We start from the raw sequence: 52,357 nt of genomic DNA on the forward strand, positions 1-52,357 counted from the left end.
GTGGTGGCCGCGCACGTCGCCCGGCGCATACGGCCGGGCCAGCCACTCCAGGCGGCCTTCGCCGGCCAGCCGGCGCAGCGTGGGGGTGGCCTCGGGGGACACGACGCGGAGCAGGCCGCCGGCCTCCAGCACCGCGAGGGCTCGGCCCTCGGCGATGGTGCCGCCTCCCACCAGGAGGACGCGGCGGCCCTCCAGGCGGAGGCAGACGGGATAGTCGATGGGGGGACTCATGGCGTGCTCAGCGGACCGGATGCAGGCCGCACTCGCTGTGCTCGCGCGACTCCCACCACCAGCGGCCGGCGCGCTCGTCCTCATACGGCTTCACCGCGCGGGTGCAGGGCGCGCAGCCGATGGACGGGTAGCCCTTGTCGTGGAGCGCGTTGTAGGGGACGGAGTGGGCCTTGATGTAGGCCCACACCTCGCGCTGAGTCCACGCGGCCAGCGGGTTGAGCTTCAGCAGCCCGTGGCTGGCGTCCAATTCGGCCACCTCGACGGCGGTGCGGGTGACGGACTGCTCACGGCGCAGCCCCGTCACCCAGGCCTCGCGGCCGGCGAGTGCGCGGCGCAGCGGCTCCACCTTGCGGATGGCGCAGCACTCCTTGCGCGCCTCCAGGCTCTTGCGGAAGGAGAAGTAGCCCTGCGAGGACTCCAGCGCTTCGACGCGCTCGCGCTCGGGGAAGAAGGACTCCACCGCGACGCCGTAGCGGTTGCGGACCACCTCGATGAGGTCGTACGTCTCCGGAGGCAGCCGGCCGGTGTCGAGCGTGAAGACGCGGAGGCCCGGCGCATGCTTGCGAGCCAGGTCGATGAGGACCATGTCCTCCACCCCGAAGCTGGACGCGATGGCGGCGCGCGCTCCGAAGCGGCCCTCAATCCAGGCGAGGATTTCCTCCACGGGCGCGTCCTTCAGCGCGCGGGCCTCGTCGAGCAGCGCTTCGGCCGGGGTGGGGAGGGCGAGAGAGGTGGAAGACAGCGGGGGCGACATGAAGGACTCCGAGAAGGGAAAACGAAACGGCCCGCGCCTCTTTCGAGGGGCGGGCCGCGAGCAGGAAAGGGGAGAAGGGTTTGCTACCCGCTCCTCGTTGCTCGGCACCCGCCTGGGGGCGGACACACAGGACACGCACAGGCCAGACAGCACGCGCCGCACACGCCCCGCGCCGTCCGCTCCTGGAGCGCTCCGCACCCGGCGGTCAGCGCCAGGGACTTCAGGGCGGAGGAGGGGGAGGCGAAGCGCATGGGACGTGGACGGCGGGCCGTGAGAGCAGGAGGTGGAAAGTGAAAGGCCCGGCTCCTTCGAGAGGAGGCCGGGCCGGGGGGACAACGCGGGGACTCAGGAGTCCGGTGCGCGCGTCAACAGCCCAGGCCCGACAGGGCACAACAGGCACACGACCGACAGCAGCGGCAGCAGATCAGCGCGGCGGTCGGGGTGGAGGTGTGCATCTTCCAGGGCGTCCAACGTAACGGAGGAGCGTCCAAAGTAACGGCGGACGGGGGCTGGCGTCAACCTGACCTGAAATCCCGGGGTGTGTCCGCCTCGCACCGTGGGGCCTGCCCGCCGGAGGACGTCGGGTGCCGCCTGCCTGGTGCAGTGGGGCGGCTCGGGTGAGGCATCGGGGCGTGCTCCCCGGCACCTCGCTTTCAGCTGCGCGGCTGACCGCCCGGTTCATGGCTCACCGACGAAACCCGACGGCGGCGACGCGCAAGGAACCGACTCGCGAGGGCGAGCGGCTCCGTCACCCGGTCAGCTATATGCACTCCGCGTAGCACGGGTTGTAGCAAGCGGTGTTGGTCGCGGAGCCGCACTGCTGACGACAGAATCTGCTGCAGATGCAGGCGTCGGTGTCACAGGCCTGGGCGCTCACGTTTGAATCGGCCGCCGGCTGCTCGCTCACGGGCTCCTGCGACTCCTGAGGCATCGGTCCGCCGCAGCCAACCATCAGCCCGAGGACCGCCACGGCGGCCAGCCACGTTCCTGCTCTCTTCATGTTCTCGTCCCTTGTGAGTCGCGCGGAAGTGCGCGGCCTCGATTCTAGACAGCACCGGGCCATCCACGGATAGACATACATTTGATAAAAACAAATCCGTCCAGTGGGGGGCTCTTTTTGAAGCGCCGACGGCATGCCCCCTGGGATGAGCCAGGGGCTCACCACTTCTTTCGCGAAGGCACCCGGCAACCCTTGCCGGAGGTGGCAACGGTTGCCGGCCCGGAGCCCCGGAGTGTGGCAAGGGTTGCCTTGCTCTTGAAGTCCTCCAGGTGGGGAACGCCTTCGCGGGGGGCTGGCATCCGCGTTGCTCTGGGGACGTCCCGCTCCCCAACGCCGGCCCGCGGGGACACCACGTCCCGGCGGGCCTTCGGCAAGAAGCAACACACCAGGACATTCAGCGAGAGGACCGGAACATGAGCATGGGTCGATTCACGAAGCAGGTCGGTGCGCGGTCGGTGCGCAAGGCGTTGATGGCGATGCCCCTTGCCGTCTTCGCGGTGGGCTGTGGCGGCGAGCTGCCCGAGCAGGGCCAGACCGAGGGCGACGTGCCCGTGGCGCCCAGCGAGGCCGTGGAGCAGACCGAGCAGGGCGTCGTGCTGGGGGGATCGTACTGGTGGGGCATCAGCAGTGGGGTCAGCCAGCTCAACATGGGGACCTCCGTGGGTCGCACCTGTTTCCTCACGGGCGTTCAGGGCAACCTGAAGCCCGGGTCCTCGGCGAACACGAACAGCGTCTACGCGTACATCTACGCCGGGAACTGGTACCTCGCCATCAGCCAGAACAACAACATGGCGCTGGGCGCGGGCGTGCAGTGCATCAACACGGACACCAACCGGACCTTGGATGGCGTCTGGTTCAAGGGAGACCCAGCGAGGCTGCTGGGGGCGGTCACCGCGCAGCGGCGCTGCTTCCTCACGCGGGTGGAAGGCTCAGGCGGGTTCACGACGAACGCTGACTACGCCCGCGTCTGGAATGACGGCCTGAACTGGTACCTGGGCGGCAGCCTGACGGGAGAGGGTGGCGCCCGGGCCCGGTGTGTGGACGTGCCCACGGACCAGGGTTCCTGGGGCTACGGCGCCGGCGACCCGGGTGGCTTCACGGCGAACATGACCTACAACCCGGGTGGTGTGGCCTGCATGCTCACCGGCCTCGGTGGCCACTTCACGGCCAACAGCTTCACCGATGGCGTGTCCATCGACTACAACGCTGGCACCCGGTACTGGGAGATGACGGTCGTCAACGGCAAGCGCGGCTGGAGCTCCTGCGTCAAGTAGTGGCCCGGAAGTCGAGCCCAGAATTGCTGGGAGTTGCAGGTAGAATCCTCCCAGCAGTTCGTTGTCCGCCCCGGCGCTCTCATGCCGGGGCGTGTGGGAAGAACCGCTTCAGGACGAGAACACCTGCGTCCCGCCCGATACGAACGGTGAGTTCACCAGCTCTGACATCACCGCGCTGAACTTCATCTACTGAGCGCTGGCGCTACCAGAAGACCAGGGTCGACGAGACGCGGTCGTTCCACCAGGACCAGAACACGGTGCCCGTGTACCAGCCGTAGTTCCCCAGGTAGCTGACATTCACTCCCTTCCCAATCCACAGCACGTGACCCCGGAAGCCGGCGTGCTCGAACAGCGCCGTCCAGCTCCCACACGGCGTGCTCTTGAGGGAGGAGATGCGGTCATTCATCCGTGAGCCCACGTAGGAGAAGCCCAGGCCCGGGGCCAGCCCCAGGTAGGACCCGACATACGAGGGATGCTCGTAGTACATCGTCCCCGTCCAGCACGGCGTCGCGCCTCGCGCCGCGGTGGGCTTCTCGGACGGGAACTGGCCCGTCGAGTCGAAGTAGGTCGTCAGGTCGCCCGTGGTGCGGAAGCCCTGCACCACCCCCATCGCCTCCGAGCGTGTGTCGAGCACGTAGTGCGACAGGTGGATGTCCTGCGCCTCGATCTGCTGGGCCGTGTACTTCACCCCGTCCACCAGGATGGGCAGGTCGGGCAGGAAGCTGGGGTCGGAGTCCGGCTCCAGGTCTTCGCGCGGCGCGTCCCGCAGCGCCAGGCTCAGCTGCGCGGGGACGGGCACCTCGTCCTTGGGCGGCTCCTCGGCCATGCCGTACGCGAAGTCCTGCGCGAAGGTGGTTCCACCGGTCAGCGCCGCGGCCAAGGCCAGCGAACCCACGACTGTCTCAAGCTTCATGTCTGCTCCTGGATGAGGGGGATGCGCTCGTGACCCGACTGCCGCCCGAGCGCCCCGGTTTATATCCAGCGAAACTCGATAAGAGGGCATGTCTCAGTGCGGTGAGCCTTGCCGCTCTCGCAGTTTAATCTGGCTTGCTGTGATTTGCGGGAAAAATGCCCTAAAGAGTCTCTTGTCCGCCCCGACGCTCCCGTGCCGGAAGCGTGGGAAGCACCGATGCAGGACACGAGAGGAAACGAGCATGTTCAAGCGAGCGGCAGTCCTCGTGGTGAGCTGTGGCACGTTCCTGGCCGGCTGCGATGCAGCCCCGCGAATCGAGAATGAGGAGATCATCTCCAACCTCATCGAGGCCGGGTTTCCGGCCGACGACATCATGGTCGTCGACGATGCGGTGTACGTGGGGCGCGACACCCAGGTGAGCCTCGAGGCGTCCCGCGAGCTGCTTCAGCCCAGCGAGGGGAGCCAGGAGCACTACAGGACGACGAATCTCGTCAACACCGCCATCGTCAAGAAGATCTGCATCAATCCGACCACCGCGTTCACCAGCTACCCCCGGTTCAGCCAGGGGCTCGATATGGCCATCGCCAATTACAATGCCCTGGGTCTCTGCTTCACGATGGCGAGGGGACCGACCACCGGCTGCGACGCGAACATCTCCGCGCGGACCATGACAGGCACCGGCGGCTCCGCGGGATTCCCCTCGAATGGCTATCCCTTCGGGTCCATCACCATCGGCACCGGGCTGGGTAGCTACAGCGTCGACGTGGTCGAGCACGTCATCACCCACGAGCTTGGCCACACCATCGGGCTGCGCCATACGGACTACTACAACCGCGCCATCAGCTGCGGCAGCGGCGGCACCGAAGGCACTGCTGGCGTGGGGTCCATCCACATCCCCGGAACGCCGACGACCGCCACGGTGGGCGGGTCCATCATGAACTCCTGCTTCAGGTCGACCGAGACCGGCGAGTTCACCAGCCAGGATATCGCCGCGTTGCAGGCCCTCTACGGCGGTGGCTGCTGAGCACGAGGGTTCAGGGAGACCGGCTGTAACGGAGCGGCGGACGGGGCGAGAGGCCGACGTCAACCCGTTTTGAAACCACGGGGTGTGTCCGACGCGCACCCTGTGGGTCAGCTGCTGGCGGACGGCGGTGCCGCCGGGCGGGCGCGCCGGGGGAAAGGGCGCGTCCGGGAGCGCGGGGGAAGCGCTTCGCCAGGGCCCGGGGCGAGCCCTCCCGCGTATCGCCGTCGATGTATCAGGGAGTATGCTCCCTACATGGCCATTACCGTTGGCGTGAACAAGATGTCCGTCGTCACCAAGGACTCCAATGGTGTCACCGTCGCCTTCCCGGACGTGTGCAAGACGCCAAGCCCGGCGGGGCCGGTTCCCATCCCGTATCCGAACATCGCCAAGTCCTCGGACACCGACAAGGGCACCAAGAAGGTCTCCGTGGAGGGCAACCCGGTGTGCGTGAAGGACTCGAACTTCAGCACGAGCACCGGTGACGAGGCGGGCTCGGCGGGCGGGGTGGCCTCTGGAAAGACCAAGGGCAAGGCCGAGTTCGTCAACTACTCCTTCGACGTGCAGTTCGAGGGCAAGAACGTGGCTCGCGCCTTCGACCTCATGCTGCACAACGACAAGAACACGCCTCCCGCGCCGCTGATGCAGGGGCCAATCGTCGCGCTCGGAAAGCCGGCCGACAAGGTCCCCTGCGATACCTGCGGGAAAGAGCTCTAGGCGATGGACGCGTCCAATCGCAGCGGCAAGCCCCGCGCCGGGCAGTCCTTCTCCGAAGAGTCCATCCTCGCGCCGCGAGTGGGCTGGGTGGCCGGGGAGGGCGCGAGCGGGGCCCTGCTGGTGGACTTCGAGGGCAACCGTCGCGGTCCGCTCCCGGTGCGCACCACGGTGGCGCTGGCGCCGGAGGCCATCCGGCGGGCCTCGGTGGAGCGGCAGGGCGCGCTCCTCCTCTTCGAGAACGGGGACCCCGCGCTGCCCGTCCTCGTGGGGCTCCTCCAGACCACCAGCCCCGCGCCGCTCACGGAGGCCATCCTCGATTCGCTGGACCCAGGTCCACGGGAAGCGCGGGTGGATGGCAAGCAGGTGAACATCGAGGCGCGCGAAGAAGTCACGCTGAAGTGCGGGAAGGCGAGCCTCACCCTGCGTCGCAACGGCGACGTCATCCTGCGCGGCGTCAACATCCGGACCGAGGCGGAGCAGGTGCAGCGCATCAAGGGCGGGAAGGTCCAGATCAACTGAGCAGGAGCCTTGGATGCCGCTGGCGCATGCAATGCCCCGCGGCACCTGATACGGCCCGGGGCGTCGCAGCCCTCTTGGAGGCAGTCATGGGGAAGGTCAACAACAGCGCGGCCAAGAGCAAGGCGCAGACGAGCAAGCTGAAGACGGGCAAGGCGAAGGCAGTCGCCCTCAAGAAGACGATCGTCAAGAAGTCGGCCGGTGGGGCGGCGGGCAAGCAGGTCAAGGCCCCGAAGAAGCCGAAGCCCCCGCCGTCAGCCCACTCCTGGGAGGGCTCCTACCTCGCCGATGACCACGAGTATGGTTGCGTCAACCGGCACATCAGCGCCTACACCCCGGCCAACCCCTGCAGCCACCGCCACCAAGCGCGGCTGAAGGCGCTGGAGACCCCGGCGAAGTACACGTGGCCGATAGATGCCGACAAGCAACCCGACAACGACGGGGAATGGGACCTCACCGTCGACGGCAACTTCGAGACCAACGCGAGGATTCCCTTCTACCACGAGGCGCACCACGTCGTGGCCAACGCGGAGCTCAAGGCCGCGGTGGTCGATGCGGGCGAGGGCATCGAACCCAAGGGCCGGGTACCGCTGATTGTCCGCTCGGGGCTGATGCGGGAGGGCTACAACCTCAACAACCAGATCAACATGATCATCCTGCCGATGGTGAAGTACGCCGCAACGGCGCTCGGCCTGCCGCTGCACCGCAGGACCCCCATCCACTTCCACCACGCCGTCTACAGCGCGTACATCAAGAAGGAACTGGTGAAGCTCTTCGCCTGGGTCAAGGATGCTGCCGCCGACCACAAGGTTCCGGAGTACGAGAATACGCGGGAGGCAGTGGAGCTGCTCTCGAAGCGGCTCCACCCGCAGCTGATCGCGGCCGGCGAGGCGATGAAGGCCGGCACCATGGCGGGCGAGGCTCTGGAGGACATCCCTCACGACTTCCTCAGCAAGGGGCGGCCCCAGAATGTATTGAATGGCGCACCTCCCTGAGCCATGGCACCTCACCCCAAGGGACTAACTGAATGATGCGATTCCGCCTTCTCGAGACAATGGGAGACGCCAACGACCGGGACCTCTGCTTCCTCACCCGGTTCGTCGAGGGTATCGAGGGCAAGTCCCATTTCACCAACCTCGGCAAGCCGCTGAGCCCCTTCTATCCGAAGGATGCCCGCATCCAGATGAGCCCGGAGCACCCGGGCATCAAGCTGTCGGCGCTGATCGGCAATGAGCGGAGCATGCTGATTGCTTCCTCCGGGCTCAAGGACGCCATCCAGAAGCACTGCACGAACGAGATCGAGTACCTCCCGTTCACGCTCTACGACCACCGCAAGCGCGCCTACAGCGAGGACTACTTCATCATCAACCCGATTGGCACCTTCGACTGCCTGGACCTCAAGGCGAGCGATATCTCCTGGAGCACGAAGAACCCCAAGAAGATCCTCCGCGTCGACGAGCACGTCCTGGACCGCGCGAAGATGCAGGACGCGCCCCAGCTCTTCCGGGTGGACGGGGATCCATCCGAATATGTACTTGGCCGGGAGCTGGCGCGGGAGATCTACGACCGCAAGCTCACGAACATCCTCTGGACGGAGCTGCGCTTCAGCGACGAGCCGAAGAAGTGAGTGTGGCCTCCCCTCCGTCCGCCCCCCGCGCCATGACGCGCCGTCCGCCCCTGCTGTGGGACGTGCTCGCGGAGCACCTGGAGGAAGCCAGCTTCCTCTGGACGCAGCGGGAGCGGGCGATGGGCTCCCCGGACTACACCCTGCCCGAAGTCGAGGCGGGGGATGAGGCCCGGTTGCGCGCCCACCTGGACGGGCTCCGGGTGGGAGGTGCGCCCGTCGCGCTCCGGCTGCTGCGGCCGGCGCTGGAGAGCGAGGAGCCCGGGCTCGTAGCCTCCGCCGCCTCCGTGCTGCTCGCGTCTGGCGAGCACGCGCTCGTGCTGGAGCGGTGGGTGGAGGACGCGGAGCGGCGGCCCTGGCTGCGGCATGCGCTGGCGCTGTGCGAGCGCGAGGAGCTGGACGCCCCGCTGCTCGACCTGCTGCCGCGGCTGGAGCCGGCGCTCCAGGCCGAGCTGCTCGACGTCCTCGCCTTCCGGAAGGTCGACGCGGGGCCCCGCCTGGAGCGCGTGTCCCTCGCCGACACGGAGCCGGCGCTCCTCGCGGCCGCCTTCCGCGCCGCGCGGATGACGAAGCAGCCGGTGCTGGTGCCATGGCTTCGCAAGGGGCTGGAGGACTCCCGGCCCCTGGTGCGCGACGCCGCCCTCGGGACGGGGCTGGTCCGGGGCCTCCGCGCGGCCTGGCAGGCCTGCCTGCGGCTCGCGACGCAAGGGGAGGAGCCCCGCCTGGCGATGCTCGCGCTGGCGGCCGGAGGGGCTCCCGCCGACGTGGAGACGCTGGTGCAGGCTCTGGGCACGCCCGAGCTGCGCGCGGAGGCGCTGTGGGCGCTCGGCTTCAGTGGACGGCTGGCGGCGGCGGACGCGGCCCTGGCCGTGCTGAAGGAGCAGGAGCCGGAGGAGGGGTGGCTGGCCCTGCACACCTTCGCCGTCATCACCGGCTTCTCCCCGGAGGGCGTGTTCATGAGCAAGGCGGCCGAGGGAGACGGCGAAGTGGCGCCGCCTTCCGGTGCCGTGTCCGCCAGCCTGCCGGCCCCCGAGCATCGCCCCGGACGGGTGCGGGTGGTCGAGGTGTCACGGTGGTGGGCGAAGGCGCGTGGCCGCTTCGACCCGGAGGGCCGCTACCGGTACGGCGTACCGTGGACGCCCGAGGCGCTGCTGCAGGCCCTCCATCAGGCGCCGATGAGTCACCGTCCGGCGCTGGCCTTCGAGCTGGCCGTCAGGAGTCGGGGCGCCTGCCAGGTGGAGACCCGGGGCTGGTGCGGACACCAGCGCGCGCAGCTCCGGGCCGCCGGGGCGTTGTCTTTGGAGCGGCTCACGCGCGGCTTCGATGGGTGGATGAACTCATGAGCGCTCCACGCGAGCCCCCCCCGCCGGACGTCCTGGGGGTCATCACCGCCGTGGGGGCCGTCACCTCGGTGGGGCGCAGCGTCGCCGCCGCGTGCGCCGCCATCCGCGCGGGCATCACCCGCCCGCGAAGGGTGAGCCATTTCCAGGTGCTGGAGCCGGAGACCCAGGACACCCTTCCGCTCACCGCACACCCCGTCCACGGCTACACGGACGGCTTCGCGGGGATGGGCAGATGGCTGCGTCTGGCGCGAGGCTGCCTCCGCGAGGTGCTGGAGACGCCGGGACTTCCTCGCCCCTCCGACGGGAGGTTCTGGGGGAGCACGGCCCTGCTGGCGGTCACCCCCTCCCGGAATGACGGGGGGTTCGAGGTGGAGGGGGAGGATGGCCTGGACGGCATCCGCGAGTCCTGCCTCCGCCCGCTCCGCGACGCCCTGGGGCTGGCCCTGCCTGACGCGAACGTGTGGGTGATGGACCAGGGCCACGCGGGTACAGCCGCGGCGGTACAGCGGGCCTCGGGCGAGCTGTGGCGGGCCGGGTTCGAGCGCGTCCTCATCCTCGCGGTCGACTCCCTGCTCGACCCCGAGGCGCTGCAGATGCTCGGCGAGGAGGGCCGCCTGAAGGTGGGGGACAACCCGGTGGGGTTGATGCCCGGTGAGGCTGCCGCGTGCTTCCTGCTGGAGCAGGAGGGCAGCGCGCGCCGACGCGGTGCCGCGCCCCTGGCCCTGGTGACGGGCGTGGCCACCGCCCAGGAGCGCAATCACCTGTACTCGGGCGAGTCCACCCAGGGGGAGGGGCTGGCGACCTGCCTCCGCGAGGTGCTCGCGCGCGGTTCGCGCCCGGCTCGCTTCGAGGGGGACGTCTACTCCGACTTGAACGGTGAGCAGTGGCGCTCGCGGGAGTGGGGGACCGCGCTCATCCGTCTGGGGGAGCACCTGGACGCGCCGAACGTTCATCTTCCCTGCGTCTCGGTGGGAGACGTCGGCGCCGCGAGCGGAGCGCTGGGAGTCTGTCTGTCGGTCCACGCCTTCGCCCGGGGGCAGTCCCGGACCGGGCAGGCCCTGGTTGTCTCCAGCTCCCCCTGGGGCACCGTGGGCTGTCTCCGCCTCCACTCCGCCGGGGCTTGAGGCTCCGCCCCATTCCCGCCTCCAGGTGCGCCCATGGCCTCCAAGTTCCTGCCCGCCGTCATCGAAAATGCCCTGGACGAGAACCAGCGCCTGCGGCGGCGGCTCGTCCGCGGGGAGGTGCGCTCGCATCACGTCCTGACGTTCTGTGACAACTTCCGCATCGCGGGCATCGGCTCGCTCTTCCTGACGGGCACCTCGGAGCCCTTCCTCCGCCACCTCCACCAGAGCGGCCGGGCCTTCGCCCACTACCTGCGCAACGCGGGGAACACCGAGGTGCGACTGAGTCGCTCGCGGCCCTTCTTCGACGCGGTCGGCGCGGGGGACTTCGACGGCGCGGCGCTGATTGCGCGGCACGCGAGGCGGAGCTGGGCCCATGGCGAGGAGTACGAAGAGGACTTCCTCTTCATCGAGTTCCTCATCCAGCACGGCGTGCTGGAGGCCCCGGTGGCCGACTGCGAGGACCTGCTCGCCCGCTACGAGCGGGCGCTCAAGGGCGCTGAGGACCTGAGGCTCGACGTCTGCCGGGCACTGCTTCAAGCGGACCCGGAGGCGTTCAATCAGGCGCTCGCAGTGTTCCTCTCGGACCGGAAGGAGCAGCTGGAGAAGCAGGCGGAGACCACTCCCTTCCCGGAGGAGTTTCTCGCCACCGAGTGGCACTTCTCCCTGGAAGGACTGGCGCTGGTGCGGCTGGCCGAGCGCAAGGGGCTGGAGACCGAGGAGGACTATCTCCACATCCCCTCCATCGCACGGGAGCCGGCCCGGATTCGGCTGAGCGAGGACTCGTGGATGGAGGCCGACTGACGCGCGTGTACGGGACCATCAACATTGGCGCCGGGCTGGGCAGCTACAGCGTTGACGTGGTCGAGCACGGCATCACCCACGAGCTTGGCCACACCATCGGTCTCCGCCACACGGACTTCTACAACCGGAGCATCAGCTGTGGCAGCGGCGGCAGCGAAGGGACTGCTGGCGTGGGTGCCATCCACATCCCCGGAACGCCGACGACTGTCATGGTGGGCGGGTCGATCATGAACTCCTGCTTCAGGTCGACCGAAACCGGCGAGTTCACCAGCTATGATATCGCTGCGTTGAATGCGCTCTACGGTGGTGGTTGCTGAGCACGAGGGTTGAGGGAGACCGACTCTGGAGTTGCCCCGTTCCCTGGATGACGAGACGGCATCGTGAACCTGATGGTCCCGCCGGATGTGTATGCCATGCCCATGGGTGGGTGATATGAACCCACACACACAAAGGAATCTCATGAACCCAGGCGCAACAGGCTGGCGTGTGTGTGTGGTGATGACTGTCTCGCTCATGCTGGCGGGATGTGGTGCCGGAGAGGTGGGAGGAAACGTCGAAGAGCTGGGGACTGAGTCAAGGGCGTCCAGCTCGCCTGATGGAAGGCTTCTCTCCGCGGGCGAGTTCCATTCGCTGGCCCGGCGCCCCGATGGCACTGTCTGGGCCTGGGGCTGGAACGCGGATGGCCAGTTGGGAGATGGCGCCACCGCCGACCGTGTCCAGCCCGTGCAGGTGTCGCTGCTCAGTGGGGTCGTCATGCTGGCCGGCGGCGCAACCCACTCGCTGGCCTTGCTCGCTGATGGCACCGTCTGGGCTTGGGGCAACAACGAGATGGGGCAACTGGGCGATGGCACCTTCACGGACCGTCACTCGCCAGTGCCTGTTGTTGGCCTCACTGGCGTCAGCGCGGTGTCCGCTGGGGGGAGTCACTCGCTGGCCCTGCGCTCCGACGGGACGATCTGGGCCTGGGGCGAGAACAACGCAGGACAGCGCGGCGACTGCGACCTCGCCAATCGTTCCACGCCCATGCCGATCTCCGGCCTCAGCGGTTTCGTCGAGGTGTCCGCGGGTGGCTTTCACTCGCTCGCGCGGCACTCCAATGGAAAGGTCTGGAGCTGGGGCTACAACAGCCATGGTCAACTGGGCCATGGCGCACTCGAAGTGGATCGCAAACCCAACGAGATCTCCGACTTCCCCGGGAGCGTCGGGGTGTTCGCGGGCTATCAGTACTCGCTCGCGCGGATGGCCGATGGGACCGTCCGGGCCTGGGGGCAGAACAGCCAGGGGCAGCTCGGCCTCGGGGAGGCGCCTCCTACGGACCGCCATTCGCCCACGACGGTGCCCGGACTCAACAACGTGGTAGCGCTCGCGGGTGGCAACGCCCACGTGCTGGCGCTGCGCTCGGACGGCTCTGTCTGGGCCTGGGGCTGGAATGTCTGGGGCCAGCTGGGTGATGGCACCGGTATCGATCGCCTCTCGCCAGTCCAGGTACTGGGCCTCGACGATGTCATCGCGGTGTCAGCGGGTAGCCGTCACTCGCTCGCGCAGAGTGCGGGAGGGACTCTCCACGCATGGGGTCGCAACTCATACGGCCAACTGGGTGACGGCACCCACTTCCGCCGCTTCCAGCCGGTGACGGTCCTCGACGCCAGTCCCTAGTCCTGGCCGAGCAGCCGGGCCTCATCCACTTCGTCCCGGATGAGGCCCACACCCTGCTGCGCGAAGCGTCACGCCAGAGGGCGCGGAGTTTCTTCGCTCGGAGGTTGCGCCAGCGAGGGCCTGGCGGCAGCGCGCGGCGCGGAACCCACGTGTGTCTCTCACCTGGCGGGACTTCAGGTGACTCCGTCTGGTTCTGGTGCCCCGGGTGCGGTGCGAACTTCCGCAGCTCCTGGAACATCAAATCGGGCACCGACGAGCCCGGGTACGCCATCGCCGGCAGCATCGCGGGCATGGGGCTGGGGGGCATGCTCGTGAACTTCTCGAGCTACCAGGACTTCTTCCTGCTCCGGACGCGCTGAGCCCGAGGCGCTGGCGGAAGGGATGGAGTGGCTCCGAGAGGATGGCTCGGTGGACTTCGTCTGGTGCCTCGACATGTTCAACCATGTCGAGGACATCGACGGCGCGCTGAAGGAGTGCGCCCGGCCCTGAAGTCGACAGGGTGGAGTAGGCTGGGTTCATGAAGAAGCGACTATTCATCGGACTCGGAGTGCTGCTCCTGGTGCTGGCCGGGCTCATCCTGAAGACACTCTCGGATGCGGGTCAGTTCAAGCAGCTCTCGCCCCACTTCGCCGGGCGCTGTGCTCCGGTGTCCGGCATGCCGGGCGCCGAGGACATCACCTTCCATCCGACGCTCGGCTACGCGTACGTCTCGTCGGATGACCGGCGCGCCACGCAGGCTGGACGCCCCGTGCAGGGGGGCATCTATCGCTATGACCCCGCGAGCTCCGAGCCCCCCATGCTGCTGACCGCAGCCTTCCCTCACTCGTTCCACCCGCACGGCCTTGGCCTCTTCGTCGCCCCGGACGGCACGCAGACCTTGTACGTGGTCAACCACCCAGCGCCAGGCCAGCAGCAAATCGAGCGGTTCGAGGTCGGCGCGGATGGGATGCTCGTCCACCGCCAGACGCTGAGAGATGCGGCCCTGGTCTCCCCCAATGACGTGGTGGCGGTGGACTCCGAGCGCTTCTACGTGACGAACGACCACCGCTTCCCTCCGGGCGCGTTGCAGGTCGTGGAGGACTACCTGCAGCTCGCGCTGGGCAACGTGCTCTACTTCGACGGCCGGAGCTTCCGGGAAGTCGTCCGCGACACGGCGTATGCCAATGGCATCAACCGCTCCGCGGATGGGCGGGCGGTGTACCTGGCTCAGTCGGTCGGACGCTCGCTGACCGTCTATACGCGGGATGCGGACTCGGGGGCGCTGACGGAGCAGCGGACGATTCCGCTGGGGAGCGGGCCGGACAACATCGAGGTGGATGCGCAGGGGCACCTGTGGCTCGGCAGCCACCCGAAGCTGCTGGACTTCGCGGCTCACGCGAATGACGTGTCCGGAGCGACTCGCGCTCCCGCGCAGGTGTTGCGGCTGAAGGCTCCGGGAGACTCGCTGGATACGGAGGAGGTGTTCCTCGACGACGGCCGGCAGACGGCCGGCAGCGCCGTGGCGGCGGTCTCCGGGAAGTGGATGCTGCTCGGCCCCGTCTTCGAGAAGGAGCTGCTGCGCTGCGAGCTGCCATGAAGACGATTCGTCCACTCCGGCAGTGGCTCGGCCTCGCCGCCGTCCTCCTCGTCGCGGGTGGCTGCTCGGCGCATCCCCGCCGCCACCCTGCATTCCCGCCCGAGAAGCATGGGTTGCCGCCGGGAACGCCGCTCACCTTCGCGCAGCTGCGTGACGGGGCGCCTCCGGCCGGAGACAGGTTCCAGCTCGAGGCCTACGTCGCGGGCTTCAGCGAATGTCCACCGTGCCCGCCCAGGGCCAACTGCAGCCCGTGCCAGCGGCTGTCGACAGTGCTGTATCTGCGCGAGACGCCGCCGCCGCACCACGACGAATCGCCAGTGCTGAGTGTCGACATCGGCATCCATGACGGGCGTGCGTTCGAGCCCGGCCGCAGGTATCGCTTCGAGATTGGCCGCCCGATGCCCGACGACGCTCCGGGGGCGCCGTCGTACGAGGCGCTCCTGCTGCGCTATACGCCGCTGCCCTGGTCCTCAGACTGCGCGACGTTAAGGCTGGAGGAGGGCTTGCGCCTGCCCTCTTCGAGCGCGGGCGTCCGGGCAGCGCGCGGCTAATGGATGCGCGGCACGAGACGCCCCTGAGTACCTGCGGCGGATGGAGGACGTGCTGGACGTGTATGAGAGGCCCTACTCGGCCCGCGAGCCCGTAGTCTGCTTCGATAAGAAGCCGGTGCCCCTGCACGAGGACGCGCGGGCCCAGAAGCCCCCACGCCCCGGCCACGTGGCCCAGCGGCGTCTGCGGGCGCACCACCCCGGGAGTGCGCTCCCTCAGTGAAGCACGCCGGGCGGCGGAGTCGCTTCCGCGGGACGCTGCCCGGAGAGTGGAGGCGAGCTTCCCGTACATGGTGCTCCTCCGGTGTAGGAGAAGGGGCGCCGGGCAAGCATACGCCGGTTCCGCCATGTCTGGACTGGGATGTTGTCGCCTGGGTCGCGAGGCTGCCTCGCGCGTTGCCCGGTCGTTGACGGCGCGCTCACCCTGGAGGGTGGCGGGGGCCCGGAACCCTGGAGGATTCACATCTGGGACGGACCTTCCCTGACTCACGGCGGAGCCTGTTCCTTCCGCGTTCCATCGAAGGTCGTCACCTACACCTGCCCGAGCGGTCCGATTCCGTGCGCGCACGCTCCCTGGAGTCTCTCGGGAGACGTGGGTGCGCGGGTCCGAGCTGCCAGGAACCACGTAGGGAAGGTGGAAAGACAGACATCCGGATGGAACGGGGAAGCGATTCGGGACCCGTGGTGCTGAGAGGGATGTTGAAGGAATCGCCAGGTCGGTGGCTGTGAAATGGAGTGTTCCATGTCGCGTCGATGGTTGGGTTTGCTGGTCAGTGGTTGCACGCTGTGGGTTGGCTGTGGACCCATGGATGAATCGGTAGGAGAGGAGGGGCCGTCGTCCACGGTCGCGAAGCCGCTCGGAGCGGAGGAGGAGTGGGGTGGGGGCCGCCAGTGTCGGCCGCCGGTGAGGATTGGCAATCTCACTCCTTCTCCGGGGCACTCGAATGTCTACTCGCAAGTCGAGCTGGACGGGGTGATCTACATGAGCACTGCCAACCTCTCCCTTCCCGTCGCGGTCTATGCCCTCTGGAAGCTGGAAGACGTGTCCGGGGGGCATGGGCCCGCCGACTGGCGGACCACCCGGCTGCTGGGGGACGTCTACAGTCCGCCCCTGTCGCTCACCGTCATGGGCGGGAAGGTCTTCTTCGTCTACAACGATGGCGTGCGGGGCTCCGAGCTGTGGAAGACCGATGGCACGCCGGGTGGAACGGTGCCGGTGAAGGACATCAACCCCTTCGGTGAGGCCTTCCCCGAGTTCCCCCAGGCGATGGTGGCCGTGGGTCGGACGCTCTACTTCTCCGCGAATGATGGCACGCGGGGCGAGGAACTCTGGCGCAGTGACGGGACGACGAATGGGACGCGGCTCGTGAAGGATATCGCTCCGGGGGCGGGTGGTTCCGCGCCCGGGCCGTTCTTCGTGGACGGACAGCGGCTGCTCTTCGCGGCCGATGATGGAGTTCAGGGCCGTGAGCTGTGGAAGAGCGACGGGACGACGGGTGGCACGCGGTTGGTGAAGGACATCGCGCAGGGAGCGGCTGGCTCTTCTCCCGACTCACTGTTTCGGTTGGATGACGACGAGATTCTCTTCGTGGCCGATGATGGCGTGCACGGTCGGGAGCTGTGGAAGACGGATGGGACTCGGGCTGACACGGAGCTGGTGGAGGACATCCGTCCTGGCAGCGAGGGCTCGGGTATCCAGTCGATGACGCTGGCGCGACGGACGGTGTTCTTCACCGCGGATGATGGGGCCCATGGTCGTGAGCTCTGGGCGACGAAGGGCTGCGAGGACGACACGCGGCTGGTGAAGGACCTTCGCCCGGGAGTGGTGGGCTCGATGCCTCGCAATCTGGCTGCGCTGGGCGGTTCCGTGGTGATGGCCGCGGATGATGGGACATATGGCCGCGAGCCCTGGAAGAGCGATGGCACGGCGGGCGGCACGGTGCTGCTCGCGGATACGTATCCGGCTCCGGGCTCGCCTCCTCCCGGGTACGAGGTGAACGGCATGGTTACGGCGGGGAGCAAGGTCTTCTTCTATGCCGTCACACCCACCACGGGCCTGGAGCCCTGGGTCACGAACGGGACTCCGTCGGGGACGCACCTGGTGAAGGACATCTTTCCGGGGCCGGCGAACTCCATCTCGGGAGACTCCGACCCGTTCTTCCCCGTGGGCGGGGGCGTCCTCTTCCGGGCCTACGTGGACACGTTGGGGTTCGAGCCCTGGTGGAGCGAGGGAACGGCGGCGGGAACGAAGATGGCGGACATCTCACCGGGGCCGGGCTCGTCGTCGCCCGGCGCTTACATCTCCACGCGTGATTGGGTGGTCTTCATCGCGGATGACGGCACTGGTAGCGAGCCGTGGGCACTCCCGACGGCGTGCTTCCCGAAGGAGTGAGTCGGTAGGGCAGGGCGAGCGCGAAGCCTGATAGCGAGGGCCCCTGGTGCTCCATCATGTGGGCACCAGGGGCCGGATACTTCGATGAAGACGCGCTGGGTGGCAGTGGTGGTGCTGGCGCTGGTGGTGGCGGGGTGTGCGAGAATCCGTGTGGTGCGCCTGGAGACGGGCGAGGGGCCGCCGCTGGAGCACACGCCGTCGGACCCGAGAACGTCAGTGCGAGTCGGGGAAAGGGACTTCGAGAAGGCGCTGACCCGGCTGGTGCTGGCCGCGCCCCTGTCGTTGAGAGTGCCGGAGGCGGGGCGGACGCACGGCCTGAGCTACCACCTCCACAGCGCGAACGAGACCAGGTGGAACGCCGCGAGCCACAGGCTGAGGGTGAGGGCGGACGCGGACCCCAGCAGGCAGCGCCACCGGGCCAGCGTCGCGGCCTCCTGGCGCCAGGTGCCGACACTGACGGCGACGCCGGCCAGGGCCAGCGCCGGAAAGAGGAGGCTGGCGGCCCACAGGCCCACGGTCTGCCAGTTCAGCTGTCCCAGCAGGTGCAACTGGAGGTTCGTCGCGCAGACGATGCCAAGCACCAACACCAGCACGGCCAGGGTGGGCAGGCGACGCGTCCAGCGGTTGCGCAGGGCCTTGCGCCGTCCAAAGGGCGCGCTCAGCAACAGTGGCAGGGCCAGCAGCACACTCAGCAGCGGAAGCACCGCCGACACCATGGACGTGCGCTGCAAGCTGTCGCCGCCCAGCTCGAGGCCGACGACGGCCCCGCCCTCATCGCGAAGCACCACACCGTCGACGACGTCACCGTAGTCCATGTCGGCGAGCAGCCCGTTGCCGTGATGCTTCAGGCTCGCCTCGTAGCCCAGGCCCGACACGAAGGGAGTAATCCTCAGCAGGTCCCCCTGCGCTCGCGCCTGGCCGGTGCTGAGCAGGTAGGTGGGAAGGCCGAGCAATGAGATTCGCGGATTCACGAGGCGATACCAGCCGTCGACATCACTCGGGAGTGGGAGGGAGGTCGCGGTGGGCGCCTTCCATTGCGTCCGCCGGGCGATGTAGGCCGCGAGCCGTGCTTCGAGCTTGCGCAGCGAGTTCTCACTGTTGACCAGCAGCACATAGCCCATGCCGTGCCCGGCGTGAAAGTGCAGGCTCGCCTTCGCGCCTGGCACGCCACCAGCATGGCCCTGCCACAGCTCGCCATTCACAATCCGGGGGAGCAGTCCCAACCCCGGGCCGTAGGCCAGCTGCGCTTCCGCGCCGCGCGTCCCCTGGGCCTGCTTCATCATCCGGACCGTTTCGGGCCGGAGCACGCCGGGGGCAGAGGCGCCGTCGGTGAGCAGGAAGCGGCCGAGCCTGGCCAGGTCCTTCGCATTGCACCACAGCGCGCCCTGCGCCTGGGTCTGCTCGAAGGGCAGGGCGGTCCGGTGCAGGTCGCTGCCACTGTGGCCCTCGGCGTGGTCCCGCTTCGCCGCCTCGGAGGTCAGCGCCGTGGCCTGCTCGATGCCCAGTGGCTTCAGGACCTTGCTGGAGACAATCTCGTCCCACGGCTGCCGGTAGTGGGCTTCCAGGATGGCGCCGAGCAGCACATACCCCGGGTTGCTGTAGCTCTCGGAAGTCCCAGGGCGCCAGCGCACCACCAGCGGCTCGGGGTGGTCGATGCTGCTCTCCAGGTGGCGTCCGCGACGCTCCACGGGACTGAAGAAGGCCTTGGCATGCGTATCGTCAAAGCCCGCCGTGTGGGTCAGGAGATGAACCACGCGGACCGGGTCGCTGGTGTGAAAGGCATTGCGGATGGGCGCGGCCGGAAGCAGGTCCGAGACTGGCGTCCGCAGGCTGAAGTGGCCCTGCTCGACAAGCTGCAGGATGGCGATGGCCGTCACCGTCTTCGTAATCGACCCGAGGCGGAAGAGTGTGTCCTCGCTGACCGGGGTTCCGGCTTCGTGGTCGGCCAGGCCGAGGCTCTCGCTGAGCACGGTGCCGTCGCGGTCGAACACCGCATAGCTCGCCCCTGGGAGGTGCTGCTCGCGCATCAGCTCGGCCAGCGTCTGACGCAGCTCGGCCGGTGTCGCCGGTGCGGACGGTTCGGGAAGGCTCGCCGCGAGTACGAGCGTGGGCACGAGCAGCGCAACGACACAGAGGGGGGCAAGGCACTTCATCCATTCTCCAGGAAGAGTCGCGGCTGCCCGGCCCGGCGTCGGATGCCAGGGGGCCCGTTGCCTGAGCGCGGGGGGAGGGGGCGGCTCGGTGCTGTCTACGCGGTGTCCCCACATCCATTGCGTGCGGCGCGGACGCCGCTCGAGTCGATGTTCCCGCGCGTCCGGCTGTCCGCCGGGTGAGGTGCTCCGCTTCGGCGCCACGTTCGAGCTGTGCGGCGTCCACCTCGTGCGCGGCGCGGTATACTTCGAGCGTCTCGAACTCTTTCGGGCGGGAGCACTTCGATGAGCGCTGCCAGGCCACCCTTCGGACCGCAGGTCTTCACGCCAGCAGACGGCGCGTTCGAGCAGCGCGTTCGCGCCAGCTTCGCGCGCCAGCGCGTCATGAACACCCTCGGCGCGGAGCTGACCTCCGTATCGCCGGGCGAGGTCGTCATCGAGCTGCCATTCCGAGAGGACCTCACGCAGCAGCACGGGTATCTGCACGCGGCCATCGTCACGGCCATCGTCGACAGTGCATGCGGCTACGCCGCGTACTCGCTGATGCCCGCGGACGCCGCCGTCCTGACGGTGGAGTACAAGGTGAACTTTCTCGCGCCTGCCGCGGGCCGCAGGTTCGTCGCGCATGGGTGGGTGATGAAGCCCGGCCGGACGCTCACAGTCACCACGGGCGAGGTGGTCGCGGAGACCGAGGCGGGCCTGAAACCCGTCGCAACCATGCTCGCGACGATGATGACGGTGAGCGGTCGGGACGTCTCGGGCTGAGGCGTCTCGAGGTCAGTGCCGCGCCAGGCGCTCAATGTGCATGGGCGCGCCGATGACGGTCATGGCAACCCCCGAAGTGCGGGTGACGGCGCGCGCAACGACAGGTTTCGTGCGCGCCATTCCGGAGCCCCGAGACTGCGGGACCTGTCAACGCGGATGAGGCAACCAGTCCTCGAACCTTCTTTTCAGCGCAGCTCGTTGGCTATGGACTGTCGTCTCGAGTCGCGGGGCCCGAGGTGGCAGGGCGTGGCGGAGTCTGGGCGGGGAGGTAGCACGCGCCCTTGTATTCAAGGCCGCCCCATTCAGCACAGTCCTTCAGGTCCACGGGTAGCTTCGTCCAACAACCGCCGTTGATGGCGACCTGCACCTTGCCGGGACAGCGGCCGTGGCCGTCCGGGCGCCGCTGCCCTGGGACGGGTTTCGGTGGCACGTCTACCGCGATGGAGGACCACACGGAGGGGGCTCGCTTGGGCGCCACCGGCGCCGTCAGGACGGAGTCCCCGACGGCCACGGTGCCGGCATCCTTCGTCTCTTCCTGCTCCGCGCGGTGGGACGTCGTGGGCTCCTCGGGAGGGCTCACTCTCCGCAGCCCCCCGGCGCTCAGTGCCAGTACACCTGCGAGGCCGGCGGCGGCGAGCCAGGGCCACCTGCGCATGGGAGGAGGGCGCCGCACCGTGACGCGCTGGGGGAGGGGAAAGAGGCCCGCGGGCCGAGGCTCTTCTCCCGTGAAGAGCGGCACATCCGCCTCGCGTCCCGCGTTGCGCGCGGCCTGCTCCAGCGCTTCGGCCACCTCCCGCGCGCTGCCTCGCGCCTCGGGGCGGGGCGAGAGCATCCGGGACACCAGGGCGCTCAGCTCTGGAATGCAGCGGGGGTTGCAGACTCGCGCCGTCCAGTGCGCCAGCTCCTCGGTGCGCCAGAGCCAGGCCTCCGCCTTCTCCCAGGGGTGGGCGGACGGAGGGTACTTCCCGGTGACGAGGCGATAGGCGGTGACACCCAGGGCGAAGAGGTCATCCGCGGGCCCCGGGGCATACGGGACGGGCGGGGGCTTTCGGGGGCCGAAGACGAAGCGCCACGCCTCGGGCGAGCGGTAGGACGGGGTGCCGGGAGGAAAGAGGTGAGAGGTGAGGGTGGCAGCGCCCAGGTGGTGTCCTGAGCCGAAGTCCATGAGGAAGGCCTGGCCGTCTGCGCGCCGGACGAGGACGTTGTCACCCTTCACATCGCGGTGGAGGCCTGCTGCCGAATGGGTGGCTTCCAGGGCGCGGGCCAGCCGGGCCAGAAGCTGAAGCACCTGTCGTGAAGACGGGCGCTGTGCCTGGGCCCACTCATAGAGCGGCGAGCCCTCCACCCACTCCATGACGAGCCAGGCGTAGGAGACGCCCTCGTGGGGCTGCCAGTGGCCACTGTCCAGGAGGCGGGGGACGGCGGGGTGGTGGACGCGGGAGAGCAGTTCGGCCTCACGCGCGAAGCGCCCACCCCCCGGGTGCAGGGCCAGCTTGAGGGCCACGACGTGCGCGTCCTGCTGCGCTTCGTGCACGGCGCGGTAGACGACACCGTAGGCGCCCCGGCCGCGCTGCCCGAGCAGCCGCCACGGGCCGATTCGCGTCCCGGGGGGCAGGCTTCCCGGATTGAGGTCATCAGACTCCATGAGGCACCCCGTGAGGCGGCCCGCGCCGCGCCCGAGGAGACTACTCGCGAGGTAGTGGAACTCCAACGTCATCCAGCAGGTGGACGGCAGCCAGTACACCCGTATGCTCTGCTCTCCGGGGGGGCCCCATGACAACGCCAGTACCACCGCCGCGGAACACCTGGGCCGAGCGCGTCGCCCTGGTCCGCCGGTTTCACGAGATGGAGTCCCGTCTCACTGCGCCCGTCAGCGAGCGGATGCTCGACCTGGCCCTGCTCCGGCCCGGGATGAGGGTGCTCGATGTGGCCTCAGGCATGGGCGAGCCCTCCCTGCGCGCAGCGCAACGGGTAGGCCCCTCCGGCTTCGTGCTGGGCACCGACCTGGTCGACGGCATGCTGGACGTCGCGCGGGAGCAGGCACGCGCCCAGGCCCTCTCGAACATCGAGTTCCGTGCCGGGGATGCGGAGACGCTCGAGCTGCCGGAGCAGTCCTTCGATGCAGCCACCGTGCGCTGGGCGCTGATGTACATGCCCCGGCCCGAGCGTGCGCTCGAGCGGATATGGCGAGCGCTGCGTCCCTCCGGACTCCTGGTGTGCGCATGCTGGGCGGGGCCCGAGCAGGTCGAGTACGCGTCGCTGCCGCGCAGGACCCTGGCCCGCTTCCGTGCCCTGCCTCCCATCGAGCCCGATGCGCCGGGCGTGTTCCGCTTCTCCGACCCCGAGCAGCTGCACGCGGTGTTGATGCGCAGCGGATTTGCCATGGACCACGTCGAGGCGATGCGCGTCCCGGTGATGGAGGCCGCGGATGGCGCGGGCGTCATGCGCTGGATTCGCGAGTTCGCGGGCTCCCTGGCGAGGCTCGCGGCGGAGCTGCCGCCGGAGGTTCAGCGGGCGTGGGAGGAGGAGGTTGCTCGCGAGTGCGAGCCTCATCGAACGGGCGACAAGGTCATGCTCGGCGGAGTGACGTGGCTCGTCGTGGCGAGGAAGACGGTGCCCGGACCCTCAGGGAGACCTGAGGTCACTCCGGACCCTTCCGCTCTGAAGCCGGGCGCATGACGGCGCGCTTCATCCGGCATCAAAAAGAAAAAGCGTATTACCAGAGAATATCCGGCTTCCCGGACGTTGTGGATTTGCCTCACCACAACCCGAGGAGAAGCACTGTCATGCGAACCCCATTCTCATGGCTGACGGAACCGCTGCGTCCGCTGGCCCTATCCATCCTCACCTCCACCCTGTTGGCGCCCCTGCCCGTCCTCGCGGGAGCGAGGACTGACTCCGCCGACACCCGCCCCGCCGAGGAAGTACTGGCGGCGGGGAAGACCACCCTGACCCCGGCCCGCGTCATCGACATGGGCCGGTCGACGCCCGCCGAGGACGGCCCGGCCCGCCCCGGCGTGGCCCCCGTGTCCCTGGGCCGCTATGCCCTGACGACCAGCGAGGGCCTCGCCTTCCATCGCACCGACCGGCCCGTCCACGCGCTGCGCACCATCGACGTCAACGGCGCGTCGCTGCAGCTCTACACGTGGGACGAGCAGCTGTCGGATGGCACCCGCCAGTCCCACTACGCCTTCAGCCGAGGAGGAGTCCTCCCCGTCGGCCGCGTGCGTGAGACGACGTACCTGGTCCGCCTCCAGGAGGCGCAGTTCGACCCCCTGAAGGGCCCCAGCCCGCTGCGCGCCGCCAACCTGCTGGCCGCGGACACCGGGAACCAGCTCCACCTGGTGCAGTTCCTGGCCGCGCCCATGCCCGAGTTCCGCGAGGCCATCGAGGCCGCCGGCGGCAAGGTGCTGCGCTTCCTCACGGACCACACCTACCTGGTGGAGATGGACCGGGACGTGAAGGCCCGCGTGGCGCAGCTGGGCTACGTGCGGTGGATTGGTGACTACCACCCCGAGTACCGGCTGGAGCGCGAGCTGAGAGATGCGCTGATGGGCGTGGCGCCGCGGCTGCCCGAGACGCAGCGCTACTCCATCATGCTCGGCGAGGGCGGCCGTGAGCGGCAGAACGTCCTGGCGAAGTTCGTGGAAGGCGTCGGCGGCCGGGTCGAGCTCGTCGAGGAAGGTGGCCTGCGCGTCGAGGCGACGCTCACGCAGGACCAGCTCCAGCGGGTCGTCCGTGCCAACGAAGTGCAGTTCATCGACCGCTGGGGCGGCCCCGGTGAGACGGACATGAGCATCGTCCGCCAGGTCGGCGGCGCCAACTCCGTGGAGGCGCTCCGGGGCTGGACGGGCCAGGGCGTGCGCGGAGAGGTCTTCGACACCGAGCTGCTGGACGACCACCAGGAGTGGCCCACCCCGCCCATCATCCACAGCACCGGCATCACGGGCGGCCTCCACGGAACCTCCTCCTACAGCAACATCTTCGCCCGGGGCGTGGACGCGGACGCCCGCGGCATGATTCCCAGCGCCCAGGGCATCTTCTTCCGCCACAGCGAGTCCTCCCAGTTCGGTGGCGCGAAGTCCCGCTACACCATCAACCAGGAGCTGACGGACCCCGCCGGCCCCTACCGCGCGGTGTTCCAGACGTCCAGCGTGGGCAGCACCCAGGTGACGACGTACACCACCATCTCCGCCGAGGTGGACGACTACCTCTTCAAGCACCCCATCCTCAGCACGCAGTCGCAGAGCAACCTGGGCAGCCGGAACTCACGCCCGCAGGCGTGGGCGAAGAACATCGTGTCCGTGGGCGCGTTCAACCACATGAACACGGCGTCGCGCACGGATGACAACTGGGACTTCACCGGCAGCATCGGCCCCGCGCAAGACGGCCGCATCAAGCCGGACCTGTCCTACTTCTACGACGACATCCACTCGGCCTCCGGCGGCGGCACCACCAACTACACCGAGTTTGGCGGCACCAGCTCCGCCACGCCGCAGACGGCGGGCCACTTCGGCCTGCTCTTCCAGATGTGGTACCAGGGCGTGTGGTCGGGCCACGGCGGCGGACCGGACGTGTTCACGACGCGGCCGCAGATGGCCACCGCCAAGGCCCTGATGATCAACATGGCCCACCGCTACAACTGGCTGGCGGGCGGCAGCAACGCGGACATCGACCGCTTCAAGCAGGGCTGGGGCACCGCCAACGTCCAGCGCCTGCTGGACCGCGCGGCTGTCACCCACATCATCAACGAGACGGACGTGCTCGCCCCGCTGGGCTCCAAGAGCTACAACTTCAGCGTCGCCTCCGGGCAGACGGAGCTGAATGTGACCATGGTCTACACCGACCCCATGGGCACCGTCGGCGCGGCCCATGCGCGCATCAACGACCTGTCGCTGAAGGTGACGTCTCCCACGGGCGTCATCTACTGGGGCAACAACGGCCTGACGGCGGGCAACACGTCCACCTCGGGCGGCGTCTCCAACAAGCTCGACACGGTGGAGAACGTCTTCCTCGCCAACCCCGCGGCCGGCATCTGGCGCGTGGAGGTGCTGGCGGATGAGCTCGTCCAGGACGCCCGCCTGGAGACGGCGGCGATGGACGCGGACTACGGCCTGGTGGTGAGCGGCGGCCGCATCCTGGCCAGCGACCCCGAGACGACGATTCCGAGCTTCAGCAACACCTACAGCAACGCCACCCAGACACGCGGCATGTGGTTCACCGCGCCCACCCAGTTCACCATCACCGCGCTGCAGGTGCCCAACGAGGCGGCCCACCCGCTGCAGAACCTCGAGGTGGTGCGCTTCAACCCGGGCGTGACGCCGCCGACCTATACCGCCACCACCAACGCGTTCACCTCGCTCTTCCGGGCGGTGGGGGTGTCCTCGGGGCAGCTCGTCTCCGTCAAGATTCCCGTCTACGCGGGTGACGTCATCGGCATCCTCGGCGCCACGGGCGACTCCACGATGATGCACAACTCGTACTCCACCGGAGACAGCGGGCTGTACGTCACCTCCATCTTCGGGCAGCCGATGACGCTGAACCGGCTGGGCATGCAGTTCAACCTCGCCAGCAACAACGCCCAGGCCCTGTTCAACGCGGCTGGCTCCATCAGCCGGGTGCGCATGTTCTACGCCCCGCTCCAGCAGGCGCCGCTGCCCGTCTACAGCACCACCTTCAGCAGCCCCACGCTGACGCGTGGCATGTGGTTCACCGCGCCGACCAGCTTCATCCTCACCGGCGTGCAGGTGCCCAACGAGGCCGGCCATGCACTGCAGAACGTCCAGGTGGTGCGCTTCAACCCGGGCGTGACGCCGCCCGCGTACTCCGCCACCACCAACGCCTTCACCTCGCTGTTCCGCTCCGTCGGCCAGCCGTCGGGTCAGGTGCTCCGGACGTTCATCCCCATCAGCGCGGGAGATGTGATTGGCGTGCTGGGCGCCACGGGTGACTCCGCCATGGTGCACAGCTCCTACTCGTCGAGCATCAGCGGGAGCTACAGCAGCTCCATCTTCGGCAGTCCGATGGCGCTCCACCGACTGGGCATGCAGTTCAACCTCGCCACCACCACCGCCCAGGCGCTGTGGACCGAGCCGGCCGGCAGCATCAGCCGCGTCTCGCTGTTCTACACGCGGCCCGGCCTGGTGAGCGAGGAGCGCGCGCTCACCTTGACGATGCAGTAGCCGCTTCGTGAGGAACGGGCCCGCTCGGAAGTCTGTCCGGGCGGGCCCGTCGCGGTTGGCGCCCGGTGGAAAGACGGGGGCCTGCCCTCGAAAATCCGGGGTGCAGGCCCCAACCCCGGGGCCAACCCGTTGAATTTCCAGGCCCGCGGGATGCGCATGGCGCTTGCTACCAGGGACAGTCATTCTCACTCCGAAAGGACTGGACCCCGATGGCCTCGACCCTGCTGAGGGCCTGTGTATTCACCGCCGTATTGGGATTGGTGGCCTGCCGCTCCGACGCCCGGAAGCCCAGGGAGCGCGGGGTTCCGGCCCCCGGGGAGCTGGTGGCCTCGGACAAGGAGCGGGTGGCGGCGCCTGTCGTTTCCGACGCCGACTTCGCCTCGCTCATCCAAGGCAACACCGACTTCGGCGTGGCCATGTACCGGCAGGTGGAGAAGCCCGGTGAGAATGTCGTCCTGTCTCCGCTCAGCCTCACCCGGGCCTTCAGCATGGTGTACGCCGGAGCGCGCGGTGACACCGCGTCGCAGATGGCGCAAGCGCTGGGCTTCGCCCTGCCTCCGGAGCGGCTGCACCCCGCGCTCAATCGACTGGACCTGGCGCTCCAGGCCCAGGCGGGGCAGGCCCATGGCGACACCGGTACCGCGCCGACCTTCCGCGCGGTGAATGCCCTGTGGAGCCAGAAGGGGTATTCCCTCGAGACGCCCTACCTGGATGTGCTCGCCGAGCACCATGGCGCGGGCCTGCGCGCGCTGGACATCGCCGCGGACCCGGACGGCGTGCGCCGCTCCATCAATGCCTGGGTCTCCGGCGAGACGGGCGGACGCATCCAGGACCTGATTCCCGAGGGCGAGGTGCGCGCGGACACGCGCCTGGTCCTGGCCAATGCCCTGTACTTCAAGGGGGCCTGGCGTGCGCCGTTCATGCCCCAGATGACCCGTCCGGAGACCTTCCACGGCCTGGGGGGCGCCACCGCCACGGTCCCCATGATGAGCACCTCGTGGGTGTTCCCCGTCGCGGCGGGTGACGGCTATGACGCCGTCGCGCTTCCCTATGTGGGCCGCGCCTTCCGCATGCTCATCGTCGTTCCCGACGCGAATCGCTTCCAGGAAGTGGAGCAGCGCCTGTCCGCCACGTTCCTGGACACCGTGCGCGCGAACCTGCGCGACGCGCACGTGATGCTGCACCTGCCTCGCTTCGAGGTGAAACAGTCGCTCCCTATCGTGGACGCGCTGCGGGCCCGGGGAATGGTGGATGCCTTCAACGCCCAGGCGGACCTGTCTGGCATCACCCGCCAGGAGCGCTTGATGCTTACCGGCGCGCAACACCAGACGTTCGTGGCCGTGGACGAGGGCGGCACCGAGGCCGCCGCTGCCACCGCCATCGAGGGTGTCCCCGTGTCCCTTCCCCCGGAATTCCGGGTGGACCGCCCGTTCTTCTTCGTCATCGAAGAGGTGGCGACGAAGAGCGTGCTCTTCCTGGGGCGCATCGTGAAGCCCTGACAGGTGGCTGAGGGAAGCCTGGGGCTACGTCTTCGTGTTGCTCAGGATGCGAATCTGACTATTGATCCAGGGGATGTAGCTGGAGACCCGGGCATAGACGCCGGGAAGGCCTGGCCTCGCGCAGCCAACGCCAAAGCTCACGATTCCCTGGAGCACGGGTTTATTGTCCGCTCCGCGAACGAAGAGCGGCCCCCCGCTGTCGCCCTGACAAGCATCCTTGCCCCCCTGCTTATACCCAGCCCCGAGCATCGCATAAGGGTCGATATCGATACCCTGAGGTCGGTAGGCCGCCGCCAGTTCCCGACTCCCGATAATGGGGACAAATACCTGCATCAGGATGCTGGAAGTCTCAGCTCCGCCCTCGCGCGTGAGGCCCCACCCCGCCACCGTCGCGGAGGCATTGTCCGGGACGGTCTCATCAGCGCTCGGGAGCGCAATGGGCTGGACCGTGGCGGTGAACTTGATGGGCCTGGCGAGCTTGACGACGGCGATGTCGTTCATCGTCGTGTCCGGGTTGTAGGCCGGATGGTACCGGGTCGTCTGTCCTTGGACGGTCTGGACACCCGCCCCTGGCCTCGAGAGGTCGTGAGCACCCGCGGAGGCCGTCAAACCCGACGTGCCGTCGTAGACGCAGTGCGCGGCCGTGACCACGATGTCGGACTCCTCTCTCGTGCCTGTCCGAATCAGCGAGGCGCCGCAGAAGTGGCTCCCGTGCTGCTGCAAGCTGACAATCCAGGGGTGGCTCCCCGGTCGCGCCTCCACCCCTCCGACTATCTCCTGGTCGAGGCTCTCCACCGCATCGACACCCTCCACCTCCGAACCACCACAGCCCAGCAGCCCCACCGCGACAACGACTCCCAGCACGAAGCGCATCGACCCCTCGAAGTTCAAGTTCGATGCGCCCTGTGCAAACCGACGGCCACGCTCGCGGGTGGAACGCCGTGAGGGCGCCAGCGCACGGAACCCGCCTTGAAGCGAGCCGTTGACGTGTCAGGCCACGTCCGGGGCGCCCCCCGGACACGTCACGTTTGCTCCGCACGGACTGGACGTGCGCTGAAGCACCGGCCCGGAGCCGCGCGCGCCACGGAGGCGTCCCGTCAGGGCTGCGTCTGGGGCGTGAAGCTCCAGGTGAAGGTGAGATCCGAAGCGGAGAAGGTCTTCGCGAAGCGCCCATCCGGCAGGACGGTGGGTGGATTCACATACACTCCGTTGTTCACGTCATTGGTGGTGAGGAGTCCTCCCGTGACGGTGTAATGGGGACTATCGCAGTCCGGGCCCGTCACCTGCTCCGCGACGCTCGAGTTGTCCGCCAGCGCGGCGACGTACGCGCGCGCCGGCTGCTTCAGCCAGTCCGCCAACGCGGGGTCGGGGCTGTGCAGCTCGGGGAACGGGTTCGTCTCCAGGAAGCCGGAGAAAGGAAGCAGCACGAAGTTGGCGGGGCCGAAGCTGTACGAGCAGGGGCTGCTACCGTAGCTCACCTCGAGGGAGAAGGAGCCGCTCGGGGACAGGAGCAGGTTCGCTCCGAGCCGGAGCGTGTCCGGGAGCTGCGGGTGCTTGAAGTCGAGCCTCGTCGCCGAGGCCTCCACCTCGAAGGTCACCGCGGCCACGCCCTTGCGCCCCATCCCCGTCCAAGTCGGGTGATGATCGAGGGCGGTCGATGTGCCCTGAAGCTTCCAGCAGCCGATGTTGTTGCGCTTCAGGTAGGGCGCCCGGGGGGCCGTCACGCTGCCGCCCTGCTCGGTCTCCGCATTGCTCAGGATGATGACCAGGTGCTGCGCGCGCTGGTTCTTCATGTCCCGGCAGAGCCCGACGAACTCGTAGTCGGACCAGTCCTCCTCCTGCCAGGCGCCGGAGCCGTCCATCCACAGCGCCTGCACCTTGAGGTGCTTGCCCGCCTTCTTCGGCTCGAAGAAGCCGTTGTAGAAGAGCACCGAGCGGGTCGCCGGGTCCTTGAAGTCGAAGTAGTAGACGCGGTGCGAGAGGTTCTTCAGCTCCGGCCCCAGGTCGTCCTTCTTCTCCGGCGAGCCGCCGAGGTCGCCGGGCGCGTCCACCGTCTTCACCGTCTCACCCAGCGCGTCCCACGTCGTGAAGGACGCGGGCTTCGCGTCCACCGGGGCCTGGTTCCACAGCAGCTTCCCGAAGAGCGGCCAGTGCTTCTGGAAGCCGCCCGGCACGACGGCGTCGATGGCCTCCACGCCGGTGTCGTAGGACTGCGTCGCCGCGAGGATGCCCTTCACCGTCGACGGGCCGAGCGTGTTGGCAATGTACTGGATCCAGAGATAGGCGCCGTAGTCGCGCTCCGCGTCGGACTTGCTCGCGCTGCAGTGGCCCTTGGTGCGGTCCTGGAGCGGAAGCTCGGGCGTGCTCAGGTAGCAGCTCGCGAAGTCCTGCTCGAGCTGGAGGGACTTGCCGTACACGGCGTCGATGGCCCAGTTGGCGACCGCGTCGCGAAGCCACCCATAGCTGGCCTGGAAGGAAGCAGTCTTGAACGCCCAGTGGCTGGCGTGCATCAGCTCGTGCGCGGCGGAGGCCTTGAGCTCGTCGGTGGACAGCGACGAGTCCACCATGATGAACACGGAGGACTGATACGGCGCGCCAAACTCGGGGACCGTGAGGCCGCGGAAGTCGACGTTGCGCACGAGGAACACATCGAGCTTCGGGCTGTTGAGCGAGCAGCCTCCTCCCGTGTCCGGAAGGGGCTCGGGGAAGCCGAGCGTGTCGATGAGCCTGGGCCAGATGTCCTTCTCGATGGCCTCCGACACGATGGCGGCCTTCGCCTTCTGACCGGGGACGGTGAACTGGTACCAGACGTTGACCTTTGCCTGGGGGGAGTTGACGAAGTCCCACCCGTCGGTGCTCGCCTTGCAGGTGGGACGTCCGTTGCCGAGCCCCTGTCCGCTTCCGGGAGGCGCGAGCCAGCTCGCGCCGTCGGCGGGCGGCACCAGGTACGGGTCCACCGCGGCCCGTGTCTCGGCGGACAGCGTGTCGTACTGGTCGATGACGTCCTGGAGCACCTCGGTCTCGAAGGCGCCGCTCGCGCGCCCCTTGTACTGGAAGGGCAGGCGCGGGTCGGAGAAGGCGGCATAGACGCGGTAGGTGAGCAGCTCCTGCGGCGTGAGGAGCCCCGCCTCGGCGGCCTCGGCGAGGTACTCCTCGGAGCTCTGCATGTCCTCCGGAGCTTCGATGACCAGCACCGCCACCGGCGGGCTCGAGACGCGTCCGGCGGAAGCGGTCACCAGCGACACGCCACCGAAAGCGCCCTGGACGCGCCCGTCCTCGACGCCGGCCACGGTGGCGTCGGTGCCGGACCAGGTGAAGCTCACGTCCTTCAGCAGCGCGCCGTCCTCGTCGTAGGCGAACGCCGCCAGCGTCAGCTGCTCCCCCACCCACAGGAAGCCCTGGTCCGGGGTGACGACGATGCGGTCCACCTTCGCGTTGTCGGAGCCGGCATCCGGGTCATCGTTGTCGTCGTTGTCGTCGTCGTTGGAGCCGGTGCAGGCGGCCAGGGCCACAAGGAGTGCGAGCAGGAAGCGCGGAGGAGTCGACCGTGAGCACATGGGTTCACCCAGAGTGAGCCGGTGACTCTACGCCCCCGCCTGGGAGGCGCAACCGGCGACCTCGAGCTCCTCCATTCATGGGCTGTCGTCTCGAGCCGCGGGGCCCGAGGTGGCAGGGCGTGGCGAAGTCATGGCGGGGAGGTAGCACGCGCCTTCGTATTCAAAGCCGTCCCAATCATCACAGTCCTTCACGTCCACGGGCAGCTTCCTCCAGCAACCGCCGTTGATGGCGACCTGCACCTTGCCGCGACAGCGTCCGTGGCCGTCCGGGCGCCGCTGCCCTGGGACGGGTTTTGGTGGCAGGTCTACCGCGATGGAGGCCCACACGGAGGGGGCGCGCTCGGGCGCCTCCGGCGCTGTCAGTACGGAGTCCCCGACGGCCACGGTGCCGGCATCCTTCGTCTCTTCCTGCTCCGCGCGGTGGGACGTCGTGGGCTCCTCGGGAGGGCTCACGCTCCGCAGCCCCCCGGCGCTCAGCGCCAGTGCGCCTGCGAGGCCGGCGGCGGCGAGCCAGGGCCATCTCCGCATGGGAGGAGGGCGCCGCACCGTGACGCGCTGGGGGAGGGGAAAGAGGCCCGCGGGCCGAGGCTCATCTCCCGTGAAGAGCGGCACATCCGCCTCGCGTCCCGCGTTGCGCGCAGCCTGCTCCAGCGCTTCGGCCAACTCCCGCGCGCTGCCTCGCGCCTCGGGGCGGGGCGAGAGCATCCGGGACACCAGGGCGCTGAGTTCTGGAATGCAGCGGGGGTTGCAGACTCGCGCCGTCCAGTGCGCCAGCTCCTCGGTGCGCCAGAGCCAGGCATCCGCCTTCTCCCAGGGGTGGGCGGACGGAGGGTACTTCTCGGTGACGAGGCGATAGGCGGTGACACCCAGGGCGAAGAGGTCATCCGCGGCCCCCGGGGCATAGGGGACGGGCGGGGGCTTTCGGGGGCCGAAGACGAAGCGCCACGCCTCGGGCGAGCGGTAGGACGGGGTGCCGGGAGGAAAGAGGTGAGAGGTGAGGGTGGCAGCGCCCAGGTGGTGTCCGGAGCCGAAGTCCATGAGGAAGGCCTGGCCGTCTGCGCGCCGGACGAGGACGTTGTCACCCTTCACATCGCGGTGGAGGCCTGCTGCCGAATGGGTGGCGTCCAGGGCGCGGGCCAGCCGGGCCAGAAGCTGAAGCACCTGTCGTGAAGACGGGCGCTGTGCCTGGGCCCACTCATAGAGCGGCGAGCCCTCCACCCACTCCATGACGAGCCAGGCGTAGGAGACGCCCTCGTGGGGCTGCCAGTGGCCACTGTCCAGCAGGCGTGGGACGGCGGGGTGGTGGACGCGGGAGAGCAGCTCGGCCTCCCGTGCGAAGCGCCCATCCCCCGGGTGCAGGGCCAGCTTGAGGGCCACGACGTGCGCGTGCTGCTGCTCTTCGTGCACGGCGCGGTAGACGACACCGTAGGCGCCCCGGCCGCGCTGCCCCAGCAGCCGCCACGGGCCGATTCGCGTCCCGGGGGGCAGGCTTCCCGGATTGAGGTCATCAGACTCCATGAGGCACCCCGTGAGGCGGTCCGCACCGCGCCCGAGGAGACTACTCGCGAGGTAGTGGAACTCCAACGTCATCCGGCAGGTGGACCACGGCCCCCCACCGGACTGACGTGGGGAGGCGTGGGAGCGCGCTCGGAGTCAACACTGGCCCGAGCTGTAGATGGAGCTGTTCGCGAGTCGGCCGAGCCTGTGGCGCCGTGACGGGTAGCGAGTTGCAATATGGTGCCGGACAGATGCTCCCCCTACAACGCTGGCTGCCACCGGACGAAGCCGCTTCCTACCTGCGGCCGTACGACGCGTTCCGGAGCACCGGTGCCCGCATCGGTATGGATGTCGATGCCTCGGTGCTCTCCCACGGCATCTCCAACAGCGGTGCCGGGCTGTTCTCGGGAGGACGGGTCGCGTCGCTCGTCCTCGAGAATGACCGGGGCTCGACCTTCGTCGACGGCGACCTGCTCGTCGACGGGTGGCTGGAGAACCCGGGCGGGCTCGTCTTCGTGCGTGGCAACCTCATCGCGCAGACGCTCTTCACCAGCGGCTACCTCATCGTGCTCGGAGAGCTCCGTGTCCGGCGCCTGTTCGGCGAGGACGAGCCGGACGGCACCTACGTCTTCGGCGACGCCCACGTCGAGAGCGCGGTCTTCTCCCACAACCATCTCTTCGACGTGTGGGGGACGACCACGCTCGGAGAAGAGGTCCACGACGAAGTGAACGGGCGCGAGGCGATGCGGCAACGGCTCGTCGACTGGAGCGTGCTCTCCGACCCGCGTGCCGATTACTACCTCGACGAGGTCCAGCGCGGCCTGCGCGCCCTGGCCGAACAGTGGGGTCCGCTGCCCGAGGACCTTGCCGCGCGGCGGTACACGCCGAAGCCAACGGAGGTCCTTGTCGCCGAGAAGACCGCGGCTCCCCGGCCCGACGTCATCATCGAGCTCGAGCGTTGGCTCGACGAGGCGGGGCTGACGCAGCGGCAGCAGCTCGAGGCGCTCCGCACCCACTGGCTCCCCCGGCTGACGGACGCGGAGGCCCGGGTCGAGGCGCGGCGCCTCATTCGCAAGGCCCTCAACTCGAAGAAGCTCGTCGGGGAGCGGGACGCCCTGCTGCGCGCGCTCGAATAGCCCGCCCGCTTGTCCGGGAGGGCTCGCAACAGGCGCAACAGGCAAAGGGCCAGGAGTTGAGAGGGACTCCCCCAGGACTCCAGGCCCTTCGTCACCCTTCAAGCCCTGCTCAGAACATCGAGAGCTCGTACGAGCGAACCGTGCCCGTGCTCTGGCTGTACATCAGCACGTACGGCTTGCCACCCTGCATGAACGGCACGACAGTGGTCGCGCCCGTGAACATCGTGCCGGCGAAGGCGTCGGCGGACGTCGTGCCATCGAGCGCGAGGCGCTTCGTCGAAGCGCTGCCGGTTCCAGGCTGATACGCGAGCACATGGCCCGGCCCATTGAAGGCCAGCGTCTTCAGGTTCATGCCAGTGGCCAGGGTCGCGCTGGAGAGCACGCTCACCCCGTTGGACACGATCCTGTCGTGGTGGATGAGGCCGTTGGCGGCGTTGTACGCCACCAGGTGCGGCGTCCCCCCGATGTCGTAGGCGGCGAAGTGCGTGAAGCCGGTGCCCCACGTGCCCGACCAGGTCGTGGTCGAGTCGCTACCCGTCGAGTTCAGCTTCTCGTGGCGCACGGCGCCCGTGTTCTTGTTGTACAGGAGCAGGTAGTTCTCACCATTCATGACGAACGGTTCGATGCTCGTGAACCCGGCCGGCCAGGTCTTGATGGCCTTGATGATCGGCCCCTGCAGGTTGCTGGGGAACGTGTCGTAGTGCGCGTCGCCCGTCGTGCTGTTGTAGGCGATGAAGTATGGGTAGTTGTTGATGGAGTACGGCGCGAAGTGGGTGAAGCCGGTGCCCCACGTATAGCTCCACACGGTGTTCGTGCCATTCGCGTTCGCGTAGAACTTGTCGAAGTGCACGGCGCCGGTGCTGGTGTTGTACGCCAGTTGATGCGGCTCGCCATTCAGGGTGAAGGGCATGAGTGTCGTCCACCCGGTCCCCCACGTCCCGCTGAACACCTGACGCACGGGACCAGACGTCGGCAGGCTGAGCGACAGGCCATCGACGTGCTCTACGAAGAACACCTGCGGGGTCGGCGACACCGCGGGGTCGTAGCGGACGAAGGTCTGCTCCTTCCTCCCATTGGGGAAGTCCCAGGCCTTGACGCTGCTCGCGGCAATGCCATCGAACGTGCCAATCAGCGAGACGTCTGAGGTCACGGAGACGTTGTAGCGCTGCCCATCGCCAACGTCATTGATGCGCAGCGGGTAGGTCCCTGCCTGATAGCCGCTGAACGCGACCTTGTGCTGGCTGCCCAGCGTGAAGGTCATGCGATAGCCGCCGAGGTTGGCGTCCCACACCTTCTGCGGGGTGTAGCGGCCGTACGCGATCATCATCGCGAACCCGGCGTTCATCTGGCCCTTGATGTAGTCGTTCGTGACGTGCCGCGTCTGGTCGCTGAAGTCACGGAAGGCGGCACCGACGGTATCGTTGACGAGGACGCTGGTGCTCCATGCGCAGGAGCCGTAGACGTCCGGGGCACAGCCCGTGGGAAACTTGCGAACCGTCGTGGACGCCGTGTCGAAGTCCTTGAGCAGCTCGTGGAAGTACATCGGCTGCGCCGCGTTTGCCCAACGGTACTGCTGCGTGACCTGTTCGTAGGCCTTCGTGGTCGCCAGCGGGGGAGTGGCGCCGTTGTTGCCGGCCACGAGGGTGTCCCAGGTCAGCGTACGGTCGGTCAACGCTCGCGGACTGGTCCGATTGGCGAGCGCCGTGTTCACGACCGTGGCGATGGATGTGTCGTAACACCCCCAGGGGCTCATCGACTGCACGTCGACGTCGATCAGGTTGCTCGTCTGGCTCAGGAGCGGCATGCCGAGGACCGTGCACGTACCGCTCGTGCCCGTCGGGCAATCCATCGAGCTGCCGACCTTGATGTCCCCACGGACCTCTCCCAGCACCTCTTCGCCGACGTTTTCGGTGCCCTCCGGCGCGCCACATCCGGCGAACGACAGGGACAACGACAGCAAGCAGGCTGCTCTGAAATACGTCTTCACGGGCTGGGCTCCATTCGAGGGCTGGTGGTCAGCCCCAGGTAAACGCCCAGTGCACGAAACCTTCTCGTGCGATGATTCGTTCCGGTCCGCTGCGACTCCCGGCGGTGAGCGTCAAGGATGAAGGCCTCCACGTGCGGCAGAGTAGGCTCTCGGGCTCATGAAAGGACCGCTCCGCATGGAACAGCCCTACTCTGTATTGCGTGTGGAGGACCCTGATACCGGCAACCGCGCCCGGCTTCACTACACGCGCGACCACCCTTTGCGCAGCTGGATGACCGGGGTGGCGTTTGCCGCGCCGCCGCCCACGCCCATCGCGCTGGGGCTGCGCGGCACGGATGAAGAAGGGTGGGTGCTGGGGGATTTGTGGCTGACGCCGATTACTGTCATGTCCCGTCGCCTGCACACGGCGCTGGTGCAGGCGGGGGTGGATAACCTCGCGGTTTATCCGGCCACGTTGCGCGACCCCCTGACCGAGACAGTCGCTACCGATTTCGTCGCATTCAACCTGATCGGCAAGCGGCCCAGGGCGGAGCCAAGTGGGGCGTTGTTGTTCCGCCTGGCGGAGGCGGTCAATGTCATCTTGATTCATGACTCCGTCCGCCGCGCGGTCGAGGAGGCGGGCATCGACACCCTGGCCTTTGTCGACCCCGAAGATTTCGCGGGCTGAGGAGGAAGGACTCCAGGTGCGCGCCTCCTGGGCGGATGGAGCTGGCCTCGCTCGCGAGGTCGACGCCCTTCAAGAAAACGAGCGCCTCGAAGTGGTGGCCCGGGTCTGTACCGCACCGGATTGTTGAGACACCAGGTTGGTCGTCATCAGGCAGCTTGCTTCTGCATCAGCTCCCGCCAGGCCTCGCCAGCGCGGACGCCCTCAGCTCCGTGTTCACCGCTCCGTGAGAGAGGCGCGCGGGGCTGCGCGCGAAGCCAGCCGGCGCGCACGAACGGCCACGCGCGGAGCACGTTCCGACGCGAAAGCAGGTGGGGCGGGCGCTGGAGGCTGCGCCCCGCGCCTCATGAGCGCTTCGAGGCTCCGCGCGCGGCGTCGACACTCCAGATGCCGGAGCCATGCGCCGCGATGTAGAGGAACACGAAGCAGTAGAGCGCCGCGAGCTCGCCCTTGTTCACGATGGGGAGGATGTTGCCCCCGGCGGGAGCCACGTGCCCGATGAAGAAGGCCACCGCCATGGTGCCGCTGCAGATGAAGGCCGCGGGGCCCGCGAACAGCCCGAGGAGGACGAGCGCGCCGCCCACGAACTCGATGGCGCCCGCGCCGTAGATGATGAACGGCGGCGCCCCGGGGGGCGTGCCGCCGAACAGGCCGAAGAGCTTCTGCAGCCCGTGATGCAGGAACATGAATCCAGTCATGATGCGGAGGAGCGCGTAGATGCGTTCGGCGTGGGGCCGCAGGAATCCCATGGGGACCTCCGAAAATGAGGCGGGCAGCCTACGACGGACCGGCCTCCGGCGCGGCTTCCCCCGGGATGTCCCGGCGTCAACGCGTGAACAGATGCTGCGGCATCCCTCGCGCGACGCGAGGGGCTGCCCCGGCGTCAGCTCTCCTGGATGATGGACAGCACGTTGCCTGCCGGGTCCTTGAACCAGGCAATCACCGGCCCTTCTCCCCGGAAGATGCCCTTCGCGTCGGTGTCCGCGGCGAACTGCGGGTAGCGCTCGAAGCGCACTCCACGCGCGGTCAGCTCGTCGACGACCTTCTCCACGTCCCGCACCGGGAAGTTGAGGATGGTGAACGTCGCGGGGACGTGGTCCTCCTTGGGATAGGCCATGACGTCACGGCCTCCGGCGAGGTGCAGCACCAGCAGGCCGTCCTCCTCCGACACCTTCAGGCCCAGCGTCTCCGCGTAGAACCTCCGCGCGGCCTGGATGTCCTTGACCGAGAACCCGCTGAACGCCTGGGTCTCCCCCAGCTTCACAGTGTCTGCTTCCATTGTCGCGACTCCATCCGGCGAGATGACGCGGTGCAGTTCCTCATGGCCATCGTGAGGGCGCCCGGGACGGCCCGCAGCGAGGGGCACACGCTCCGCTCGGTCTCCCGCACGGTGAGCAGGCCCGCTTGCAAGGCAACGCCCACGCGGCAGCGGGGTTGCGCGGTGGCGGTGCCCCTTCGATAATGAGCCGCATGTTCGCGTACTACATCCGGCTGCGCTGAGCCGCGGCAACGAACCGTCGCCGTGAGTCCGTCCCGCCCACCCGGCGTGGACGCGCCACGCGCACGTGCGTCGCTGCCGCCTTCCGTGCCCCCTTTCCCTCTCGAAAGGTCCGGGCGCGAAGCGCATGCCCCGGGTGCCCTGTGAGTCCTGCACCGCTCCGAGCACGCCCGTCACGGGTGCTCACGTGACGAGCGCGCAGGGTCCCCCGCGACGGACATGAGCCCCCGCCTCGGGCCCTCCCCTGTCGTTCCGGAGAAGGCCTCACCATGCCTCAGCGCAACCCTCGTTTCCGCGGTCCCTCGCAGCACGGCCCCAGCGCCCTCCTCGTCGCAGTCCAGCTCCCCCACGCCGAGGACGCCGAAGTCTCGGCCTCCCTCTCCGAGTTGGAGAGGCTCGTCCTCGGGCTCGGCCTCCGCGTGGCCGGCACCACCCTCCAGAAGCGGCCCAACGCCACGTCGCCCTCGCTGCTCGGAGAGGGCAAGCTGCGAGAGCTCGCGGCCCTCACCGGGGGCCCTGGCGCGAGCACTCCAGGACCTCGCGCGCACGCACGGCCTCAGGAGGCGAGTCCGGAGGCGTCCGGCCCGGACGGGGCGGGGGCGACGCGAGTGGACGTGGTCGTCATCGACTCGGACGTCACTCCGGGGCAGCTCCGGAACCTGGAACTGGCGCTCGGCTGCGAGGTGCTGGACCGCACGGCGGTCATCCTGCGGGTGTTCGAGCAGCGCGCCCGGACGCAAGAGGCACGCCTGGAGGTCGAGCTCGCGCGGCTCGCCTATGAGGCACCCCGCATCCGCGACGACGCCTCGCTCGGAGACCGCGAGGGAGGTGGCGGGCGCGGAGGCCGGGGACATACGAATGTCGAGCTCGCCCGGCAGCGCTCCCGCGAGCGGATGGCCGACCTGCGCCGGGAGCTGGACGCGGCACGGGCCACCCACGCCACCCACCGGCTGCGCAGGAAGGACGTGCCCCTGGTGGCCCTGGTGGGCTACACGAACGCCGGGAAGTCCTCCCTGATGCGGGCCCTGACGGGCAGCGAGGTCCTGGTGGAGGACGCGCTGTTCGCGACGCTCGGCACCACGGTCCGCGCGCTCCAGCCGGAGACGACGCCGCGCATCCTCGTCTCCGACACGGTGGGCTTCATCCGGAACCTGCCGCATGCGCTCATCGCGTCGTTCCAGTCCACGCTCGACGAGGCTCGCGACGCCTCGCTCCTGCTGTACGTCGTCGATGCCGCGGACCCGGAGCTGCTCACGCAGCTCGACGTCACCCGCCGCGCCATCGACGCGCTGGGAGCGGCGGCGACGCCCTCGCTCGTCCTGCTCAACAAGATTGACCGCGTGAGCCCCGAGGGACGAGCGCTGCTGGCCCGGCAGTTCCCGGAGGCCTTGCAGACCTGCGCCCACGACGCGGAGGACCTGCGGCGGCTCCGGGAGAGCCTCGTCGCCTTCTTCGAGGCGGCCATGGCCACCGAGACACTCGAGGTGCCCTACGCGCGCGGCGCGTTGCTCGGAGAGGTCCGGGCCAGCGCCCGCATCGTTTCGGAGGAGTACTCCGAGCGCGGGGTGACCCTGGTCGTGCGAGCGCCGGCTTCCGTGCTCGCGCGGCTGAAGCGGCTCCACGGACGCTGAGGCTCGGGGGACCCGGCTCCAGGAAAGGCCGGGTCTCCTGTACCGGGCCCGTCGCATGAAAATGTATAGTCCGGCCAGCGAGGGGGGCCGTTCGAAGAGGCACGAAGGCTCGCCCCCCCGGGAACAGCGGCCATGCGCAACCTCCTTGTCCTGCTCGCAGTCACCTTCCTCGCGTGTTCTTCGGAACCACCTCCCTCTGACGGCGCGCCCGATGCGGGGTCGGTGGACACGCCTGACGCCGGAAGGCCCGACGCTGGGGTGACCTGTGGCCCTGGAAGCTGCGCGGGTTGCTGCGACAGCGCCGGCCAGTGTCGCGCGGGCACGGAGAACGCCGCCTGCGGCCTGGCGGGGGCGACGTGCAGCGACTGCCTCACCGCCGTCTGCGTCTCCGGACGGTGTGAGACGCCCGTGGAGCCGCTCGAGGGTGAAGCCTGCGTCGCGCCCATCGAGCTGCGCGTGGACTCGGAAGGCTTCGCGAGCGCGACCGTCGACCTGACCGACCTGGCCGACGACACCACCGCGAGCTGCGGCACCGGAGGCGCCGATGCGGTCGTCGCCTTCGACGTGCCGGAGAACGGCACCTATGTCGAGCTCGTCGTGCGCTCGGACGACGAGGGAGTGCGGCCCCTCGTCGCCCTGCGCGGCGAGTGCGCCCAGGGCGGCTCGGAGTCCCGGTGCGACCTCGCCCCGGCGGGCGGCCGGAGCGCGCGCGTCACGACGGTGGCCCAGCGCGGCCGGCTCTTCGGCTGGGTGGAGGCGGTCGGCACCGCGAGCTCCCCGCTGCACGTGGAGCTGCGGCTGTCTCCGGCCGGGGCGGGCGACACCTGCGCCGCGCCTCGCGCGCTCACGCTGTCCGGTGGGAGTGCCACCCTCCGGGATGACCTCCGCCGCTACGCGCCTGACACGCTCAGCTGCGTCGAGGGCGCGCGCGACGCGGTGTACACCTTCACGCTCGTGGCCCCGTCGGAGGTGCAGGTCTCCGTCACCTCGCGCACCCCCGGGTTCCAGCCCGTGCTCACCGTGGACTTCATCTGCACGAGCCCCACCTGCAACGCCTCCAGGCCGGGGACCCCCCGCTTCGAGGGTGAGCTCTACACGGGGACGTACTCCGTCATCGTGTCCTCGGAGACCCTCGCCGCCGGCGAGTTCGACCTCTCCCTCAACACCCGGCCGTCGCCTAGCGGAGAGGTCTGCTCGGAGGCCTCCCTGCTGACCTTTGATGCCAACCGTCAGGCCACCGCCTTCGTGCCGACCGAGGGCCGCGCGAACGACTTCACGCTGGGCTGCATGGACTCGACGCCCGGGCCCGACTCCGTCTACCGCTTCCGGGTGGACCAGACGAGCGACTTCTCCGCGACGCTCAGCGGCAGCTCACTCTCGTCCTCCAACGTGCTCGCCCTGCGCTCCGCCTGTGACGGCGTGGACCTGGGCTGCGGCCCGGCGCTCTCCGTCGCCGACCTCGCCCCGGGCGAGTACTTCCTCTTCACCGATTCGTCCGCCTTCGAGACCCGCACCCTCACGCTGTCGGCGCAGCTCACCGGAGCACGCCCCCAGGGCGAGACGTGCGCGCGTCCCATTCCCATCTCCCTCTCGAATGGCGCGGCCGGCGGCACCGCCCGGGTGACCAACACCATGAGCGGCGCGACGGACGAGATTCCCGAGGAGTGCGGCGCGACGGGCACCGTGCCCGAGCGCGTCTACTCGCTCACCATCGACCAGCCCCTGCTCGTCCACGCCACCGCGACGCGGACGGGCACGAGCGGCTCGCTCGCCCTGCGCATCATGGAGACACGCCACTGCGGGACGCCCTATTCGACGGCCTGCCAGACGGGAGCGACCGCCACCGTCCAGGAGCTGCTCCTCGCGGGCACGTACTTCTTCGTCATCGAGTCGGCCACCGGGGCAGGCTTCACGCTCGACGTGAGCGCGGAGCCCGCGTCCGAAGGAGAGTCCTGCATCAACCCCGCCGGCTTCGACTTCCCCGCGGGGGGCGGCACGCGCACGCACGACGCCAGCACGCAGGGCAGCTCACAGGAGAACGGCAACAGCGCCTGCATGGGCTACGACCTGCCCGACCGCGTGTACAGCCTCACGCTCACCGACCCGCACTCGAACCTGGTGGTGACGGCCACGGCCCAGGGCACGAGCAATGCCCCGGCCCTCATCCTCGTTCCGACCTGCACGGATGTCGTACCCCTGGCTCAGAGCTGCGTGTCGACGGCCCAGGCCTCGCGCGTGCTCCGGCAGACGGCCCTCCCCGCGGGCACATACTTCCTCTGGGTGAAGGGCCCGACAGTCGCCGGCACGGACTACCACCTGGAGGTCTCCGCGACGCCGACTCCGGTGGGCGACACCTGCGCGGTGGCCACCCCGGTGACGCTGTCCGAGGGGCCCGCGGGAGGCACGGCCACCCTCACGGGGACGACCGTGGGCATGGCGGATGACCTCGACTCCTGCAACCAGATCTCCCCCTCCTTCCCGGACCATGTCTACTCGCTCACCCTCGACCGCGAGCTGGACGTGAAGGTGAAGATGACGCCCGCGCAGTCCTCGGCCCGGGGCATGGTGTCGCTCGCCGACGCCACGTGCCGGGCGTCCGGCCGCGGGTGCGGGCAGCGGGGAACGGACGGTGTGACGACCCTGCGCGCGGAGAGCCTGGGGGCCGGCACCCACTTCTTCTCCGTGGACCACACCTCCGGTGGCCCCGATGCCTACTCGCTCGAAGTATCAGCGGTTCCTCATCAGCCGGGAGAGACGTGCGCGAACCCGCTCCCGCTGGTGTTCTCGGAGGGCGCCGCGGGAGGCACCTCGGTCCTCAACTTCGACCCGCGTGACTTCTTCGATGACCCGAGCGGAGGCTGTTTCGGGGACGGGGCGGACGCGTACTTCACGTTCACCATCGACCGAGTGCTCGACCTGTACGTGGCCGTGCCGCGCGATGCGTCCACCGGGGTTCCCCGCCTGTCCCTCATCCGGAGCTGCGGTGAGTCGCTCTCCTGCGAGGCGGTCTACACGTCCTCGGGCCCGTTCGCCCGGGGCAACCTGCAGCCGGGCACGTACCTGCTCGTCGTGGACTTCGAGCAGGCGCGCGAAGAGGGGCCCCTGACGCTCCAGGCCTCGCTGACGCTGCCCACCCCCGGAGACACCTGCGACATCGCCATTCCGCTCAGCTTCGCTCCGGAGGGAGGCACCACCGAAGTGCCAGGGACCTTCGCGGGCGCCTTCGACGACCATCAGGTGGGCTGCTCGGCGCTCTACGAGGACCGCGTCTACACCTTCACCACCACCCAGCCGATGAGCTTCATCGCCGAGGCCACCAACGCCTCGGGCACGAAGGCGCCGTCCCTCTCCCTGCATGGCGGCGCCTGTGACGGCACAGGCACGGAGGTCACCTGCGCCCCTGGCGGTAGGGCGCGGTCGTCCCTCCGCACCACGGACCTGGCTCCGGGCACCTACTATCTGTTCGTGGAAAGGGGGGGCTACGACGCCCCCGACGACTACTCGCTGAAGGTGACCCTGGGAGCGCGGCCGGCGGGTGACGTCTGCGCCAGCGCGCTCCCCCTGGGGCTGCCGACGAGCGGCCCCGGGCACGTCACCGTCCAGGGCGACACGGGGCGCTTCTTCCATGACCTGACGCCCTCCTGCGGGGCTTCGTCTGGAACGCGCAACGCGCCGGACTCCGTCTACACCTTTACCACCACGGAGCGGATGAACCTGCGCCTGTCCACGAAGGCCCTCACCTCCGGCTTCCGGCCCACCGTGTCGCTGCGCCGGGGGTGCACCAGCTTCGACAGCGACCTGCGCTGCGAGTCGACTCCCACCTTCTCGCCGGACACCTGGACGAGCTACCGCGACCTGCCCGCGGGCACGTACTACGTCGTCATCGACGGCTACGACGCCACCCAGGACGGTGCCTTCGAGCTGGTTGCGCGCCTGTCGCCCTCGGGACAGGTGGGCGAGAGCTGCACGAGTCCGGAGCCGTTGACGCTCTCCCAGGGCACCCACGGCCGCGCGACGCTCACCCGCGCGTTCCCCGACTACTTCGAGGACCACCGGGACTGCTGGGGCTTCGACGGCAGCGATGCCGTCTTCGCGGTCACCACCGACCGTCCGCGGCGCCTCCATGCCCGCGCCCTGGGCTCGCCGGCCGTGACGCAGCCGGTGCTGTCCGTCCGGGGCAACCCCTGTGCCGATGAGGCCTCGCAGCTCGCCTGCGAGCGCGCCTCCCTGGACGGCCTCTCCCGCGTGTCCGCCGACCTCCCGGCCGGAACCTCGTACCTCATCGTCAAGTCGCCGCTGGACAACCCGACGGGCACCTTCCAGCTCGACGTGGAGGTCGACGACTTCGCGGCGGGCGACGTCTGCGCGGGCGCGCTCCCCGTGTCCTTCTCGAATGGCGCGGCGGGCGGCACGGCGACCGTCACCCTGGACCCGGCCGCGCTCGGCTCGGACGCGAGGTTGACGTGTGATTCCGGCAACCGGCCCGATGCCTACTTCACCTTCACCACGGACCGCATGCTCAACCTGTCGGCCACGCTCCGTCGCCAGAACACGAGCGACACGTTCTCCATGGGGCTGCTGGCGGGCTGCGCGGGGGCGGAGGCGGTGTGCCGCGCCACCGGCTTCTCCTCGGCGCCGTTGGTGCTCACACGGAACGCGCTGCCCGCGGGCACCCACGTCCTCGTCGTCCGGGGTGGCACGGGCTTCACCGTGGACCTGTCGCTCACCCCGTGAGCGACAGGTGTACCCGCGGTGGCGCGGCTCAATCCCTTACGTCTACGACCATGGTTTGAGCCGAGGCCCGGGTGTGGAGAGGGAGAGCGATTGAAGGTGAGGCCGCCGGGCTAGAAACAATCACCGCAGGCGTAGACACCCGTCGGAACCGCATCGATGAAGCTCGAGCCGGATTGGCAATAGAGGTGCTCCACGTTGTAGAAACCGGGGCCTCCCGAGTAGTAGCAGGGCGCTTGCCACCTTGCCAATCGCGCGCAGTTCCAGACGTAGGACCCCGTGTATCCCGCGGGACACGAGGGTGCCAGCGATTGAGTCTGTTCGGCGACAGGGGAGTCTGGATTCTCCCCGTTGGGTTCTACACCTCCACAACCGGTCAGCACTCCCGCGACAAGCATCGAACCGACAACGAGAACGCGGCTTTGCATGCGGCCTCCGGTACTTCTCGGGTGGGTACCGATGAGAAGCGTAACGCCCCCGCGCATTGACAGGCAAACCCGCCGCGAGTGGTGTTTCTGGTGAGGTATGAATTCTCCAGCCATGACTGACTCTGCGGACTCCCACGTCGTGGGCGCCGGGCGTGAGCCACGCTCAGCCTGTGCGGTTTCGATTCCCGCCGCCTCCGCATCCAGAAGCCCAGCAAACCATCCACTCCCGACGAAAAGGTGCAATCGGATTGCGGAAAGCGGATGAGAGGTGCGACAGAGGGCGAGGTATTGCGAGCAGCTGCTGCCGAGAGTTCAACATCCGAGGAGGCAGTCCCATGAAGATTGCTTGAGCTCAACCCGGAATACCGGGAAGGAGGTGGCACACCCAGGAGCGTGGCAATGAATGGTCGTCACCTGCCCGTCGCAGCTCTCCGCATCGTCCTCGCCTCATGCTTCGCCACCATTGCCGCCTGTGGAGTCAACACGGAGCGCGGCACCCCAGACCTCTCGACGCAGACCGCCGCGGTCACCTCGGGCACCCGGCTCATCGGCGTGCAGTCCGGCCGCTGCCTCGACGTGGCCCAGAACAGCCAGACGTCGGGGCAGGGGCTCAACATCTATGACTGCCACGCGCAGGCGAACCAGCGGTTCCTGTTCACGCCCGAGGGCGAGCTGCGCGTGTTCGACGGCGCCTGGTGCGTCCAGCCAGCGACCTCCAGCGCCGGGGCCCGAGCGGTCATCGGTGCCTGCACCGGGGCCGCGAACCAGCGGTGGGTCCGCAACGCCAACGGCACGGTGGTCCATACGCCGACCTCGCTGTGCCTCGACGTGTCCGGCCAGGCCACCGCCAACAGCTCGCCGGTGGTGGTCTGGAATTGCAACGGCCAGACGAACCAGCAGTGGTCGCTGCCGCCCGACACCCAGCCTCCCACCGTGCCCACGGGACTCACCCTGTCCAACGTGACGTGCAACTCGGCCACGCTCACGTGGTCTCCGTCCACGGACAACGAGGGGGTCGCCTTCTATGACGTCTACCACGACGGCCAGCACATGAAGTCCGTCTCCGCCGCCACGGTGTCCACCCAGCTGACGGTGGTCCCCGGCGCGACCTGGGGGCTGTATGTGAATGCGCGGGATGCGGCGGGCAACGTCTCTCAAGGCAGCGCTACGCTCACCCTCACCCCGCCGCAGTGCCAGGTGGATACCCAGCCCCCCAGTATCCCGACCGGCGTCACCGCCACCGCCCTGGGCACCAGCGTCACGGTGAGCTGGACCGCGTCGACCGACAACGTGGGCGTGAGCGCGTACGACGTGTTCCGAGGGGGCGTGAAGATTGGAACGGTGTCCGGCTCGCCGCCCGGGACGGCTTTCGTCGACAGCGGCCTCTCCCCGAACACGACCTACGCGTACGCCGTGCTCGCCCGTGACGCCCAGGCCAATGCGTCCGCCCAGAGCTCGGCCGTGACAGTCACCACCGGCCAGGCCTGCACGAACGCCGTCTGCTCCGTGTCGCAGGTGGCCACCGACACGGATATCCCGTGGGGCCTGGTGAACCTGCCGGACGGCTCGGTGCTCTACGGCCGCAGGGACGCGCAGAACATCGTTCGCCTGGACCCGGCGACGGGCCAGAAGACGTCGGTGGGAACCCTCCCCAACGTCCAGAGCACCGACGGCGAGGGCGGGCTGATGGGACTGGCCATCTCCCCCTCCTTCTCCAGCGACCGCTGGCTGTACGTGATGCACACGTCCCCCACCGACAACCGAATCGTGCGCCTCAAGTACGAGAACGGCGTCCTCAACACCTCCTCGCTCCAGGTGCTGCTCCAGGGCATCGGCCGCAACAAGTTCCACAACGGCGGGCGCCTGCGTTTCGGCCCGGACGGGAAGCTCTACGCATCGACGGGTGATGCCCAGAACGGCGCCTACGCGCAGGACCTCAACAACCTGGCCGGCAAGGTTCTGCGGCTCAATGCCGACGGCACCATCCCGTCCGACAACCCCTTCGGCAACTACGTATGGAGCTACGGCCACCGCAACCCGCAGGGGCTGGCGTTCGATTCCCAGGGTCGTCTGTGGGAACAGGAGTTCGGCAACTCGGTGATGGATGAGACGAACCTCATCCAGCGGGGTGGGAACTACGGCTGGCCGAACTGTGAAGGAACGGTGTCCCAGGGCGGCTCGGGCTGCGCGACGGCCGGGTACATCGCCCCGAAGCGGACCTACTCCACGGCGGAAGGCTCCTGCTCCGGCATCGCAGTGGTCCGCGACGTCCTCTACGTGGCCTGCGCCCGTGGCTCACGGCTCTACCGCGAGGTCATCAGCGGCACCGAGCTGACCAACGTGCAGCAGTTCTTCGTCGGCACCTACGGCCGGCTGCGCACCGTCGAGCCGACCCTCGATGGCAACCTGTGGATGACCACCACCAACCAGGGCGACAAGGACAGCATCCCCGACAACAGCAACGAGAAGATTTTCCGCGTCGTGCTCGGACAGTAGGGAGCGTTCAAGGCCCCCGGAGCCCAGGAGGGGCCGGGGGCATGGGACGCATGACATTCCGGAGACCTTCGACACGTTCGTCGCGTTCCTCTATCCCCGCCCCTCCGTTCCCCATCCGAACCCCTGCCCCTGGTGGCGCACTGGGAGGTCGTTGCTCGAGCCGGTCAGCGCGCTTGCGGCGTGGGCCCAGAGCCACCGCCCGGCGGTTCAGCGTGCCCGCGATGCCTTTGACCCGGTGGCGGAGGAAACGGGCCGCGGCCGCAACGCGTGAGTCAGGCCCTGCCCGTCAACCGGTAGTACGCGTGGGGGCGCTTCCAGCGGATGAATGCCTGCGCGAGCACATTCATGTTCCACCGGCTCGGCATGTGCTCGAGGACGAACCCCATGTCCTCCTTGAACTGCCTGAGCTGGGCATCCTCGCGTGAGTGCTGACCACTCACGAGCAGCCGGATTTCTGGTGTCCTCCGGCAGAGCTGCGCGAATTCGAAGACCAGCCCGGTCGAGATGTTCGTCGGCAGCGCCCAGGTGGCGTAGTACGCCTTCACCGAGTATGCGACGCCATCCACGGCGTAGCTGATGCGAAACCCTCCGAGCCTGTCATCGATGAGGCCGGCGAGCACGCACCAGTGGTTGTCCTGGAAGTACCTCCTCACCTCCGCGACGTAGTCCGCACGCGAGGGTGGCTTCCGGTGCCGGGTCCGTGAGAGCGCCTCGACGACCAGCTCGTACCCCTGCGCCTCCAGGAGGTCGGGGCCGGTGAGCTGCACGACGCGCACGAGCCGCTGGCATTTCCGGAGCCTGTTCCTCCGGCTCGAGGAGAGACTGTTGACGTCGTAGCGCTCCAGGTCCGCCAACCGCATGACGGGAATGCTGCCGTTCGCGGCATTCGCATCCTCTGGCCTCAGCGCCGCCCGGTAACCCCAGCTCAGCCGGGTGGGCCGGGTCGCCTGCTCCGGCCGCAGGCGCGCCAGCAGATGCACGGGTTGGAAGAACCCGGGCGCTCCCATTTCCTCCCAGGGGCGCCCGCCATGCTCGATGACCCGCGCACCTTCCTTGCGCCGACGCTCCGCGAGCCCCTTCTCCGTGAGGACCTCGAAAGTTGCCTTCGAGGCATCACGTACCTGGGATTCTGACATGACCCTTCAACCCCTTTGGATATGAGCAGACGTGCATGGCCGGCCGCCCGCGGAGACAGCAGGGACGCGCGGCTCGATGTCAGAATAGGGTCACCTCCGCCTCGCGCGGCGACTGGCCGTCAATGCCAAGGACTGTCAATCGAATGACAGCCCGCTTCCTCGGAAGGTGCGCGCGTTCCCGGCCGCCTCGACGCCATCCGCACCGGGTAGGTGTTCTGCGGAATCCTTTGTATCGCCTGCGTGGTCCTGGGCTGGGCCATCCTGGGGCAGGTGTCACTCACCACCCTGCCGGCCCGGTGCGCCTGGGGTGGCACGATGGCCATGCTCGGGCTGCTCGGCCGGAGCCCGCTGGATGAGCATTCCTGGCATGCGCCCCTCGTCGCGGTGGTGACGGCGTTCTGCTTCCCGGTCATCGTGCTCCAGACAGGGGGCTCGCAGAGCCCTCTCTTCTTCCAGGGCTGGTGAACGGAATCCGGGCCGCTTCCGTGTTGGGAAGCGGCCCGTGTGTCCGGAGCGTCAGTTCGTGCTGTAGGCCACGGTGCCGCTGCAGGCGTTGGTGCCGTAGCAGCCGGCGCGCAGCTGGTAGATGCCGTCCGCTGGCGCGGTGTAGGTGATGCGCGAGCCCGCGCCGCAGGTGTCGTCGTTGAAGGCCACCTCGGTGCCGCCCGCGTTCACCAGCCGCAGGAAGGTGTCCTGCGGGGTGTACGCGTTGGGCATCCCGCACGAGCCCACCGTCAGCACCTGGCCGGCGGACAGGATGAGGTCATGGTTGATGGTACCCGTCGTGGCGCTGGCGGTGTTGGCCGCGTCGTAGACGAACGAGCCGGAGCCGCCGCTGGACGCATAGGCCAGGTTGCCGCTGCACGCCCCGTTGGCGTAGCAGCCCGCGCGCAGCTGGTAGCTGCCCCCCTTGCCCGCGGGGACGGTGTACTTGATGTTGGACCCCCTGCCGCCACAGGCGTCATCGCTGACCATCAGCTGCACTCCCTGCGGGTCGAACAGCCGGAGGTAGGTGTCGCCGGTGACGGTGGCGCCCGTCATGCCGCAGGTGCCCACCTGGAGCGTCTGGCCCTCGGTGAGGGTGAAGCGTTGGTCGAAGGTGCCCTGCGTGGCGGACTGCGTGTTCGCCGCACCGTAGAGGTTGCCACCCAGGCTCCATGCGACGGTGCCGCGACACCGGGTGTTGGAGATGCACCCGGCGTGCACCGAGTACGTCCCCGTCCCGCCCGCTGGCACGGTGTAGCGCATGAACGTGCAGTAGTTGCCGTAGCTGAACGCGTCGTCACTGAGCAGCACCTGCGTGTTCGCCTGGTTGTAGAGCCGCAGCACGGTGTCCCCGCTGGCGAAGGCTCCCGGCAGGCCGCACGTCCCGAGGTGCACCGTCTGCCCCTCGGTCAGGTCGAAGTACGCATCGGCCGTATTCACTGTGGCGGACTGGGTGTTGGCGCGGTCATACGTCAGCGTGTTGCCTCCGTACGTCTCGCCACAGAGGCGACGGCTGGTGGACACGGCACAGTACGCGTCGACGGCCGGACGCACGTAGGTGATGTCCTCGCCCCGGCAGCCCGTTTCCGAGCACACGTTGACGAGGTTGCAGCTCCCGTTGGCGACGTAGTCCGTTTCACCGCGCACCAGGATGCCGACGAGCGACTGGTAGCGCAGCTCGTACACACCCGAGCCGGAGTTGCCCCCGAAGGTGTCCGTGGTGGCCACGAAGTAGTCCAGGGTGGCCGCGCGCGGGTCCCGCACGGTTCCGCCCGAGTCAATCTTGTAGGGAATGCCGCTGCCCGAGCCGATGACCGCCACGCCCTGGGCACTCGCCAGGGCCGCGTTCGCCGGGTTCACCGGCGCCGGGGTGAAGCGCGGCGCGGCGGAGCGGTCCAGCCGGACGATGGCATGGTCCAGGACCTTCCCGCCCACCGTCCCCAGCTCGCGCACCACCACCGACGAGCAGCTGAAGATGTCCTGCGTCGTCACCGTCTGCGGTCCGAAGGCCGACGCACGGTAGAAGTTGAAGACCATGCGGGTGTTGGCGCACGTCGAGGCGTTGATGCAATGACCCGCGGTGAGCACCAGGTCGTCGTCGATGAGCGTGCCCGAGCAGTACGCCCCGGTCGGGTCGTCCAGGAAGCGCTCCGTGGCGCAGAGGTTGTACGCCACACCCAGCGCGGGCCCGGTGAACGTGACGTTGTTCGGGTTGGTCGCGTTGATGGCGGACGGACTCATCAGCGCCACCGTGGACTGGTGGGCACGCGCCCGCAGGAACGGGCTGGTGTGCAAGGACACGTCCTGACGGTTGTCGGTGCCGTAGACGACGCTGTCCTGCCGCGTCTCCAGCTCCGGCTTCCCGTCCGCGACGACCTCGGCCGTGGGGCCTCCAGGCTCCGCGGGCTCACAGCCCGTTGCGAGGACGAGACTGCCCAGCAGCGCGCCCAGGACCTGGGCGCGCACTCCGTTTCGAGACTGCCGCATGCGTGGGTACCCCTCGGGGTGTTGTTCGGCCCCGGGGGAACGCACTGCGCACGAATCCTTCTCCTACGACGGCCCCCCCCATTCCTCCTTGCTGTGAAGAGGCCGCCTGGATGGGCTCAACTCAGGGCGTGACGGAGACCAGCGTGCCCGCCCGGGTGTTGTTGTCGTCAATCAGCTCCGCGATGGAGCTCTGCGGATCCACCACCGCCCCCGCGTAGTACGAGCCTGTCGTGGGCACGGACGCCGGGCCCTGCACCGTCAGCACCTGGCACTGGCCGGCGTTGAGGTACGGCGAGGCGGCGTAGCCGACGAAGAAGTCCGGCGAGGGCCCCGTCGGGCCGTTGGGGGTGATGGTTGCGTCCGCCGACAGGTACACCTCCACCGGCGCGCTGCCACTGACGGTGCCCTGGTTGCACACCGTCACGGAGACGGAGAGCTGCTGTCCGGACGTGGCGCTGGCCGGCCCCGAGACCGCGGACACGATGAAGTCAGGCTTGTTGCCCACGCCGATGCGGCTGCCGGTCCGGGTGTTGTTGTTCTCAATCAGCTCGGAGATGAAGCTCTGCGGATCCACCACGGCGCCCAGGTACCAGGCGCCCTCGGTGGAGGCATACGCCGGGCCCTGCACCGTCAGCACCTGGCACTGGCCGGCGTTGAGGTATGGCGAGGCTGCGTAGCCGACGAAGAAGTCCGGCGAGGGCCCCGTCGGGCCGTTGGGGGTGATGGTTGCATCCGCCGATAGGTACACCTCCACCGGCGCACTGCCACTGACGGTGCCCTGGTTGCACACCGTCACGGAGACGGAGAGCTGCTGTCCGGACGTGGCGCTGGCCGGCCCCGAGACCGCGGACACGATGAAGTCAGGCTTGTTGCCCACGCCGATGCGGCTGCCGGTCCGGGTGTTGTTGTCGTCAATCAGCTCGGAGATGAAGCTCTGCGGATCCACCACGGCGCCCAGGTACCAGGCGCCCTCGGTGGAGGCATACGCCGGGCCCTGCACCGTCAGCGCCTGGCACTGGCCGGCGTTGAGGTATGGCG

At 68.7% G+C, this 52,357-nt stretch carries 41 protein-coding genes (1 of these 41 only partly in view); 27 read left to right on the forward strand and 14 right to left on the reverse strand.

Features of this window, described 5'->3' with window-relative positions:
* A protein-coding gene (locus tag G4D85_RS20825) for a precorrin-2 dehydrogenase/sirohydrochlorin ferrochelatase family protein (RefSeq protein WP_164014612.1) crosses the window boundary here: on the reverse strand, nucleotides 1-231 show its start. Its footprint begins 420 nt before the window's first position; only the first 231 of its 651 coding nucleotides appear in the window; the start codon lies at nucleotides 229-231; its stop codon lies beyond the left edge, outside the window.
* A gap of 7 nt (nucleotides 232-238) precedes the next feature.
* Complete coding sequence (locus G4D85_RS20830) at nucleotides 239-985, reverse strand: phosphoadenylyl-sulfate reductase (protein ID WP_164014614.1); 747 nt, start codon at nucleotides 983-985, stop codon at nucleotides 239-241.
* A 1,413-nt stretch (nucleotides 986-2,398) separates the two neighbouring features.
* Between G4D85_RS20830 and G4D85_RS20835 the strand changes: the two genes are divergently transcribed.
* Together G4D85_RS20835 and G4D85_RS50755 are read left to right on the forward strand one after the other, a co-directional pair.
* A complete protein-coding gene (locus G4D85_RS20835) occupies nucleotides 2,399-3,259 on the forward strand; it encodes a hypothetical protein (protein WP_240359409.1) in 861 nt (286 codons plus the stop codon).
* A 91-nt stretch (nucleotides 3,260-3,350) separates the two neighbouring features.
* Entirely contained in the window at nucleotides 3,351-3,452 is a 102-nt protein-coding gene (locus G4D85_RS50755; RefSeq protein ID WP_164014615.1) for a M57 family metalloprotease, read from the forward strand.
* Between the two features lie 9 nt (nucleotides 3,453-3,461).
* On the opposite strand, the gene G4D85_RS20845 is transcribed toward G4D85_RS50755, so the two are convergent.
* On the reverse strand, nucleotides 3,462-4,172 hold the full coding sequence (locus G4D85_RS20845) for a hypothetical protein (protein ID WP_164014617.1): 711 nt from the start codon (nucleotides 4,170-4,172) through the stop codon (nucleotides 3,462-3,464).
* A 241-nt stretch (nucleotides 4,173-4,413) separates the two neighbouring features.
* On the opposite strand from G4D85_RS20845, the gene G4D85_RS20850 reads away from it, so the two are divergent.
* The 15 genes from G4D85_RS20850 to G4D85_RS20920 all read left to right on the forward strand — a co-directional run bounded on the left by G4D85_RS20850 (nucleotide 4,414) and on the right by G4D85_RS20920 (nucleotide 17,490).
* Nucleotides 4,414-5,196, forward strand: coding sequence for a zinc-dependent metalloprotease (locus tag G4D85_RS20850; protein WP_164014619.1), 783 nt, complete (start codon nucleotides 4,414-4,416; stop codon nucleotides 5,194-5,196).
* Nucleotides 5,197-5,448: 252 nt separating this feature from the next.
* Complete coding sequence (locus G4D85_RS20855; protein ID WP_164014621.1) at nucleotides 5,449-5,910, forward strand: DUF4150 domain-containing protein; 462 nt, start codon at nucleotides 5,449-5,451, stop codon at nucleotides 5,908-5,910.
* A gap of 3 nt (nucleotides 5,911-5,913) precedes the next feature.
* Nucleotides 5,914-6,429 (forward strand): DUF6484 domain-containing protein, encoded by a 516-nt coding sequence (locus tag G4D85_RS20860; protein WP_164014623.1) that lies wholly within the window; start codon nucleotides 5,914-5,916, stop codon nucleotides 6,427-6,429.
* Between the two features lie 86 nt (nucleotides 6,430-6,515).
* Entirely contained in the window at nucleotides 6,516-7,421 is a 906-nt protein-coding gene (locus tag G4D85_RS20865; RefSeq protein ID WP_164014625.1) for an AHH domain-containing protein, read from the forward strand.
* A gap of 32 nt (nucleotides 7,422-7,453) precedes the next feature.
* Nucleotides 7,454-8,053, forward strand: coding sequence for an imm11 family protein (locus G4D85_RS49540; protein WP_240359410.1), 600 nt, complete (start codon nucleotides 7,454-7,456; stop codon nucleotides 8,051-8,053).
* 2 nt (nucleotides 8,054-8,055) lie between these two features.
* On the forward strand, nucleotides 8,056-9,393 hold the full coding sequence (locus G4D85_RS20875; RefSeq protein WP_205525637.1) for a TIGR02270 family protein: 1,338 nt from the start codon (nucleotides 8,056-8,058) through the stop codon (nucleotides 9,391-9,393).
* Nucleotides 9,390-10,517: a hypothetical protein gene (locus tag G4D85_RS20880; RefSeq protein WP_164014629.1), complete on the forward strand. Its 1,128-nt coding sequence runs from the start codon at nucleotides 9,390-9,392 to the stop codon at nucleotides 10,515-10,517. The genes G4D85_RS20875 and G4D85_RS20880 overlap by 4 nt, the downstream gene beginning before the upstream one ends.
* A gap of 33 nt (nucleotides 10,518-10,550) precedes the next feature.
* Nucleotides 10,551-11,318, forward strand: coding sequence for an Imm49 family immunity protein (locus tag G4D85_RS20885; RefSeq protein ID WP_164014631.1), 768 nt, complete (start codon nucleotides 10,551-10,553; stop codon nucleotides 11,316-11,318).
* A gap of 5 nt (nucleotides 11,319-11,323) precedes the next feature.
* Nucleotides 11,324-11,635 carry a M57 family metalloprotease gene (locus G4D85_RS20890; RefSeq protein ID WP_275900306.1) on the forward strand — a complete coding sequence of 104 codons (312 nt, stop codon included), beginning with the start codon at nucleotides 11,324-11,326 and terminating at the stop codon, nucleotides 11,633-11,635.
* A gap of 181 nt (nucleotides 11,636-11,816) precedes the next feature.
* A complete protein-coding gene (locus G4D85_RS20895) occupies nucleotides 11,817-12,974 on the forward strand; it encodes an RCC1 domain-containing protein (protein ID WP_164014632.1) in 1,158 nt (385 codons plus the stop codon).
* 149 nt (nucleotides 12,975-13,123) lie between these two features.
* Nucleotides 13,124-13,333 carry a hypothetical protein gene (locus tag G4D85_RS20900; RefSeq protein WP_164014634.1) on the forward strand — a complete coding sequence of 70 codons (210 nt, stop codon included), beginning with the start codon at nucleotides 13,124-13,126 and terminating at the stop codon, nucleotides 13,331-13,333.
* 22 nt (nucleotides 13,334-13,355) lie between these two features.
* A complete protein-coding gene (locus G4D85_RS20905) occupies nucleotides 13,356-13,463 on the forward strand; it encodes a methyltransferase domain-containing protein (RefSeq protein ID WP_164014636.1) in 108 nt (35 codons plus the stop codon).
* A 28-nt stretch (nucleotides 13,464-13,491) separates the two neighbouring features.
* Entirely contained in the window at nucleotides 13,492-14,550 is a 1,059-nt protein-coding gene (locus tag G4D85_RS20910) for an SMP-30/gluconolactonase/LRE family protein (protein WP_164014638.1), read from the forward strand.
* Complete coding sequence (locus G4D85_RS20915; RefSeq protein ID WP_164014640.1) at nucleotides 14,547-15,101, forward strand: hypothetical protein; 555 nt, start codon at nucleotides 14,547-14,549, stop codon at nucleotides 15,099-15,101. The genes G4D85_RS20910 and G4D85_RS20915 overlap by 4 nt, the downstream gene beginning before the upstream one ends.
* Before the next feature lie 802 nt (nucleotides 15,102-15,903).
* Nucleotides 15,904-17,490 (forward strand): ELWxxDGT repeat protein, encoded by a 1,587-nt coding sequence (locus G4D85_RS20920; RefSeq protein ID WP_164014642.1) that lies wholly within the window; start codon nucleotides 15,904-15,906, stop codon nucleotides 17,488-17,490.
* A 320-nt stretch (nucleotides 17,491-17,810) separates the two neighbouring features.
* On the opposite strand, the gene G4D85_RS20925 is transcribed toward G4D85_RS20920, so the two are convergent.
* The gene (locus G4D85_RS20925) at nucleotides 17,811-19,643 is read right to left on the reverse strand and encodes a serine hydrolase domain-containing protein (RefSeq protein WP_164014644.1); all 1,833 of its coding nucleotides are present in this window, start codon (nucleotides 19,641-19,643) and stop codon (nucleotides 17,811-17,813) included.
* A 282-nt stretch (nucleotides 19,644-19,925) separates the two neighbouring features.
* On the opposite strand from G4D85_RS20925, the gene G4D85_RS20930 reads away from it, so the two are divergent.
* Nucleotides 19,926-20,405 carry a PaaI family thioesterase gene (locus G4D85_RS20930; RefSeq protein WP_164014646.1) on the forward strand — a complete coding sequence of 160 codons (480 nt, stop codon included), beginning with the start codon at nucleotides 19,926-19,928 and terminating at the stop codon, nucleotides 20,403-20,405.
* Nucleotides 20,406-20,607: 202 nt separating this feature from the next.
* On the opposite strand, the gene G4D85_RS20935 is transcribed toward G4D85_RS20930, so the two are convergent.
* Nucleotides 20,608-22,149 carry a serine/threonine protein kinase gene (locus G4D85_RS20935; RefSeq protein ID WP_338052901.1) on the reverse strand — a complete coding sequence of 514 codons (1,542 nt, stop codon included), beginning with the start codon at nucleotides 22,147-22,149 and terminating at the stop codon, nucleotides 20,608-20,610.
* Between the two features lie 29 nt (nucleotides 22,150-22,178).
* On the opposite strand from G4D85_RS20935, the gene G4D85_RS20940 reads away from it, so the two are divergent.
* The 3 genes from G4D85_RS20940 to G4D85_RS20950 all read left to right on the forward strand — a co-directional run bounded on the left by G4D85_RS20940 (nucleotide 22,179) and on the right by G4D85_RS20950 (nucleotide 28,086).
* Nucleotides 22,179-23,084, forward strand: a complete 906-nt coding sequence (locus G4D85_RS20940; RefSeq protein WP_164014648.1) for a class I SAM-dependent methyltransferase — start codon at nucleotides 22,179-22,181, stop codon at nucleotides 23,082-23,084.
* 107 nt (nucleotides 23,085-23,191) lie between these two features.
* Nucleotides 23,192-26,587 carry a S8 family serine peptidase gene (locus G4D85_RS20945; RefSeq protein ID WP_164014650.1) on the forward strand — a complete coding sequence of 1,132 codons (3,396 nt, stop codon included), beginning with the start codon at nucleotides 23,192-23,194 and terminating at the stop codon, nucleotides 26,585-26,587.
* 209 nt (nucleotides 26,588-26,796) lie between these two features.
* Nucleotides 26,797-28,086, forward strand: coding sequence for a serpin family protein (locus G4D85_RS20950; protein ID WP_164014652.1), 1,290 nt, complete (start codon nucleotides 26,797-26,799; stop codon nucleotides 28,084-28,086).
* A 24-nt stretch (nucleotides 28,087-28,110) separates the two neighbouring features.
* Here the strand turns inward: G4D85_RS20950 and G4D85_RS20955 are convergent, their stop codons facing one another.
* The 3 genes from G4D85_RS20955 to G4D85_RS20965 form a co-directional block, all read right to left on the reverse strand.
* Nucleotides 28,111-28,959 (reverse strand): serine protease, encoded by an 849-nt coding sequence (locus G4D85_RS20955; protein ID WP_164014653.1) that lies wholly within the window; start codon nucleotides 28,957-28,959, stop codon nucleotides 28,111-28,113.
* Nucleotides 28,960-29,183: 224 nt separating this feature from the next.
* A complete protein-coding gene (locus G4D85_RS20960) occupies nucleotides 29,184-31,643 on the reverse strand; it encodes a hypothetical protein (RefSeq protein ID WP_164014655.1) in 2,460 nt (819 codons plus the stop codon).
* Nucleotides 31,644-31,718: 75 nt separating this feature from the next.
* The gene (locus tag G4D85_RS20965; protein ID WP_240359411.1) at nucleotides 31,719-33,161 is read right to left on the reverse strand and encodes a serine/threonine protein kinase; all 1,443 of its coding nucleotides are present in this window, start codon (nucleotides 33,159-33,161) and stop codon (nucleotides 31,719-31,721) included.
* Nucleotides 33,162-33,391: 230 nt separating this feature from the next.
* Here G4D85_RS20965 and G4D85_RS20970 point away from each other — a divergent pair, with 230 nt between their 5' ends.
* Entirely contained in the window at nucleotides 33,392-34,276 is an 885-nt protein-coding gene (locus G4D85_RS20970; protein ID WP_164014657.1) for a hypothetical protein, read from the forward strand.
* Nucleotides 34,277-34,385: 109 nt separating this feature from the next.
* On the opposite strand, the gene G4D85_RS20975 is transcribed toward G4D85_RS20970, so the two are convergent.
* Complete coding sequence (locus G4D85_RS20975) at nucleotides 34,386-36,263, reverse strand: hypothetical protein (RefSeq protein WP_164014659.1); 1,878 nt, start codon at nucleotides 36,261-36,263, stop codon at nucleotides 34,386-34,388.
* Nucleotides 36,264-36,438: 175 nt separating this feature from the next.
* Between G4D85_RS20975 and G4D85_RS20980 the strand changes: the two genes are divergently transcribed.
* On the forward strand, nucleotides 36,439-36,930 hold the full coding sequence (locus G4D85_RS20980; protein ID WP_164014661.1) for a hypothetical protein: 492 nt from the start codon (nucleotides 36,439-36,441) through the stop codon (nucleotides 36,928-36,930).
* Nucleotides 36,931-37,271: 341 nt separating this feature from the next.
* Here G4D85_RS20980 and G4D85_RS20985 read toward each other — a convergent pair whose 3' ends face one another.
* Both G4D85_RS20985 and G4D85_RS20990 read right to left on the reverse strand, forming a co-directional pair.
* The gene (locus G4D85_RS20985; RefSeq protein ID WP_164014664.1) at nucleotides 37,272-37,676 is read right to left on the reverse strand and encodes a DoxX family protein; all 405 of its coding nucleotides are present in this window, start codon (nucleotides 37,674-37,676) and stop codon (nucleotides 37,272-37,274) included.
* Between the two features lie 134 nt (nucleotides 37,677-37,810).
* A complete protein-coding gene (locus G4D85_RS20990) occupies nucleotides 37,811-38,206 on the reverse strand; it encodes a VOC family protein (RefSeq protein ID WP_164014666.1) in 396 nt (131 codons plus the stop codon).
* A gap of 488 nt (nucleotides 38,207-38,694) precedes the next feature.
* Between G4D85_RS20990 and hflX the strand changes: the two genes are divergently transcribed.
* The 3 genes from hflX to G4D85_RS21005 all read left to right on the forward strand — a co-directional run bounded on the left by hflX (nucleotide 38,695) and on the right by G4D85_RS21005 (nucleotide 47,711).
* Nucleotides 38,695-40,056, forward strand: coding sequence for a GTPase HflX (hflX, locus tag G4D85_RS20995; RefSeq protein ID WP_164014668.1), 1,362 nt, complete (start codon nucleotides 38,695-38,697; stop codon nucleotides 40,054-40,056).
* A gap of 258 nt (nucleotides 40,057-40,314) precedes the next feature.
* Entirely contained in the window at nucleotides 40,315-44,790 is a 4,476-nt protein-coding gene (locus G4D85_RS21000) for a hypothetical protein (protein ID WP_164014670.1), read from the forward strand.
* Between the two features lie 824 nt (nucleotides 44,791-45,614).
* Nucleotides 45,615-47,711, forward strand: coding sequence for a PQQ-dependent sugar dehydrogenase (locus G4D85_RS21005; protein ID WP_164014672.1), 2,097 nt, complete (start codon nucleotides 45,615-45,617; stop codon nucleotides 47,709-47,711).
* Nucleotides 47,712-47,983: 272 nt separating this feature from the next.
* Here G4D85_RS21005 and G4D85_RS21010 read toward each other — a convergent pair whose 3' ends face one another.
* The gene (locus tag G4D85_RS21010) at nucleotides 47,984-48,847 is read right to left on the reverse strand and encodes a hypothetical protein (RefSeq protein ID WP_164014674.1); all 864 of its coding nucleotides are present in this window, start codon (nucleotides 48,845-48,847) and stop codon (nucleotides 47,984-47,986) included.
* 240 nt (nucleotides 48,848-49,087) lie between these two features.
* On the opposite strand from G4D85_RS21010, the gene G4D85_RS21015 reads away from it, so the two are divergent.
* Nucleotides 49,088-49,312: a hypothetical protein gene (locus G4D85_RS21015; protein WP_164014676.1), complete on the forward strand. Its 225-nt coding sequence runs from the start codon at nucleotides 49,088-49,090 to the stop codon at nucleotides 49,310-49,312.
* Nucleotides 49,313-49,363: 51 nt separating this feature from the next.
* On the opposite strand, the gene G4D85_RS21020 is transcribed toward G4D85_RS21015, so the two are convergent.
* Together G4D85_RS21020 and G4D85_RS21025 are read right to left on the reverse strand one after the other, a co-directional pair.
* Nucleotides 49,364-51,319 (reverse strand): trypsin-like peptidase domain-containing protein, encoded by a 1,956-nt coding sequence (locus G4D85_RS21020; RefSeq protein ID WP_164014678.1) that lies wholly within the window; start codon nucleotides 51,317-51,319, stop codon nucleotides 49,364-49,366.
* 121 nt (nucleotides 51,320-51,440) lie between these two features.
* Nucleotides 51,441-52,357, reverse strand: a 917-nt coding sequence (locus G4D85_RS21025) for a CARDB domain-containing protein (RefSeq protein WP_240359412.1), incomplete at its 5' end; no start/stop codon positions are given.

The organism is Pyxidicoccus trucidator (assembly GCF_010894435.1).
GTDB lineage: Bacteria > Myxococcota > Myxococcia > Myxococcales > Myxococcaceae > Myxococcus > Myxococcus trucidator.

Bases quoted from the DNA above. Each gene is read 5' to 3' on its own strand.
- G4D85_RS20830 (WP_164014614.1), bottom strand. From the start codon at position 985: ATGTCGCCCCCGCTGTCTTCCACCTCTCTCGCCCTCCCCACCCCGGCC.
- G4D85_RS20835 (WP_240359409.1), top strand. From the start codon at position 2,399: ATGAGCATGGGTCGATTCACGAAGCAGGTCGGTGCGCGGTCGGTGCGC.
- G4D85_RS20845 (WP_164014617.1), bottom strand. From the start codon at position 4,172: ATGAAGCTTGAGACAGTCGTGGGTTCGCTGGCCTTGGCCGCGGCGCTG.
- G4D85_RS20850 (WP_164014619.1), top strand. From the start codon at position 4,414: ATGTTCAAGCGAGCGGCAGTCCTCGTGGTGAGCTGTGGCACGTTCCTG.
- G4D85_RS20855 (WP_164014621.1), top strand. From the start codon at position 5,449: ATGGCCATTACCGTTGGCGTGAACAAGATGTCCGTCGTCACCAAGGAC.
- G4D85_RS20860 (WP_164014623.1), top strand. From the start codon at position 5,914: ATGGACGCGTCCAATCGCAGCGGCAAGCCCCGCGCCGGGCAGTCCTTC.
- G4D85_RS20865 (WP_164014625.1), top strand. From the start codon at position 6,516: ATGGGGAAGGTCAACAACAGCGCGGCCAAGAGCAAGGCGCAGACGAGC.
- G4D85_RS49540 (WP_240359410.1), top strand. From the start codon at position 7,454: ATGATGCGATTCCGCCTTCTCGAGACAATGGGAGACGCCAACGACCGG.
- G4D85_RS20880 (WP_164014629.1), top strand. From the start codon at position 9,390: ATGAGCGCTCCACGCGAGCCCCCCCCGCCGGACGTCCTGGGGGTCATC.
- G4D85_RS20885 (WP_164014631.1), top strand. From the start codon at position 10,551: ATGGCCTCCAAGTTCCTGCCCGCCGTCATCGAAAATGCCCTGGACGAG.
- G4D85_RS20895 (WP_164014632.1), top strand. From the start codon at position 11,817: ATGACTGTCTCGCTCATGCTGGCGGGATGTGGTGCCGGAGAGGTGGGA.
- G4D85_RS20905 (WP_164014636.1), top strand. From the start codon at position 13,356: ATGGAGTGGCTCCGAGAGGATGGCTCGGTGGACTTCGTCTGGTGCCTC.
- G4D85_RS20910 (WP_164014638.1), top strand. From the start codon at position 13,492: ATGAAGAAGCGACTATTCATCGGACTCGGAGTGCTGCTCCTGGTGCTG.
- G4D85_RS20915 (WP_164014640.1), top strand. From the start codon at position 14,547: ATGAAGACGATTCGTCCACTCCGGCAGTGGCTCGGCCTCGCCGCCGTC.
- G4D85_RS20920 (WP_164014642.1), top strand. From the start codon at position 15,904: ATGGATGAATCGGTAGGAGAGGAGGGGCCGTCGTCCACGGTCGCGAAG.
- G4D85_RS20925 (WP_164014644.1), bottom strand. From the start codon at position 19,643: ATGAAGTGCCTTGCCCCCCTCTGTGTCGTTGCGCTGCTCGTGCCCACG.
- G4D85_RS20930 (WP_164014646.1), top strand. From the start codon at position 19,926: ATGAGCGCTGCCAGGCCACCCTTCGGACCGCAGGTCTTCACGCCAGCA.
- G4D85_RS20940 (WP_164014648.1), top strand. From the start codon at position 22,179: ATGACAACGCCAGTACCACCGCCGCGGAACACCTGGGCCGAGCGCGTC.
- G4D85_RS20945 (WP_164014650.1), top strand. From the start codon at position 23,192: ATGCGAACCCCATTCTCATGGCTGACGGAACCGCTGCGTCCGCTGGCC.
- G4D85_RS20950 (WP_164014652.1), top strand. From the start codon at position 26,797: ATGGCCTCGACCCTGCTGAGGGCCTGTGTATTCACCGCCGTATTGGGA.
- G4D85_RS20955 (WP_164014653.1), bottom strand. From the start codon at position 28,959: ATGCGCTTCGTGCTGGGAGTCGTTGTCGCGGTGGGGCTGCTGGGCTGT.
- G4D85_RS20960 (WP_164014655.1), bottom strand. From the start codon at position 31,643: ATGTGCTCACGGTCGACTCCTCCGCGCTTCCTGCTCGCACTCCTTGTG.
- G4D85_RS20965 (WP_240359411.1), bottom strand. From the start codon at position 33,161: ATGGAGTCTGATGACCTCAATCCGGGAAGCCTGCCCCCCGGGACGCGA.
- G4D85_RS20970 (WP_164014657.1), top strand. From the start codon at position 33,392: ATGCTCCCCCTACAACGCTGGCTGCCACCGGACGAAGCCGCTTCCTAC.
- G4D85_RS20980 (WP_164014661.1), top strand. From the start codon at position 36,439: ATGGAACAGCCCTACTCTGTATTGCGTGTGGAGGACCCTGATACCGGC.
- G4D85_RS20985 (WP_164014664.1), bottom strand. From the start codon at position 37,676: ATGGGATTCCTGCGGCCCCACGCCGAACGCATCTACGCGCTCCTCCGC.
- G4D85_RS20990 (WP_164014666.1), bottom strand. From the start codon at position 38,206: ATGGAAGCAGACACTGTGAAGCTGGGGGAGACCCAGGCGTTCAGCGGG.
- hflX (WP_164014668.1), top strand. From the start codon at position 38,695: ATGCCTCAGCGCAACCCTCGTTTCCGCGGTCCCTCGCAGCACGGCCCC.
- G4D85_RS21005 (WP_164014672.1), top strand. From the start codon at position 45,615: ATGAATGGTCGTCACCTGCCCGTCGCAGCTCTCCGCATCGTCCTCGCC.
- G4D85_RS21010 (WP_164014674.1), bottom strand. From the start codon at position 48,847: ATGTCAGAATCCCAGGTACGTGATGCCTCGAAGGCAACTTTCGAGGTC.
- G4D85_RS21020 (WP_164014678.1), bottom strand. From the start codon at position 51,319: ATGCGGCAGTCTCGAAACGGAGTGCGCGCCCAGGTCCTGGGCGCGCTG.